The 57,671-nt window shown below is 47.8% G+C and carries 55 protein-coding genes and 1 riboswitch; of the genes, 2 read left to right on the top strand and 53 right to left on the bottom strand.

Features of this window, described 5'->3' with window-relative positions; genetic code table 11:
- Window positions 1-20: 20 nt before the first annotated feature.
- The 40 genes from AB3N00_RS29830 to AB3N00_RS29635 form a co-directional block, all read right to left on the bottom strand.
- Window positions 21-1,604 carry an anthranilate synthase component I family protein gene (locus AB3N00_RS29830; RefSeq protein WP_413037731.1) on the bottom strand — a complete coding sequence of 528 codons (1,584 nt, stop codon included), beginning with the start codon at window positions 1,602-1,604 and terminating at the stop codon, window positions 21-23.
- A gap of 140 nt (window positions 1,605-1,744) precedes the next feature.
- The gene (gene cysK, locus AB3N00_RS29825) at window positions 1,745-2,683 is read right to left on the bottom strand and encodes a cysteine synthase A (RefSeq protein WP_175394603.1); all 939 of its coding nucleotides are present in this window, start codon (window positions 2,681-2,683) and stop codon (window positions 1,745-1,747) included.
- Window positions 2,684-3,031: 348 nt separating this feature from the next.
- Window positions 3,032-3,982, bottom strand: coding sequence for a peptidyl-prolyl cis-trans isomerase (locus AB3N00_RS29820; RefSeq protein ID WP_413037719.1), 951 nt, complete (start codon window positions 3,980-3,982; stop codon window positions 3,032-3,034).
- A gap of 23 nt (window positions 3,983-4,005) precedes the next feature.
- Entirely contained in the window at window positions 4,006-4,926 is a 921-nt protein-coding gene (gene hslO / locus AB3N00_RS29815; protein ID WP_413037718.1) for an Hsp33 family molecular chaperone HslO, read from the bottom strand.
- A 151-nt stretch (window positions 4,927-5,077) separates the two neighbouring features.
- Entirely contained in the window at window positions 5,078-5,848 is a 771-nt protein-coding gene (locus AB3N00_RS29810) for a type III pantothenate kinase (RefSeq protein WP_175394606.1), read from the bottom strand.
- Window positions 5,849-5,854: 6 nt separating this feature from the next.
- Window positions 5,855-6,721, bottom strand: a complete 867-nt coding sequence (nadC, locus tag AB3N00_RS29805; protein ID WP_413037717.1) for a carboxylating nicotinate-nucleotide diphosphorylase — start codon at window positions 6,719-6,721, stop codon at window positions 5,855-5,857.
- Entirely contained in the window at window positions 6,718-8,337 is a 1,620-nt protein-coding gene (nadB, locus tag AB3N00_RS29800; RefSeq protein ID WP_413037716.1) for an L-aspartate oxidase, read from the bottom strand. The genes nadC and nadB overlap by 4 nt, the downstream gene beginning before the upstream one ends.
- Before the next feature lie 35 nt (window positions 8,338-8,372).
- Window positions 8,373-9,311, bottom strand: coding sequence for a quinolinate synthase NadA (gene nadA, locus AB3N00_RS29795; RefSeq protein ID WP_175394609.1), 939 nt, complete (start codon window positions 9,309-9,311; stop codon window positions 8,373-8,375).
- 300 nt (window positions 9,312-9,611) lie between these two features.
- Window positions 9,612-11,657 carry an ATP-dependent zinc metalloprotease FtsH gene (gene ftsH, locus AB3N00_RS29790; protein WP_175394610.1) on the bottom strand — a complete coding sequence of 682 codons (2,046 nt, stop codon included), beginning with the start codon at window positions 11,655-11,657 and terminating at the stop codon, window positions 9,612-9,614.
- Between the two features lie 101 nt (window positions 11,658-11,758).
- A complete protein-coding gene (gene hpt, locus AB3N00_RS29785; RefSeq protein ID WP_095293369.1) occupies window positions 11,759-12,298 on the bottom strand; it encodes a hypoxanthine phosphoribosyltransferase in 540 nt (179 codons plus the stop codon).
- A gap of 52 nt (window positions 12,299-12,350) precedes the next feature.
- Window positions 12,351-13,790 carry a tRNA lysidine(34) synthetase TilS gene (tilS, locus tag AB3N00_RS29780; protein ID WP_413037715.1) on the bottom strand — a complete coding sequence of 480 codons (1,440 nt, stop codon included), beginning with the start codon at window positions 13,788-13,790 and terminating at the stop codon, window positions 12,351-12,353.
- Window positions 13,791-13,834: 44 nt separating this feature from the next.
- A complete protein-coding gene (locus AB3N00_RS29775; RefSeq protein WP_413037730.1) occupies window positions 13,835-14,782 on the bottom strand; it encodes a serine/threonine protein kinase in 948 nt (315 codons plus the stop codon).
- Window positions 14,766-15,518, bottom strand: a complete 753-nt coding sequence (locus tag AB3N00_RS29770) for a VWA domain-containing protein (protein WP_413037714.1) — start codon at window positions 15,516-15,518, stop codon at window positions 14,766-14,768. The genes AB3N00_RS29775 and AB3N00_RS29770 overlap by 17 nt, the downstream gene beginning before the upstream one ends.
- A gap of 84 nt (window positions 15,519-15,602) precedes the next feature.
- Window positions 15,603-18,110: a stage II sporulation protein E gene (spoIIE, locus tag AB3N00_RS29765; protein ID WP_413037713.1), complete on the bottom strand. Its 2,508-nt coding sequence runs from the start codon at window positions 18,108-18,110 to the stop codon at window positions 15,603-15,605.
- Between the two features lie 528 nt (window positions 18,111-18,638).
- Window positions 18,639-19,166: a S1 domain-containing RNA-binding protein gene (locus AB3N00_RS29760; RefSeq protein ID WP_413037712.1), complete on the bottom strand. Its 528-nt coding sequence runs from the start codon at window positions 19,164-19,166 to the stop codon at window positions 18,639-18,641.
- Window positions 19,167-19,365: 199 nt separating this feature from the next.
- A complete protein-coding gene (locus tag AB3N00_RS29755) occupies window positions 19,366-19,701 on the bottom strand; it encodes an FtsB family cell division protein (RefSeq protein WP_413037711.1) in 336 nt (111 codons plus the stop codon).
- A 12-nt stretch (window positions 19,702-19,713) separates the two neighbouring features.
- Window positions 19,714-20,283 (bottom strand): spore cortex biosynthesis protein YabQ, encoded by a 570-nt coding sequence (gene yabQ / locus AB3N00_RS29750; RefSeq protein WP_413037710.1) that lies wholly within the window; start codon window positions 20,281-20,283, stop codon window positions 19,714-19,716.
- Window positions 20,280-20,564 carry a sporulation protein YabP gene (gene yabP / locus AB3N00_RS29745; protein WP_175394619.1) on the bottom strand — a complete coding sequence of 95 codons (285 nt, stop codon included), beginning with the start codon at window positions 20,562-20,564 and terminating at the stop codon, window positions 20,280-20,282. The genes yabQ and yabP overlap by 4 nt, the downstream gene beginning before the upstream one ends.
- A gap of 175 nt (window positions 20,565-20,739) precedes the next feature.
- Entirely contained in the window at window positions 20,740-21,018 is a 279-nt protein-coding gene (locus AB3N00_RS29740) for an RNA-binding S4 domain-containing protein (protein ID WP_095293361.1), read from the bottom strand.
- The gene (locus AB3N00_RS29735) at window positions 21,018-21,290 is read right to left on the bottom strand and encodes an HU family DNA-binding protein (protein ID WP_017691362.1); all 273 of its coding nucleotides are present in this window, start codon (window positions 21,288-21,290) and stop codon (window positions 21,018-21,020) included. Before AB3N00_RS29735 ends, AB3N00_RS29740 begins: the two co-directional genes overlap by 1 nt.
- A gap of 307 nt (window positions 21,291-21,597) precedes the next feature.
- Complete coding sequence (gene mazG, locus AB3N00_RS29730) at window positions 21,598-23,091, bottom strand: nucleoside triphosphate pyrophosphohydrolase (RefSeq protein ID WP_413037709.1); 1,494 nt, start codon at window positions 23,089-23,091, stop codon at window positions 21,598-21,600.
- Window positions 23,092-23,243: 152 nt separating this feature from the next.
- Entirely contained in the window at window positions 23,244-24,896 is a 1,653-nt protein-coding gene (locus AB3N00_RS29725; RefSeq protein WP_413037708.1) for a putative polysaccharide biosynthesis protein, read from the bottom strand.
- Window positions 24,897-25,084: 188 nt separating this feature from the next.
- Window positions 25,085-25,627: a stage V sporulation protein T gene (spoVT, locus tag AB3N00_RS29720; protein ID WP_175394621.1), complete on the bottom strand. Its 543-nt coding sequence runs from the start codon at window positions 25,625-25,627 to the stop codon at window positions 25,085-25,087.
- Between the two features lie 281 nt (window positions 25,628-25,908).
- Window positions 25,909-27,072, bottom strand: coding sequence for a peptidylprolyl isomerase (locus AB3N00_RS29715; RefSeq protein ID WP_413037707.1), 1,164 nt, complete (start codon window positions 27,070-27,072; stop codon window positions 25,909-25,911).
- Window positions 27,056-30,583 carry a transcription-repair coupling factor gene (mfd, locus tag AB3N00_RS29710; protein ID WP_413037706.1) on the bottom strand — a complete coding sequence of 1,176 codons (3,528 nt, stop codon included), beginning with the start codon at window positions 30,581-30,583 and terminating at the stop codon, window positions 27,056-27,058. The genes AB3N00_RS29715 and mfd overlap by 17 nt, the downstream gene beginning before the upstream one ends.
- Before the next feature lie 276 nt (window positions 30,584-30,859).
- On the bottom strand, window positions 30,860-31,090 hold the full coding sequence (locus AB3N00_RS29705; RefSeq protein ID WP_095362254.1) for an anti-sigma-F factor Fin family protein: 231 nt from the start codon (window positions 31,088-31,090) through the stop codon (window positions 30,860-30,862).
- A 101-nt stretch (window positions 31,091-31,191) separates the two neighbouring features.
- Window positions 31,192-31,752: an aminoacyl-tRNA hydrolase gene (gene pth, locus AB3N00_RS29700; protein ID WP_413037705.1), complete on the bottom strand. Its 561-nt coding sequence runs from the start codon at window positions 31,750-31,752 to the stop codon at window positions 31,192-31,194.
- A gap of 453 nt (window positions 31,753-32,205) precedes the next feature.
- Window positions 32,206-33,159, bottom strand: a complete 954-nt coding sequence (locus AB3N00_RS29695; protein WP_017691370.1) for a ribose-phosphate diphosphokinase — start codon at window positions 33,157-33,159, stop codon at window positions 32,206-32,208.
- Window positions 33,160-33,260: 101 nt separating this feature from the next.
- On the bottom strand, window positions 33,261-34,652 hold the full coding sequence (gene glmU, locus AB3N00_RS29690) for a bifunctional UDP-N-acetylglucosamine diphosphorylase/glucosamine-1-phosphate N-acetyltransferase GlmU (RefSeq protein ID WP_413037729.1): 1,392 nt from the start codon (window positions 34,650-34,652) through the stop codon (window positions 33,261-33,263).
- Window positions 34,653-35,049: 397 nt separating this feature from the next.
- Window positions 35,050-35,334, bottom strand: coding sequence for a septation regulator SpoVG (gene spoVG / locus AB3N00_RS29685; protein WP_017691372.1), 285 nt, complete (start codon window positions 35,332-35,334; stop codon window positions 35,050-35,052).
- Window positions 35,335-35,522: 188 nt separating this feature from the next.
- Window positions 35,523-36,350 (bottom strand): pur operon repressor, encoded by an 828-nt coding sequence (purR, locus tag AB3N00_RS29680; RefSeq protein ID WP_095293352.1) that lies wholly within the window; start codon window positions 36,348-36,350, stop codon window positions 35,523-35,525.
- Between the two features lie 98 nt (window positions 36,351-36,448).
- Window positions 36,449-37,303: a 4-(cytidine 5'-diphospho)-2-C-methyl-D-erythritol kinase gene (ispE, locus tag AB3N00_RS29675; protein ID WP_413037728.1), complete on the bottom strand. Its 855-nt coding sequence runs from the start codon at window positions 37,301-37,303 to the stop codon at window positions 36,449-36,451.
- Between the two features lie 149 nt (window positions 37,304-37,452).
- Window positions 37,453-37,629, bottom strand: a complete 177-nt coding sequence (locus AB3N00_RS29670; RefSeq protein ID WP_175394626.1) for a small, acid-soluble spore protein, alpha/beta type — start codon at window positions 37,627-37,629, stop codon at window positions 37,453-37,455.
- 230 nt (window positions 37,630-37,859) lie between these two features.
- Window positions 37,860-38,135, bottom strand: a complete 276-nt coding sequence (gene veg / locus AB3N00_RS29665; protein WP_413037704.1) for a biofilm formation stimulator Veg — start codon at window positions 38,133-38,135, stop codon at window positions 37,860-37,862.
- A 153-nt stretch (window positions 38,136-38,288) separates the two neighbouring features.
- Window positions 38,289-39,185: a sporulation peptidase YabG gene (gene yabG, locus AB3N00_RS29660; protein ID WP_413037703.1), complete on the bottom strand. Its 897-nt coding sequence runs from the start codon at window positions 39,183-39,185 to the stop codon at window positions 38,289-38,291.
- A 62-nt stretch (window positions 39,186-39,247) separates the two neighbouring features.
- Window positions 39,248-40,150, bottom strand: a complete 903-nt coding sequence (gene rsmA, locus AB3N00_RS29655) for a 16S rRNA (adenine(1518)-N(6)/adenine(1519)-N(6))-dimethyltransferase RsmA (RefSeq protein WP_413037702.1) — start codon at window positions 40,148-40,150, stop codon at window positions 39,248-39,250.
- A 4-nt stretch (window positions 40,151-40,154) separates the two neighbouring features.
- A complete protein-coding gene (gene rnmV, locus AB3N00_RS29650; protein ID WP_175394629.1) occupies window positions 40,155-40,700 on the bottom strand; it encodes a ribonuclease M5 in 546 nt (181 codons plus the stop codon).
- 152 nt (window positions 40,701-40,852) lie between these two features.
- Window positions 40,853-42,037, bottom strand: a complete 1,185-nt coding sequence (locus AB3N00_RS29645) for a ubiquitin-like domain-containing protein (RefSeq protein ID WP_413037701.1) — start codon at window positions 42,035-42,037, stop codon at window positions 40,853-40,855.
- Between the two features lie 272 nt (window positions 42,038-42,309).
- Window positions 42,310-42,563, bottom strand: a riboswitch (cyclic di-AMP (ydaO/yuaA leader).
- 241 nt (window positions 42,564-42,804) lie between these two features.
- A complete protein-coding gene (locus AB3N00_RS29640) occupies window positions 42,805-43,575 on the bottom strand; it encodes a TatD family hydrolase (protein ID WP_175394631.1) in 771 nt (256 codons plus the stop codon).
- 297 nt (window positions 43,576-43,872) lie between these two features.
- The gene (locus AB3N00_RS29635; RefSeq protein WP_413037700.1) at window positions 43,873-45,150 is read right to left on the bottom strand and encodes an HD domain-containing protein; all 1,278 of its coding nucleotides are present in this window, start codon (window positions 45,148-45,150) and stop codon (window positions 43,873-43,875) included.
- Between the two features lie 317 nt (window positions 45,151-45,467).
- Between AB3N00_RS29635 and AB3N00_RS29630 the strand changes: the two genes are divergently transcribed.
- Window positions 45,468-45,722, top strand: coding sequence for an AbrB/MazE/SpoVT family DNA-binding domain-containing protein (locus AB3N00_RS29630; protein WP_024633700.1), 255 nt, complete (start codon window positions 45,468-45,470; stop codon window positions 45,720-45,722).
- 266 nt (window positions 45,723-45,988) lie between these two features.
- Here the strand turns inward: AB3N00_RS29630 and rsmI are convergent, their stop codons facing one another.
- The 12 genes from rsmI to AB3N00_RS29570 form a co-directional block, all read right to left on the bottom strand.
- On the bottom strand, window positions 45,989-46,870 hold the full coding sequence (gene rsmI, locus AB3N00_RS29625) for a 16S rRNA (cytidine(1402)-2'-O)-methyltransferase (protein WP_413037699.1): 882 nt from the start codon (window positions 46,868-46,870) through the stop codon (window positions 45,989-45,991).
- Complete coding sequence (locus AB3N00_RS29620; RefSeq protein WP_413037698.1) at window positions 46,871-47,650, bottom strand: tRNA1(Val) (adenine(37)-N6)-methyltransferase; 780 nt, start codon at window positions 47,648-47,650, stop codon at window positions 46,871-46,873.
- 97 nt (window positions 47,651-47,747) lie between these two features.
- A complete protein-coding gene (gene yabA / locus AB3N00_RS29615) occupies window positions 47,748-48,116 on the bottom strand; it encodes a DNA replication initiation control protein YabA (protein WP_175394635.1) in 369 nt (122 codons plus the stop codon).
- A 28-nt stretch (window positions 48,117-48,144) separates the two neighbouring features.
- On the bottom strand, window positions 48,145-48,945 hold the full coding sequence (locus AB3N00_RS29610; RefSeq protein WP_095293342.1) for a stage 0 sporulation family protein: 801 nt from the start codon (window positions 48,943-48,945) through the stop codon (window positions 48,145-48,147).
- A gap of 117 nt (window positions 48,946-49,062) precedes the next feature.
- A complete protein-coding gene (gene holB, locus AB3N00_RS29605) occupies window positions 49,063-50,034 on the bottom strand; it encodes a DNA polymerase III subunit delta' (protein ID WP_175394637.1) in 972 nt (323 codons plus the stop codon).
- A gap of 9 nt (window positions 50,035-50,043) precedes the next feature.
- On the bottom strand, window positions 50,044-50,487 hold the full coding sequence (locus AB3N00_RS29600) for a YaaR family protein (protein WP_175394638.1): 444 nt from the start codon (window positions 50,485-50,487) through the stop codon (window positions 50,044-50,046).
- Between the two features lie 294 nt (window positions 50,488-50,781).
- Entirely contained in the window at window positions 50,782-51,111 is a 330-nt protein-coding gene (locus AB3N00_RS29595; protein ID WP_017691391.1) for a cyclic-di-AMP receptor, read from the bottom strand.
- 59 nt (window positions 51,112-51,170) lie between these two features.
- Complete coding sequence (gene tmk, locus AB3N00_RS29590; protein WP_413037697.1) at window positions 51,171-51,818, bottom strand: dTMP kinase; 648 nt, start codon at window positions 51,816-51,818, stop codon at window positions 51,171-51,173.
- 226 nt (window positions 51,819-52,044) lie between these two features.
- Window positions 52,045-52,737: an LrgB family protein gene (locus tag AB3N00_RS29585; protein ID WP_413037696.1), complete on the bottom strand. Its 693-nt coding sequence runs from the start codon at window positions 52,735-52,737 to the stop codon at window positions 52,045-52,047.
- Entirely contained in the window at window positions 52,707-53,054 is a 348-nt protein-coding gene (locus tag AB3N00_RS29580; RefSeq protein WP_413037695.1) for a CidA/LrgA family protein, read from the bottom strand. Before AB3N00_RS29580 ends, AB3N00_RS29585 begins: the two co-directional genes overlap by 31 nt.
- A 172-nt stretch (window positions 53,055-53,226) precedes the next feature.
- Complete coding sequence (locus AB3N00_RS29575; protein ID WP_413037694.1) at window positions 53,227-54,891, bottom strand: aminotransferase class I/II-fold pyridoxal phosphate-dependent enzyme; 1,665 nt, start codon at window positions 54,889-54,891, stop codon at window positions 53,227-53,229.
- Window positions 54,892-55,189: 298 nt separating this feature from the next.
- Entirely contained in the window at window positions 55,190-55,375 is a 186-nt protein-coding gene (locus AB3N00_RS29570; RefSeq protein ID WP_095293335.1) for a sigma factor G inhibitor Gin, read from the bottom strand.
- A gap of 458 nt (window positions 55,376-55,833) precedes the next feature.
- Here AB3N00_RS29570 and AB3N00_RS29565 point away from each other — a divergent pair, with 458 nt between their 5' ends.
- On the top strand, window positions 55,834-56,358 hold the full coding sequence (locus AB3N00_RS29565) for a hypothetical protein (protein ID WP_413037693.1): 525 nt from the start codon (window positions 55,834-55,836) through the stop codon (window positions 56,356-56,358).
- Between the two features lie 640 nt (window positions 56,359-56,998).
- Here the strand turns inward: AB3N00_RS29565 and AB3N00_RS29560 are convergent.
- Entirely contained in the window at window positions 56,999-57,439 is a 441-nt protein-coding gene (locus AB3N00_RS29560) for a hypothetical protein (protein ID WP_413037692.1), read from the bottom strand.
- Window positions 57,440-57,671 lie beyond the last annotated feature (232 nt).

Raw genomic sequence — 57,671 nt, 5'->3', positions numbered from 1 at the left:
TACAGAGACGGTTGCATTGTTTATTTTTGTTTGACCGCTACTGCTACTGCTTCCGCTTCCTCACTATAATTCACGGCCCTCATCATGGCTCTCGCCTTGTTCCGGCACTCCCTGTACTCCCGATACGGATCGGAATCAATGACAATACCCGCTCCAGCTTGTACATAACCAGTACCGTTCTTGATGGCCAGTGTCCGAATGACGATATTCAGCTCCATATTTCCACTGTAGTCGATCCACCCGATTGATCCTGTATACGGACCTCGGCGGACGGGCTCAAGCTCCTCGATAATTTCCATCGTCCGCACCTTGGGTGCACCGGTAATCGTTCCACCAGGAAACGTGGCTGCAATGACATCAAATACAGATAAACCATCTGCCAGTCTGCCCTCCACCTGGGAAACCAAATGCATCACATGCGAATACTTCTCGATGGTCATGAGTTCAGGTACATGAACCGAACCATAGGCTGCGATTCTTCCAATATCATTCCGTTCCAGATCGACCAGCATAATATGTTCGGCCCGTTCCTTCTCACTGTTCAGCAGCTCAGCCGCCATTGCCTCATCCTCTGCCTCATTACGGCCTCTTCTCCGTGTACCTGCGATTGGACGTGCACTGACCTTGCCATTGTTTACTTTGACAAGCAGCTCCGGCGAACCGCTCACGAGCTGGAAGTCCGGACTGCGAAGCATTCCCATATAAGGCGATGGGTTCACAAGGCGCAGCCATTCGTAAATGTGCTCTGCACTGGATTGAATCGGCTTCTCCTGCCGCAGGGAAAGGTTCACCTGAAACACGTCACCTTGCCGGATATACTCTTGCACTGTGCGTACAGCCTGTTCAAAGTCCTGTTGAGGAAAAGAAGTCTGCCAGCCCTCTGTTTCCCTATCAGTGTCTTCCTGCTGCTGAGCCAGATGCAAATGCATGCTGCGATGCTCCAATGCCTGCTGCTGCTCTTCCGCCTGTGCAAAGCCCAGAATATACAACCAGCGCTGCCGCATGGCCTCTGCACGTACTTCAGCCTCTGCATATAAGTTTTGAAGATATGCCTCGTCCGGCTCGGCTCTTAACGGCAGATGAACCATGCAATACAGCGCTTCTTGTTCATGATCATATGCCCAGATCTCCTCAAAGCGCATCCACCAATAATCCGGCAGGGCCGGTTTATCTTCAGCCAAGGTTGGCAGTTTCTCCAGGGACCTCGCTACGTCATAGCTGAGATAACCTGCGCTTCCCCCACCAAAGTCCGGAGCACCGTTAACTTTGGGAGCGTTGTACGGAGTTAGCCACCTTTGTAACACGTCCAGCGGCTTACCCGAGACCGTCGATGTTGATCCCTTTTTCAAATCATGAATGACCGCTTCATGACCTTTGCCTGAAATAACGGATACCGGGTGCAGCCCCAGAAAGGTATATCTTCCACCCTTCCCATTCTCCAGCACCATTGCATAAGGCGAAGCCTCGTGCCAAGCTGCTTCCCACGTTAACGGTAAACCGCCATGAACCGGCCCCTCATCCGACTTAATTATGTAAGGCATCATGGTCCATCCTTGTCCGGCCCACTCTGTCCAGTCGGCGTATGTTGTCATCAGGTGTGTCATCGCGGTTAGCCGCCCTCCATCTGTCGCTAGTTCTATTGTCTGATAGTATACTAAAGCGCCGCCCCTTTTAAAAGCATTCAGCAAAAAATCCTCCCTACCCATCATGTGGGCAAGGAGGATCAGTTTCATCTTGGTTACTCTTAACCTTCGAAGTTGTAAAGTGGTGTGCTTAGGTAACGTTCGCCGTTACTTGGCACGATGACAACGACACGTTTGCCTGCACCCAGCTGTTTGGCTACTTGCAGACCTGCACGAATCGCTGCACCGGAAGAAATACCGGACAGAATGCCCTCTTCCTTCGCCACCTGGCGAGCCGTTTCGAACGCATCATCATTCTCAATGTGAATGATCTCGTCGTAGATCTCCTGATCCAGAATCTCAGGAATGAAGTTGGCACCGATTCCCTGAATTTTGTGAGGTCCTGGTTTGCCGCCTGCCAGAATCGGAGATGCAGCTGGCTCTACAGCAACAATTTTAATTGAAGGGAAAGCTTCCTTCAGCACTTCACCTGTACCCGTGATCGTTCCGCCAGTACCGATTCCTGCAACAAAAGCATCCAATGTACCGCCAACAGATTGAATCGCTTCAACGATCTCAGGACCTGTTGTTTCACGGTGAATTTTCACGTTTGCTTTATTCTTAAATTGCTCGGCCATGAAGTAGCTTGGGTTTTCCTTGAGCAGTTCCTCCGCTTTTTTTACAGCACCGTTCATCCCCTCGGATCCCGGCGTGAGCACAAGCTCAGAACCATAGGCACGAAGCAAGTTGCGACGCTCCAAGCTCATCGTTTCAGGCATTACAATGACAGACTTATAGCCTTTAGCTGCAGCTACCATTGCAAGTCCGATTCCCGTATTACCACTGGTTGCCTCGATGATGGTATCACCTGGTTTCAGCTTGCCTTCTTTTTCCGCTTCTTCCACGATGCTAATCGCAATACGGTCCTTAACGCTCGAACCCGGATTCTGATACTCAAGTTTCACGAATACTTCAGCACTGCCTTCAGGTACGATACGGTTCAGACGAACAAGCGGAGTACCTCCGATGAGTTCTGTTACGTTATTAACAACTTTAGCCATATGAATGCCCTCCTTAGTGGGATGAATAATACTTAAGTCCTGTTACTTATATTGTGCGGCCGGGGCAGCCTCTTGATGTTTATAGAAGAACTGCGGAAATCCCTTAACTCCAGCTGGTCTAATCACTTACCCCTAGACTGGATCTGAGGTTTCCGAAGGTTTCTTACGTATATATAACCACTTTTATTCCGAGTAAACGAGTAGGTATTTATTATTTTTATCTTATCAACCTTGCACCTTATTGTCAATATGAGTACTCAAAAAAATACTCTGTCTTGGGCCCTAAGGCTGTAGACAGAGTATTTTTATCACGATGCAGCGTCACACTCCATCGATCGTTCTATTCAATCAGGAAGCTGGAATCTCGGCGATAATCACGGCCTCATACTTGTTACGCAGCCTCTCTTCCACCTGGGGGAGTGGATCAGCCTCACTGAGAGCCAACTGCATCCGGATATCTTCACGTACCTCTTCTGCGGACTGAACCTGAGCATCCTGTTTGTCATTTAGTTTAATAATGACATATCCTTCTTCGACCTGTACCGGCCCAGCAATATCGCCAATATCCAGTTCTTCGGCCAAACTCATGATGTCTTCTGGCTGGAACGGATCATTCTGTTCAATCCAGCCAAGCCGCCCACCGGAGTCGCGGGTGAAGCTATCCGTCGATTCAGCTCTCGCCATATCTTCAAAGTTCGCACCCTGCTCCAAATCATCCAGCAACGAATTGGCTTGCGCTTCCTTCTCCACCATAATCATGGACAGATCGTATTTCCCGGGAGAAACAAAATCCTCGCGGTGATCGTTCCAGTAACGCTCAATATCTGCATCCTTGACCTGAATGCCACTCGTAGCAATCTTCTCTAACAAAAGCCGATAACCAGCTTCCAGTTCAAGTTCCTGCCGCGTCAGGCCGAGCTGGGACTTCATCTCGTCATAATAGGCCTGCTCCGAATCATAACCATCCATCGCTGCAGCCAATTCCTTCGCGATCTCTTCCGGAGTGACTGTCAGGTTTCGAACCACAGCCTCCGCATAAACGGCTTTACGGTTCAGCATCTGAAGGAGCATATCGCTGCCATAACGTCTTTTCAGTGCATCGGTCCATTCCTTGTCCGTAATGACCTCTCCATTAATCGTAGCAATTGTGCTTCCTTCTTCCTGACCAGCATCATGAGGTGCGTCTGTTTCGTCCCGCCCCGGTCTGATCCCCTGCACCACCATAACCGTACCCATAACCAACATGCCGAGCGTCAAGACAATTACAGCTGTCCACAGCCCTTTTTCCTGTCTCGTCATTCCGCGTCCCGTCCCCGCTTATATCAGTTCTTGGCTTGCTCTAGAATGGTCTCGAGTTGTTCCTTGTTGAATTCATAGGCTTCATTACAGAACTGGCACACCACTTCGGCTCTGCCTTCTTCTTCAATCAGTTGTTCCATTTCGTGTTGGCCGAGGCTGATCAATGTTTTCTCGACCCGATCCCTGGAGCACTCACATTGGAAATGAATGTCCATTCCATCCATGACCTGTACATCAGGCAGTACACGTTTAAGCAGCTCTTCCAGTTCAAGCCCTTGTTCCAGCAACGTTGTCACAGGAGGCAATGTACCAATAGCGTTCTCGATTACAGTAATTTCGTCATCCGTTAACCCTGGCAGTAGTTGTATAATGAATCCACCCGAGACAATGACAGAATTATCAGTATCTACAAGTACACCAACTCCTACGGCTGAAGGCGTCTGCTCCGATTTGGCAAAATAGTACGTAAAGTCTTCGCCGAGCTCTCCCGATATGATCGGCACACTGCCACGATAAGGTTCTTTCAAACCAAGATTCTTCGTTACGTTGACAAATCCCTCTGTGCCAACGGCTCCTCTAACGTCAAGCTTACCCATGCTGTTGCTCGGCAAATGTACATGCGGATTCGTCACATAGCCACGAACTTCGCCTTTGGCATTGGCATCGGCAACGATCTGCCCAATGGGACCGTCTCCCTTGACTTGAATGGTCAATTTCTCTTTACCTTTAAGCATTGCACCCATAATGGCTGCAGTTGTAACCGTACGCCCCATGGCAGCTGTAGCCGTGGGAAACGTATCATGTCTTCTGCGCAGTTCTTCAACCAACTCTGTCGTCTGGACAGCAAAGGCTCTAACCCGTCCTTCCATTGCTGTTCCGCGAATCAAGCGGTCCTGTTTGTTGTTGTTTTCCAAGTCATTCAGCCTCCTTTGGCGTATCGCCATAATATTTTTGACACACGATATATAAATTGAATTTTTTTATACGTTGAACTGTGTGAATCATTCGTTTAACTTATAACTTCGTTCAATTTACAGAAAAAACGGCACAATACATAAGACCTTTAAATCAGCCCGCTGTATGCCGTCTCTTTCCTTACCTTTCCCGGTTCCGTTCATAAATGATACGCAGCCCTTCAAGCGTAAGCAGCGGATCGACTTCCTCGATGCTGCGGGTTTCCTCTGCAATCAGTGGTGCAAGTCCCCCGGTTGCAATGACTTTGGGCTGTGCGCCCATCTCTTCACGAATGCGCTCAACAATTCCGTCAACCTGTCCAGCATAGCCATAAATAATCCCAGCCTGCATGGCATGTACGGTATTGCGTCCTATGACCTTCTTCGGCTTCTCCAGTTCAATGCGAGGCAGCTTGGATGCCCGCTCATAGAGCGCTTCGGTGGCAATATGAATCCCCGGTACGATGGCCCCGCCCAGATAGTGGCCTTTTTCATCAATGCAGTCAAATGTCGTAGCTGTACCGAAATCAACGACCACAAGTGGACCACCGTATTTTTCAACGGCTGCCACTGCATTCACAATACGATCTGCGCCTACCTCGCGCGGATTCTCGTACCTCAGGTTCAGACCCGTTTTGATACCAGGTCCTACAACCATGGGCTTTTTACCAACATATTTTTCACACATCGCTTCCATGACATGCACCAGCGGAGGAACCACCGATGAGATGATTACTCCTTCAATGTCGCGGGTTGATATATCCGACATATGAAATAAATTATAAATCAATACGCCGTATTCATCCACTGTCGACTGACGGGATGTACTCAAGCGAAAATGATGGAGCAACGCCCGGCCTTGATACACGCCGAGTACGATATTGCTGTTGCCCACGTCTACAACAAGAATCAAAGAGGTTCACCCCTCTTTCTTTTCGTTTAAATCCAGGCTGATGTCGAGGCTCTCGAAAGAATAGGTTAACCTTCCAACCGAAATTACATCCACACCACTCTCAGCAATCCCTCGGATGGTATCCAGAGAGACATTGCCCGATGCTTCCACCTTCACATGTGGAGCCTGTGCGTGAATAACCGCAACGGCTTCACGCATCTGATCCGGGTGCATATTGTCCAGCATAATGATATCTGCGCCTGCCTGCAAGGCTTCTCTTACCTGTGTAAGATTTTCCGTCTCCACCTCAATGGTCATTGTATGCGGAATGACGGCCCGTGCCCGTTGAACGGCTTCCGTGATGCCGCCTGCACCCTTAATGTGGTTATCCTTGATCATAACCGCATCGTACAGTCCGAATCGATGATTGGCCCCTCCACCAATGCGGACAGCATATTTCTCAAGCATGCGATGGCCTGGTGTTGTTTTGCGAGTATCGACCAATCTCGTGGAAAGACCCTCTAATGCATCTACATACGAACGTGTGCGGGTGGCAATGCCGGACATGCGCTGGAGCAGATTCAGAGCCAGCCGCTCACCCGTCAGCAGACTGTGGGTACTTCCCTCCACTTCCACCAGTGTTGTCCCCCGTGTAACCTGGTCTCCGTCCTGCACCATCGGCTTAAAAACAAGCGCAGGGTCTACCACCTGAAATACCAGTTCAGCTACCGGTACTCCTGCAATGATTCCGTTGTCTTTGGCGTGAATGACTGCCTTGGATTGGTGGCCTGTGGGAATAGTCACACTTGTGGTAACATCCCCTGATCCAACATCCTCACGAAGCCAGTTTCTAATGGATTCAATGAGTCCTTCATTATATCCGTTCAGTATCATGACATCAATTCCTCCACAATCGCTTGTTCTCGTTGCTGCAAACTATGCTTCTGCCAAACGGCATCGTCACGCAGGGGGAAATCCTCACGGTAGTGTGCCCCTCGACTTTCCTGTCGGTGTAACGCTCCACTGGTTACCAGCCAGGCACAGGTCAAAAGGTTGGCGTATTCCATCTCTTCCTTGTGCGTAAGCACGTGGTCGAAAATGTTCATTTCATTTTTCAGCCTATCCATGGCTTCTTGCAGATGGATACCGTTACGTCGCAGACCCACCTGACGAACCATCATCTTCTGCAAACGCAATCGCCGTTCGGAAATCGGCCGTTGTCCGGGCATTATTTCATTCCCTCTGCTACGCGGTAGGAGACTTCCTACCTGAATTGAGTTCAGCGGAGGCAGTGATTGAATACGCTCAACAATTCGATGCCCAAACACAATCGCTTCAGACAAAGAGTTGCTTGCTAATCGATTGGCTCCGTGCACCCCTGTGGACGATACCTCTCCACAAGCAAACAACCTTCCGATACTGCTCTCCCCATTTAAGTCCGTCTTAACGCCGCCCATCATATAATGAGCTGCAGGAGCGACCGGAATCCAGTCTGTGGTCATATCCAGTCCGTACCGCATACAGGTCTCATATATGGTAGGGAATCGATGCTTGATCATCTCAGCCGGCTCATGAGTTATATCCAGATACACAAATGTGCTGTTTGTCGTCTCCATCTCACTGACAATCGCTCTCGCTACAATATCACGCGGTGCCAGTTCAAGCTGTACATGGTAACGTTCCATAAACCGCTCGCCTTTTATATTGCGCAAATAAGCACCTTCACCCCGTACCGCCTCAGACACTAGGAAACGCGGGGCTCCCGGATAACATAAGGAGGTCGGATGGAATTGGATAAACTCCATATCCCGAATGACTGCACCCGCACGATAGGCCATGGCAACACCATCGGCGGTAGCCACCTCCGGATTGGTTGTGTAGCGATACAACTGCCCAGCCCCACCGGAGCAGAGCACGGTAGCCCGTGCCTTAACAAATACCTGTGAGCCATCCGGCTTCTGAACCAGAGCCCCTACGCATTCTCCGTGATCCGTGATTAGATCGATTACAAAATGCTCATCCCATACCTCAATACCGGGATGTTCACTTGCTTGAGCTGCGAGAGCCCTCACGATCTCATATCCAGTCGCATCTCCATTCGCATGCAAAATACGGCGGTGGCTGTGCGCACCTTCCTGCGTCAACGCCAGCTCGCCGTTCTCCACATCAAATAACGTACCCAGACGGATCAGTTCCTTCACTCCATCCGGGCCTTCGTTCACCAATGCTTCTACTGCCTCTGGGCGACACAGACCAGCTCCAGCCACAAGTGTATCCTGCAGATGGTATGCAGGAGAGTCATCTTCCGCGATTACCGCAGCGATGCCTCCCTGTGCATAACGGGTATTGCTCTCCAATAATGACTTCTTCGTGATCATCAGCACCCGGTTATGTTCACTCGCCCTGATTGCTGTAAACAACCCAGCGATGCCGGAACCAATAACCAGTACATCCGTCTCTACCATGGGCAGTGCGGACAGATCAAAATCCACTAAATATTGCGGTATCATCCTATTCACCTGTCTCGGAGCAAGAGTAGCGCATGCTACTTCACCAGTAACATGCGCTCTAGCGATTCTCTGGCTTTGTCGGCAACGGCCGGTGGTACGTAGATTTGCGGCTTCATCGTTTCCAGGCATTTAACCAGCTTCTTCAGGTTGTTGACCTTCATATTTGGACACACAAGAAACTTGGTGGCAAAATGGAACTCTTTATCCGGGCTATCGAGACGCAGCTGATATCCCGTGCCATCTTCCGTTCCTACGATAAATTCCTTGGTCGAAGAATTTTTACAATATTCAAGGATGGCTGTCGTGCTGCCTACAAAATCCCCCATCTCTACCACTTCCGGGCGGCATTCCGGATGCACGACAAACTCGGCATTTGGATATTTTGCTCTCATCTCGACGACGTCTTTTACGGTCAGCATATCGTGAGTGTTGCAGTACCCTTCCCAGATGATCATTTTTTTGTCTGTGTGCTGCTGGACATAATGCCCCAGGTTTTTATCCGGCACCCAGATAATCTCATCGGAATCAACAGATTGAATAACTCGGACCGCATTGGCCGATGTACAACAGATGTCGGTCTCAGCCTTGATCTCCGCTGAGGAATTGATGTAAGTCACTACTTTCGCATTTGGATGCTGCGCTTTCAGTTTGCGTAATCCTTCAACATTCACCATGTCTGCCATCGGGCATCCTGCGCGTTCATCCGGAATAATAACTGTTTTGTTCGGGGCAAGAATTTTAGCGCTTTCACCCATAAAATGAACCCCACAGAACACAATGACATCCGCGTCAGTTTGTGCAGCCTTCTGGGCAAGCAGGAATGAATCTCCGCGAAAGTCGGCGACTTCCTGTACTTCGTCACGTTGGTAATAATGAGCAAGAATAATAGCGTTACGTTCCTTCTTCAACTCCATCAGCCGCTCTCGCAGCTCCCGGTTCATCTCAGCCTTGCGCTCTAAAGCCAGAGCTTCCACCTGTGATCCTCTCCTTTAACGGGACAGCGCCATGCGCCGTTTCCTGTGACTATCTGCGTCGTTATTTTCGCTTGAGAAACGAATCACAAGCGGTTTAACAACTAATGTACACAACGTTCACGACTCTGTCAATAAATGAAAAAGATACAGAACAACGCTCTAATCATCCATTTCCTGCGTAGTTCGCGCTCTAGCTCGCAGTTATCATTATCTCTGCAATTTGAATAATTTGTACAAAAAAAGAGAGCCTTTCGGCTCTCCTCTTATCTGTTCCAAGAAACAGATTGTGTAGCATTTAGATTAAGATGTTGGCTTCGTTCCGCCATCATCCGGATCATTGCTGTTGCCTTTATCCAGGTTCGGAGCATCGTTAGGGATATCTCCTGCTGGAGGCTCAGGTGTTTCATCTTTGCCTTGAATACGAACGCGCACATCACCGATGTTGTCGACAATTGGCTCTCCGCCTTCATTTGGCGTACCTTCATTATCGTTATCGCTCTCCGCTTTTGGAGAAAGGGAACCTGTCTCGATCAATTGTTTGATCTGATCCATTTCCAGTGTCTCCACTTCAAGCAACGTTTGAGCGATCAGATGCATTTCTTTTGTATGTTTTACGAGCAAGTCTTTACATTTCTCGTAACATTCATTGATAAAGCGTTGCATTTCCTGATCAATCTCATAGGCAATGGAATCTGAGTAATTCTGTTCATGACCAATATCCCGTCCAAGGAATACCTGTCCTTGTGAACTTCCGAATTGCATAGGTCCCAATTTCTCACTCATACCGTACTCCATAACCATGCTGCGAACAATACCTGTCGCTTGTTGGAAGTCACTGTATGCACCAGTACCAATTTCACCAATGAACAATTCTTCTGCCACGCGACCTCCAAGAAGTCCCGTAACTTTGTCCAGAAGTTCTTGCTTGGTAACCAGCATGCGATCTTCTTTTGGCAACATGATTACATATCCACCCGCACGTCCGCGCGGAATAATGGTCACTTTATGTACCATATCGGCATGTTCCAGGAAGTATCCTACGATGGTATGACCTGCTTCGTGATAAGCAACGATCCGTTTCTCGCGATCGCTGATGACACGGCTTTTCTTCTCCGTACCTACGATGACACGGTCAATTGCCTCGTCAACTTCTTTCATGGAAATGTCTCTGCGGTTACGGCGTGCTGCAAGCAGTGCCGCTTCGTTCAAGAGATTTTCAAGATCCGCACCAGAGAAGCCTGTCGTACGCTTCGCAATAATGTCCAGCTTCACATCTTTGGTGAGTGGTTTATTGCGGGAGTGTACTTTCAGGACAGCTTCACGGCCTTTTACATCAGGGCGGTCAACCGTAATTTGACGGTCAAAACGGCCAGGACGCAGCAAGGCAGGGTCCAGAATGTCTGCACGGTTGGTTGCCGCAACGATGATGATTCCTTCATTGGCTCCAAATCCGTCCATTTCAACGAGCAACTGGTTGAGCGTTTGTTCACGTTCATCGTGACCACCGCCGAGGCCAGCTCCACGCTGACGGCCTACTGCATCAATCTCGTCAATAAAGATGATACATGGGGCATTTTTCTTCGCATTTTCAAACAAGTCACGTACACGGGATGCACCAACACCGACAAACATTTCGACGAAGTCGGAACCCGAGATACTGAAGAAAGGTACACCCGCTTCACCGGCAACGGCACGAGCGAGCAACGTTTTACCAGTACCCGGAGGCCCCACGAGCAATACGCCCTTAGGAATCCGTGCACCTACAGCTGCGAATTTGCGAGGATCCTTGAGGAAGTCAACGACCTCAACCAGTTCCTGCTTCTCTTCATCAGCACCTGCGACGTCTTCAAATGTAACCCGCTTCTTCTCTTCGTTGTAGAGACGGGCACGGCTTTTACCAAAGTTCATTACTTTACCGCCGCCGCCTTGCGCCTGATTGAACAGGAAGAAGAACAGCAGGAACATAATGATCAAAGGAATAAAGGATGTCAGAAGTGTCAGCCAGATGCTGTCACCTCTCATTGGCTCCTGATTTAACTTGAAATTATTAGCTTCACTTGCCGCTACAAGTTCACTAATCGCTTCATCCGTAGGAGGAATGTACGTTGAGAAATTTTCTGATTTGGCTTCGCTAGGCTTCTCTCTATATTGACCGGTCACAAGAAAAGACTGACCGTCGAATTGAACCGTCAATTCCGAGATGTTGTTCGCCTTAACCGCCGTGCGCAACTGATCATATCTAGGATTATCTGTGGCTTCGCCGCCATTGCTGACGAACTGCACTATGCCCACCACGACTAAAAAAAGAATCAAATAAAAACCAGAATTCCGGATGAACCGATTCATCCCCTACCTCCTCTCGAGACACTTTAATTATTTTAACATAGCCCGACATGGCTTCTCAACAGAGGCCACAAGCAGATCAGGGCTTGGAGCTAGCATTTGCATTAACTACTGTATACTTCCGGTTTCAAAATCCCGATGTAAGGGAGGTTCCGGTACTTCTCGGCATAATCCAGACCATAACCAACGATAAACGCGTCAGGAATGTCAAAGCCGGTGTAATGAGCTTCAAGCTCAACCTTGCGGCCTGAAGGCTTGTCAAAAAGCGTAACCACGCGCACCGATTCGGCACCGCGATTTTGGAGCAGTTCAATTAAGTAACTGAGCGTAAGTCCACTATCGATAATATCCTCGACAATGAGGACCTCACGTCCTTCAACCGAAACGTCGAGATCTTTGATGATCTTAACAACGCCTGACGATTTGGTTGATGCTCCATAACTGGATACTGCCATGAAATCCATTTCAACAGGTACCGTTATGTTTTTAACCAAATCAGCCATAAATATAAACGCACCTTTGAGCACACAAATGACCAAAGGATTGCGACCTGCATATTCGGCACTTAGTGTTGCGCCTAATTCCTTGACTTTACTTTGAATTTCTTCTTCACTGATCAATACTTCCTGAATGTCGTTCTGCAACTGTGCGAACCTCCTAAGTTATACTATGAAAGCCTTACCTGAACCATAACCACTACCCCTGAATCGCTGAATTGCCTACAGTCATGTACAGGATGGCGGAAGTATCCTCCTTCACCGGTGCTATACTTGACCGGCGAACACCCGGCAACCAGACAATGTTGCCTGCTCCGTCACAAACCACAGGAATACGTGGACGGACAGAGGGGGGGATTTTTTCATCAATGAAAATATTTTTCACCTTTTTGCTTCCGTTTAATCCCATGACTTTCATGGTATCTCCAGGTAACCGTGAACGCACAACCAGCGGCATGAGCAGCTGATCCGCATCAAATGCGGCCTGATCCGCCGATTCCGGTACAAGATAGTCCTCGGGACTCATAGGAGTGATCCGAAGATATCGGTCAATCTCCCTGAGTGAAAGCTCATAAGTTCCGTTCCATTGCACGAGACGATACTCGAAAGATTGATCCTGTACGTCCGTCCGTAAGCCGAAGGAAACCAGATCATACTCCCGGGTACAAGCGAGTGTCTGTCCTATATCTAGGCTCCAGGTCTTCGCATAAGGCTGGGCCACCTTGCGGCGAATGGTTTCGATACGGGTAAAGTCGACAAAATCACTGTCCAAAGGCAGATAATTCAATATTAGTTTAATCAACCTTCGTTGTAAAGCGACATGTAACTTCAAAAAGGAAGGCACCTCAAAGGTTTGCCTTCCGCCGTTCACCTGCACTAGACACCTGTATGCGTCATATGCACCTTGCTCCATGAAATCGTCTTCATCACCCACAATTTCGGCAAGCCGATTCAAAGACGGCGTGAGCTGTCCATTATACTGCCCCAAAAAAGGAAGCACATCCAAGCGAATGGCGTTACGCCGATATTTACGCAGGGAATTGCTTTCATCCATAAAGTACAGAAATCCCTGAGTATTACAAGCTTCTACAAGGTCTGTCTTGTTTATACGAAGACATGGGCGAATAAGTTCCACATTTTTTTCGTGCCGTTTAAACTTCATTCCCGCCAGTCCCGATAGTCCACTGCCACGCAATAAATGAAGCATGACTGTCTCTGCCTGATCATCCGCATGATGTGCCAGAGCGATGCTTGCCGCACCATACTTGTCAGCCACTTCATGCAGAAATGCATATCGCCTATCGCGTGCTGCTTCCTGCGGTCCCTGACCGGTAAGCTTCATATAAGAAGGAATATCAACCTTAGCGCACTCAAACGGGATATTCAGCTGATCTGCCAGTTTCCCGACCATTTCAGCCTCATAATCAGATTCAATGCGAAACCCATGATGAACATGAGCACAGACCAGTTCCAGTGGAACATGTGTTGTGCTGATCTCATGCATAATATGCAAAAAAGCCACCGAGTCCGGTCCGCCCGATACAGCGACGATAATCCGATCCCCGGGAACCCATAACTGATGCTCTTCCGCTGCCTCCAGCACGTGATTCACCAGCTTGTTCCAGCGTAAAGCCTCCATACCTGTTCCTCATTCCTAGCGTTATGTATATGCACTTATATAGATTAAAATCGTAGTGCATAGATGAGTACCCCGATAAGTAATATAACCGATACAGCAAATGCATTTTTCAGCCAGCGTGGTGTCGAGCTTGATGATCGCCGGCGAAGAGGTGCAGGCCGGGCCATCATGTCTTTCCAAACTTTAGCTGCATGTCCGGCATCGCGGAACTGTCCCCGAAGCGCCTGAATCGTCCAGTTTCGAAACGGCCGCATCCGTTCGCTGCGCTCCACCAGAGCCGTGAGCTGGTTAACACTCCGCAATTGAGGCAATCCTTCGGCAGCCAGCGCCTTGAGCGCATCCCCCTCCAGTACATGAATCAATAACAATGCGAAAGCAAAGACATCGTAGGTACCATCTGCTGTCCGACTTCCACCATTCCAGAAGCCCCTGTCATACCATTCCGTAAACTGTTTCACACTTCGGCCGATTGATGTTACACCACCATAATCAATGAGCTCCACCTGACCAAAATCAGACACCAGAACGTTCTGAGGTTTAAGATCACCAAATACCCATCCCGCCTGATGCAATTGTGCCAGCTTCTGCAGAAGTCTAAGCCCCACCAAAAGTGTCCAGTCTGTCCCTTGACGCCGAATGAAGTGATGCAGAGCCTCACCTCGAACATAACGCATCACATAAAAGGGAATGTCCCGTCCCTGAATGGCATAGTCGTCCACATCCTTAAGATAGGAAGGAATACCACTCTGTTTAAGGGCCTCATGATTACGCTGCAGCTGAAACGATTTGAGCACATTCACCTCCGATTGCAGATCAACCGGATCAAATCCCATCTTCAGTGCATAGTGCTTGCCATTCTCACCCCGCTGGACAAGAAAAACGATGCCGTTGGCGCCTTTGCCCAGCAGCTTGCGAATCGTATAACGGCTGCGATTCCATTTCCCCGTGATTACTGTTCCTGGCGGGAAAGAGGCATCAGACAACGTTGTCACCGAGCATCCCTTCTCTTTCAATGCGATAGTTCCCTTCTATTTCCTGCTGTCCCTCCAGTGTACCATAACGGTAAAAATCAATCACCTTTTGAATCGCAGGTCCTGTCGGTGTTGCACCCTTCATCTGCAGACGTCCAAACAGGGAACGAACACTGCCCAGATCAGATGTCCAGTTGATATCCATCACCGCTTCCTCTCCACTATGACGACCCGGGAAATGAAATACCGAGAGCCGGCTTTGCCCTACACGTGCCTGCAAACTCAGCATCAAATCCCGGATTCCTTCTTCCACAGCGGCGAGCTTTGGCTTCATGCTTGCACTTACATCAATTAAAAGGATGACCTGTAGAGGGGTGGTTTCAGCCAAATGATCCATCACTTCCACCACCTGTGCACGCTGAGCAGGTTCAAGGTCGGTTACGGTTTTGGAAGTCTTATCTCCCAGAATTTGTGTTAGCTCTCTATTAACCGCCTGCTGAATGGTCTGAACCACTGTTTTTCTCGTCATCATCTGCATTGTATGGGCAAGCTGCCTTGTACCAACAATCTGGCTGATTCCACCTCCGGCTTTGGCAATATCCTCAATCTCCCGACTGCCCAGCTCGCCAATGGTTCCGTAATCAATAACCCCAACCACATTGACGGTGATCCCCTCTTCACGGGCTTCCGCTGCCGCCAGCACTGGACTTGTACCTACATTAGAACAACCGTCGGTGATCAACAAGATCTGTTTCATCCGAATCCCTCCGTTTTTCGTTACTCTCCAACTCTATGACTAGCATTGCCAGAATGAAGAGACTTCAAACAGAGAAAGATGCAATTAACTCACGGTACGTGGGCGCTCCATCCGGTTAATGCCAGGTACACGCAGAGTGGCCCATTCCGGGCGGTAATGTTCAACTTTTCCTACAACGACGGTCATGTCATCCATAATCTCATGCTGTTGATATCGAATCACACTTTCGAGCAGGCAGTCTGCCACCTCCTGTGGGTCATCACTATCAATCTCCTGAATGAGACGTTTCATCCATAATTCCTTGTTGACGGCATACCCCGGTGCATCATAGATGCCATCTGTCATCATGATCAGTATATCGCCTGGCTGAAGCTGTACGGTGACCAGGTCCACTTCGATATCTTTGATAATGCCAATCGGCAAGTTACTGGCTGATACCTGAATGACCTCCTGTCCGCGTTTAATAAAGCTCGGTGTCGAGCCGATTTTCATAAATGTGGTCTCTGCTGTATATTCATCGATCAGAGCCATGTCAACAGTAGCATACATCTCTTCGGGAGAGCGCAGCATAAGCACGGAATTTACGGATTTGATCGCCAGCTTCTCGTCCATGCCGGATTGAAGCAGCTGTTCCAGTATATTTAACGCCGCACTGCTCTCCATGCGTGCCCGTTCTCCATTGCCCATACCATCACTGAGGGCCACCGCAAATGTACCATTTCCCAATTCAACTGTACTGAAGCTGTCTCCGGACAGCAAATCTCCCCCTTTGGCAGCTGCAGCTACTCCAGTAGTCACTTCATAGGTTTTGGCTGAGCCGAATGTAACGGTAGCCAGGCCCTGGCGTGGGTCTGTCATCGTTTCATGCAAGACGGCAATATGCTCGTCCAGGACATCCGAGATCAGCGGTGCTATCATCTTCCGGCATTCGTCAAATCCCCGTGTGTAGGCATGAACAATCTCAATTTCCACGTTACCTGCCTCCAAATTAATGATTTCGATTGAATGAATGGACAGGCCCAGCGATTCCAGTGCATCCCGAATCTGTTCCTCCTGCTGTACCATTTCCTCGCTTTCCCGTTGAATTTCTTTGGCCAGGTCCTCCATCACCTGAGATACTCCAGACAATTGCTCGGCAACCAGCTGCCGGCTGTCCACGATCTGACGCTTCCATTGCATATTATGCTGGTACAGCCCATACTGGGCACGCATAACCTCGAGCACCTCCTCCGGTTTGGCACATACCCTGTTCCACTCTACCGGGATCTGTTTCCCAGACATCTCCGGATTGGCTTCAATGGAACTCATGACATCCGTCATATATTTATAGGTTTGAATAAACTTCGCATCCCAACACTGAGTTCTCTTGAAGCACCCTGCGCATGTTCCCTCGGCCACCGCATTCATAAAGTGTTCCATCCCGCCTTCGTTCTGTACCGGTTCCCCCGTGCCGGACATCTGATCGAAGCTGCGTGAGAGCTGGCGGAACACCTGCGAGAAACGGGTCACCCGTTCTGCCGTGATATCCCGAATCCGCTTCGCATATTCATGCTGCGATTTGGTATGATCCTGTGTACCCGGCACATATTTGGATATGGCCGTCATCAAGCTTTTTGGTGTGATCATGAACAGAACGATGGCAGCACATGTCTCCCACAACGAATTCATCACGTCGCCTGGACCGCCCAGATAGATGGACAGAATGGAGGAACCCAGCAGCATGCCCAGTGCAACCCCCGCACGTTTGCCTTCCTTCAACATACCCGCCAGCATCCCGGCAAAAGCAAGCAAACTCATCTGGTATACGGCCGACATATCGGCCAGACTTAGGATAAGGCCCGTAATGACCCCAACCGATGCACCAAGGGGGGCTCCGCCCACCAGCGCGAAGATCAGTATCAAATAACGAGAGAGCATATGCTCCACGGAAAGGGACTGAATGGTCCAGCCTACAGCTCCTGTCATGACCGAGGCCAGCAATATGATTAGACAGAGGATCTCCTCGCTCTTTAGGTTGAATTTTTTTTTGCGATACGTAAAAATCGGTATGGCTTGTATAAAAACCAGGGTAAGTACGAAGCTGAGCACAGAGTCCATCGTGAGCATTAACATGGCGTACCAGCTGAAAGACGGCCCAATCACAACGGCGAATAACTTGACCATAAAAGTTGTCGTAAACACCATCGTTGGTGCATAAGATAATTCAGCACGATCATAAGACTCCAGCCCGCGGAAGAGCAGATAGAAGATGGCCATCTCGGATGCTACAATCAGAGGAACTGGAAACGGGGCAAACAAACTTCCCGCCAACAAAGCAGCACCAACGGGGATAATGTAATCCCTGCGCATGAAGGCAATAACCGCAAAGTAGGCAATCGCAAAGGGCGATAATTCATTCAATATCATGGCTTTCCCCAATAAGAATCCCATGAATGTGAGGAGCAGCACCCATTTGCGTGCAGCAACGACCTGGACAGCCTTGCGGGAGCTAATCCACTGTTTGAGACGTACAGACAGCTCCTCCCGAGCTTCGGTACCCCCTTTGCCAGCTTTCATTCCCGGAAATTGAATGACATTCCACTTTTCCATCATCCCAAGGCACCCCATTCGATTAATTGTTTTTCGTGTTTCATTCTCGATGGTTCTGATTATAGATAGATTAGAAGACGTAGTTTGTCACAATAGGTGGACAGGATTGAAAAAGTTTACGACAAAAGAAACAGGCCCGGCGCGGAGGAGCGAATCCCCCGGCCTTATTGTCATTCCATCCTTTACGTCATGACTCACTGGCGATAGGGTTGTCTGATTTTGAACCGGATTTGTTCTGGCAGTGTCATGAATTGAACGGGATACCTGCGGAATGGCATGGAAATGTGTCGGTAAAAAATGGTAGACGACAAATGTTCTTATATCCTTTGAATCTTGCGCGAAAAAAACGCAATGTGGGGCGTTACTTTACAAAAAAGGCTACAAATCCGCCCCGATGCTCAGAGCCGACGGTAATCCCCAAAAAGTTTAAATAGGAAGTCGAGTGGAGGAATAAACGATAAAACGCAAAAAAGCCGTCGGCCCTGAATGGGCTAACGGCTTTTCTTATATTTTAAATCAGGTTGAGACAGATTACACGCGCTTGGCTCCACGGCCTCCGCGTTTGCCCTCTGTGTTCTTCTTGAGCGAAGAGATGCGTTCTTCGCTATCTTTCAGGAAGCGTGACATTTTATCCTCAAATGAAGGTTTGCCTGCTGCGGGCTTGAAAGAACGGCCTCCACGGTCACGGTTAAATCCACCGCCGCCGCCACCACGGCCTTGGCCGCCACTTGGGCCTCCACCGCTGAATCGTTCGCGATCTCCTCCACTGCGTTCCGGTCTTGGAGCTCTTGGGGGTCTGGATTGTGTTTGTTGCTCAACCGGTTTGTCAACAGCTTGCTTAATGGAAAGTCCGATTTTGCCATCCTTGTCAACATTGATGACCTTCACTGTAACGACGTCATTAAGTTTCAGGTGGTCGTTGACATCTTTGACATAATTGTCGGCGATTTCCGAGATGTGAACGAGACCCGTGACACCTCCTGACAGATCCACAAATGCTCCAAAATGCGTGATGCCTGTCACCTTGCCCTCTAACTTGGTGCCCACTTCAATTGCCATAGAATAAAATGATCCTCCCTTAAAAATATACAACCCGATTTTTGAAATGCCAAAATCAATGCTGTGCTAAATGTAATTATACCTTATGCCGTAAACCAAGGTCAACAGAGCTCTACCCCGTAAGGGAGCCTATTTTTAACAGTATAACGGCTTCAGATATATGGATAATAACCCTTGCTCTGTCATGAGCACAATTCCATCAGTTCCCTGACTCTTCAACCTGGATTGGCGTCTCTTCAGGCAGATAATACCCTTTTTTTCGCGCCAGCTGTCCTATGTATTCAGGGTCCTTCAACCGGCTGACTTCATACTTCAACTGATCCAGCTTTTTCTGCGTCTCTTCCTTAGAAGCCTGCTGTGCGGCCAAGTGCGAACTCTTGTCCGAAATCTGTGCATTCTGCACCAGGAACGTATATCCTGCCCAAATGACAAACACAACCATGAATGTCATCCAGAGAATAAGGCGTCTTCGTGCGCCAGCAGATTTCCCTTGGCCTGTTGGGGCTGCAGATCTCCCCACAGGTGTTTTACCCATTATCGGACCTCCTTAAAACCAGCGTTTCCATATCGCTGCAATACTTGAACCCGCACGGATCATCCAACGGGGCGTTACCCAATGTTTCAGGAGCGGCCTAAACATCCAGCGGAACAACTTGCCGAAAGGTACCAAACATTGCAATACCAGCTTGCCCAGGAATAGGAGGATCGCGAGTACAAAACCCAATAACACGCGTACTAGCTTGTATAATCCCTTAACTGGCATAACGAACAGGATGTTAAGGATATGCCCACACCAATGGATCAGTGTTCTTGCGAGTTTAATTAACATTACCACAAAACGCTGGGTTGTAACACTTAAAAGCCAAAAATAGAAGCAAACCCCTATAATTAGCCCCAAAAAGACATAAAACCGCAGCTGTCCGTGGTTTCCGGCGTACAGCATCCGGAAAACGAACAGCGCGGAAGCAACCCAATACAACAGGTCGAGTGTATGCATGCTCCATCTCGGGAACCGCAGCTGACCGGACAGCACCCGGTAACTGTCGTAGGCCATTCCCATCACGATTCCCGATAACAGCATCCACGTTAATGTGATCCACTGCGTGTCCGGACTCATCGGAACATCTTGCCGAACAGGCCTTTTCCGTTCTTGTTCTGGGAACCGGGGTCCAGATATTGAAGCGAACTGACTGTGCCTTCAATGGACAGCAAACCTTCCTCCAGGCTCAAGTTTTTGATATGTAAATTGTGCCCCCGGATGGTCAGATGCCCAAGTTCAGTCTGCAGCAAAAATTCCTCACTGTCGAAGCTCTCCACATTCGAGACGCCTGTCAGATCCAGCAGTTTGCGATTTTGCATGCTCAAATGATGCTGTTTCGGTTTACCGTGCTCAACCATGGCATGTACCCCTCCTTCTTACACCTAGCTTATGGAACGGAAGGCAGGAATAGAACCATCGATGATGAACGGAATGATCCGACTTGTCCAGACACAAAAGCGCCCTTCCTGTATAGGGAAAGGCGCTTCTATAACACTTGCTTTCATTTGAAAAAGGAGCATATCGGGCAGAACATTACCAGTTCAGCCCGTTATCCTTGGCGATCGGCTCTTCCTTAACCAAGGTATAGAGGCTGCTCGCCTCATCCTTCTTGGTACTCTCGGCAAGACGTTCTACCTTTACAGTGACCAACTTCTGACCGAACTGAACCGTCAGCTCATCGCCCACTTTGACAGCAGCGCTTGGCTTCGCTTCACGTCCGTTAATCAGAACACGTCCCTGTTCAGAGACGTCTTTGGCCACAGTACGGCGTTTAATCAGCCGGGAGACCTTCAGGAATTTATCAAGACGCATTATTTTACGGCTTCTTTAAGTTTGTTGCCTGCTTTGAATGCAGGAACAGTGGACTCAGGAATTACGATTTCATTCCCTGTTTGTGGGTTACGGCCGGTACGACCGGAACGTTTGCGGGTCTCAAAAGTGCCAAAGCCGATCAGTTGTACTTTGTCTCCGCTTGCGAGTGCATCTGTAATTTCTCCCAAAAAGCCGTTCAATACGGATTCAACATCTTTTTTAGTCAAACCGCTTTTGGTGGAAATGTTGTTAATCAGATCTGTTTTGTTCATTTTTAAAAGCCTCCCAAATTGAAAAAAAAGTATCTGCGAATCCTGGCAATCCGTTAATTGCCGCGGTTTCGCACAAGGTTTACTACACATGTATTCTGGCTTGGATTCTGAATTCCTGCCTTGATCCTCGACTTTTTTTGACTTATTACAAACCATTGCCTATGAATAGTCCAAGTCCATTACCCCAAACGGTATCTGATTACTCAGGAATATCCAGCCCAATACATGAACACATGTTCGTATATCATAACACAACAGATGAAATCATGGAACACGCTTATTGGAATAAGCTGCATGTAAGAAGTGCTTATAACCCTGCCTTCTTCGCTGCTTGCCAAAATTGCTCCATCTCTTCGACATTACTATCTGCAGGTGTCCGTCCCAGTTCACGAAGCCGTTCTTCAATATATCGGAAGCGTCCTGTAAACTTGCGGTTAGTGGCTGCAAGCGCCTCTTCCGGGTCTGTATCAATGAACCGAGCCACATTGGCAGTGGCAAACAGCAAGTCGCCTAATTCCAGCTTCTGCTCTTCAGCTGATTGGTTGTTCTGCACTGCTTCTTTCAACTCAGCCAGCTCTTCTTCAATCTTGGCAAATACACCCTCGACATCATCCCAATCGAAACCGACCTTGGCTGCTTTCTTCTGCAACTTGTACCCTTTCATCAAGGCAGGCAGATCGCGGGGAATCCCATCAAGCACAGAAATGGCCTGTTGATCCAACCCTTTGCGCTTCTTCTCCTCTGCCTTCATCTGTTCCCAGTTCTGCAGTGCTTCATTCGCATTCTCCGCCTGATGTTCACCAAATACATGGGGATGGCGGAAAATGAGCTTGTCATGGAGTCCTTCGATGACATCGTACACATTAAATGTGCCCACTTCCTCTTCCATCTGGGAATGCAGCAGAATCTGCAGCAATAAGTCCCCAAGCTCCTCCTTCATGTGATCTGGATCGTCCTCATCAATGGTTTCGATGACCTCGTAGGTCTCTTCAATCAGGTTTTTGCGAATGGACTGATGGGTCTGCTCCTGATCCCATGGGCATCCGCCCGGGCTGCGAAGAATGTTTACAATCTCATGCAACCGTGCAAAGGAGCGGCGGCGCAGTGCATCATCCATATTTTTGGGTACATAGATCAGTGACAAGTTTCCGTATCCTTCAATCCGGTCCAGATCATGAAGTGGTACCTTGTGAATGACCTCCTGGTCCTTCACACCGAGGGCATGTCCAACAAATACCGGGTAGTCGTCCGGATATACATCCATCAGGCACAGCTTCACGTCAGACGCTGTAAACACGTCGTAAACCTGTCCGATCAGCGTATGTAATTGAGGCTGCACCAGTTCCGTACTCAGGCTGCTGGCATCCAGAAGCTGAAAGCCTTCAATGGGGTCAAATCCAAGACGAATGAAAGCTTCGTCCAGAAAACTCTCCCCTCCCATGACACGAAGTGAAATACCCATCTGTGGGCAGCGCTCTTTCAGCAGGCGTACACTTGCTTCTGCCACCATTGGATGACCTGGCACAGCGTATACAATCTCAGTGCCTGGCTCTCCCTGGCGAGCGGCTTCAATTAAACGATTTGCGATTTCATCATACACTTCCGGGAACGATGCCTTCGCCTCGTAGATGGCATCAAATGATGTCATCTCCAACCCTTCCTGCTTCAGATCATTCAATACGGGATGATCCAGTGTGCGGACATACAATGTGGCCGCCTGTTTCATTTTTTTGATAATACCTACTGTCAGCTGGTCTGCATCTCCTGAACCGAGACCAACGACTGTCAAAGCTGCGCTCATCTTCCAACCTCCATCCGAACCATCCTGTCCGCGCACCTCCCTTTTCCCCATGGAAATAAGGAGCTTGTTCAGAACAGCGCTCTATAATTACACGTATTATACCAGAATCAGGTGATTTCCTATAATCCTGCATTCAAAAGCGGGCAATCCTGCTAGCGCAAGACACGCAGTCTGCGCAGCAATTTGGCCAGGCGCGGTCCAAGCTTGGGGATCGCTGCCAGGTCTGTGGCGGTCAGCAGTCCCGTGCGGACTGACGCCAGCAAGAACACGGCTGCACCTGCCGCAATGCCAAGCAGGCTTATGCCCACCGCGGCCAGCCTGCGATCGGCCGCGATGCCCATGCCGCCGAGCACCGCTCCGGCGGCCCAGGCCATGCCTGCCGCCGCCACGCTCATGGCGGCGATCACCAGCGCCGGCTTCGCCAGGACGGCGCCACGAGCAGGGCGCAGGGCGGCACGCCGCGCCAGCAGCGCCACATTCAGGCCAGCCGCCAGCATATAGGCGACTGCGCCTGCCAGAGCCGCGCCGCTGATGCCCAGCGCTGGCACAAGCAAGACGTTCAGCAGCGCCTTGACGCCTGCGGCGGCCAGCATGCTGAACGCGGGTGCGCGTACGGCGCCGAGGCCCTGCAGCAGCGCCGCCGCGATGATGCTGACGGTGCTGCCCGCTGCCGTCAGCGCCATATACCGCAAGGCTTCGGTGCCTGCGGCATCACCGTACAGCATGCGGTTGATCGGTTCTGCCAGCACCGCCAGACCAGCGGAGGCTGCCAGGCCGATTAGCCAGAACCAGCGCAGCGCAGTGCCTGCTTGCTGCCTAACGGCTTCCGGCCCGCCCTTCAGCCGTGCTTCGGCCATCGCCGGAATGAATAGCACGGATAGTGACGTAGCGAGCATCGTCACCAGCTGCACAAGCGGCAATCCCCGATTGTAAATTCCGAACGACACCATGGATTCGACTTCATCCAGCCCTTCACTCCTTAGGAGCCGGGGCACCGTGAAGGTATCCACCAGGTTCATCAGGGGCACAGCAAGCGAACCCAGGCAGACTGGAATGGCATAGAGCAATAGAGTCCTGATCCATTGACCATTGGTCCGAACCTGCTCACGCTCATTCGAGATCGCTCCTCCCGTCCTTAAATCGGTTTTTTTGCTCTTTCGCCCATGACCATATAGATATGCCAACATGGTTACCAAACCGACAATCCCTCCGGCAACGGAGCCAAGCATGGCTCCCGCAGCAATCGTCTCCAGTGATGCATCATGCCTCATAAGCCATAACAGCAGCATAATCATCACCGTAACACGGATCGTCTGCTCCACGACTTGAGATACAGCGGTAGGCACCATCTGCTGTAATCCCTGGAAATATCCACGGAGGCCCGTCATCAATGGGACAAATAGCAGCGCGAGCGAAGCAGCCCGGAGGGAAGGAATGACATGTCCATTACCGATAAGATGACCTATAAAGGGTGCACCCATGTACATCAATAATGCCAAAATTAGTCCGATACTTCCGAGAAGGATAGAAGACAGACGGATAATCCGTTTGCCCTCTTCCGGCCTTCCCAGCGCATTTTCCTCCGCAACAAACTTGGATACTGCAACAGGCAGTCCTGCGGCAGCAACCGTAATGATAAGCATATAAAACGGATATACCGTGTTATAAATGCCAAAAACACCGTCTCCCCCTAGATTCTGTAACGGAATCTTCTGAAAAGCACCGATGACTTTGGAAATAATGGCGGCAAGCCCGAGTATAAATGCACCCTGTAACAATCTAGAGCCAGTAGACGGCTGTTTCATAAGTTCCTCCTGCGTTTGTCCAAGCATTGTATCCTGTAAGCATACCTTGCTATTATACCTGCCTGAAGCCCCACAGACTAACCTTCTGCAGAGAATACCTTTATCCGTTTCACTTCTTGCTCGGAAACATGTCTCCAAACGCAAAAAACTCCTGTCTGCCAGAAAGGCACCAGGAGTTGGTTTGCTGTTTATTGTTCCATCTGTTTGCCAAGGAAGCCGGCAGCTGTCTCAGACATTTTAACTTCCATCTGGGACATTTTCACCGATTCATCCTTGTTGAACAGAATAACGGTTCCAATGGGATCTCCACCCGAAATGATGGGTGCAATGACAAAAGAGGATAACGTTTCGTCATGATCCTTACTTAGCTCGTAGGAGCCACTGCCTGTCTCGACAATGGTTTTCCGGTTTTCCATGCAGCTCTCCACCAGCTGACCTACCTGCTTGTCCAAATATTCCTTCTTGGAGCCGCCTGCTACCGTGATAATGGTATCACGGTCGGAGATCATGGTTACATGACCTGTACTCTCATACAGCGATTCAGCATATTCTTTGGCGAAATCGCCCAGTTCGCCGATTGGCGAATATTTTTTTAGAATGACTTCTCCGTCGCGATCCACAAAGATTTCAAGTGGATCTCCTTCACGGATCCTTAACGTACGACGAATTTCTTTTGGAATGACCACACGGCCGAGGTCATCAATACGGCGGACAATACCAGTAGCTTTCATTTCACATGTTGCCCCACTTTCTCGAGAAGATTTTTCAACTACTGTTCCATAATGGGTAGAGGAAAGTCCCAGAACGTTTAGTGTGATATCTTGACCATAGTATTCATCTGTTCCCATTTCCTTATACATGCATTGAAGAATATAGTTGTGTTCATTCCGAAGAAAGTGACCATGTACCCAATACACTGCAGTATACACAAAAAGAAGCAAGGGGCAGGCCATAAGTCCTCCCCTTGCTTCTCTATGCTTGTCCAAAAGGTACGTGTACCTCGGCTTGATTCTTACTTGCTGCTTGTATCTGCACTATCACCTGTTGTTGCATCCGCATCTGTTCCAGTTGTACCTTGGTCAGTCTTCTTGTCAGTGCTAGTGGATTCATCGGTTTTGGTTTCCGTAGATTGGTCACCTTCGGTGCCAGTGCCCGATGTACCATCCGTACCTTCAGTTGTACCTTCTTCAGCTTGTTCTGTTTTTGGCAGGTTTACTTCTTTGACGACCTTGTCCAGTTCATTCGTCATGAACGTATCGATCTCTGCAGCTGCCAATTGACTTTTGAGTGTTTCTTTTTGCTCATCCGTCAATTTGCCGTAATCCGCTTCCGTACGGGATTCCACTTTCATCACGTGATATCCGTATTCGGTCTCAACCGGATCACTGATTTTGTTGAGAGGCAATGTTTTTGCAGCTTCCTTGAACGCGTCTACCCAGTTGGATACAGGGGTATTTTCGTACAATCCGCCTTTTTCCGCAGAACCTGGATCTTCGGAGTATTCTTTTGCGATTTTTGCAAAGTCCTCACCCGCATCCAGTTTGGTCTTAACTTCTTTTGCAATTTTCAATGCATCTTCTTTTTTACGTTCTTTTTGTGTATCCGGATCGGTGAAATTAATCAGCACGTGACGAACCGAAGCCGTCGTGAACTGATCCTTATTCGTTTCAAATTCCTTTTTGATGGCATCTTCCGTAACGCCAGTCTCTTTGTCCTTAATTACAGTCATGATGCGAGTCATGTAATCCTTGATGTTTTGATCTGTCAGGTTTTGGGCTTTCAACATTTCAGTCCATTGATCAGCTTGAACAGAAGCTTTCATTTTGTCGAATTGTTCAGTTGCTGTTTTGGCACCTTCTGTTTTGGCTTCTTCACTCGCCTTGCCACTCAAATATTCATAAGCAACTTCCTGGCGTACCAGGTAGTCCTTGAAATCATCCATCTCCATCATTTGTGCATATTCCGGATAGAGGAATTTCATGACCCGTTGCTCCATGTCGAATTCATTGGCTGTAATTGTACCACCATCGTAAGTAGCCACAACAGCACTTGTATCATTCGTTTCAGGTGTAGCTGCTTCTTCCTTCTTGCCACATGCAGCAAGCAATGATAGGGATAATACTGCGACCATACTCACGGAGAGTACTTTCCCTACTTTTTTATACTTTGGTAACATCCTTTAGTTCCCCCTTTGATTTAAAAGCACTCTTCATGGACTCCAGAAATTTCTCTACCAGTTCCATCAGTTGCTTGTCCCCAAGCCCTTTGCCTTTGACATGTATAAGCATATGGGGTCCTTGTTCAAATTGTACACGTCTTTCGAACTGATTTCCAATGTGCGCAATTTTCGAGAGCTCAAATGCATGTTCACGGCCTTCATAGAACTTCACGGTAAGATCATCACCACGCTGAGTAATGGACTCAATTCCGTAGATTTTACCGTAAACTTTCAACCTTGCAACGGCCATAAGATTAATAACGGCTTCCGGAAGATCTCCGAATCGGTCAACCAGTTCGTCTTCCAGTTCCATGGCATCGTCGAAAGAGGCAATAACCGCCACTTTTTTGTAAATTTCAATCTTCTGTATACTGTCATAGATATAATCCGACGGCAAGTAGGCATCGATACTGAGATCGAGCGTGGTGTTCCATTGATCGGACGGTACCGGCTCTTCACCAAGCATCGTGACTTTGCGTTTGTTAATTTCCTCAGCCAGCATCTGAGAGTACAGGTCGAATCCAACCGAAGCAATGAAGCCGTGCTGCTCTGCACCCAGCAGGTTTCCTGCACCACGGATCGACAGATCGCGCATCGCAATTTTGAAACCCGAACCCAGCTCGGTAAATTCCTTGATCGATTGCAGTCGTTTCTCTGCGACTTCGGTCAGCACCTTGTCCCGTTGGTAGGTAAAGTAAGCATAAGCAATCCGATTGGACCGGCCTACGCGCCCACGGAGCTGGTACAGCTGGGAAAGACCCATTTTGTCCGCATCATGGACAATCAGGGTATTAACGTTCGGAATATCAACCCCCGTCTCGATGATACTTGTGCTGACAAGCACGTCATATTCACCATCCAGGAAGTCCAGAATGGTTTTCTCCAGCTCAGTCTCAGACATCTGACCATGTCCTACGCCCACTTTGGCTCCCGGAACCAATTCAGAGATTTCAGCCGCCATCTCCTGAATTCCTTGGACACGGTTGTACAAATAATAAACCTGACCCCCACGAGCCAGTTCCCGCTCAATCGCTTCCCGTACAAGGGCCTGACTGTGTTCCACAACATAGGTCTGCACCGGGAAACGGTTCTCTGGAGGTGTTTCGATAACCGACAGATCACGGACACCCAGCATGGACATGTGGAGTGTACGCGGAATTGGTGTAGCTGTCAGCGTGAGCACGTCCACGTTTGTTTTCAGCTTCTTCAGTTTTTCCTTATGTGTTACTCCGAAGCGCTGCTCTTCATCAACGATGAGCAGTCCAAGATCCTTGAATACCAGATCTTGCGACAACAACCGGTGTGTACCGATGACGATGTCAACCGTACCACTTTTAATGCCTTTGGCCGTCTCATTCTGTTCCTTTCGGGAACGGAAACGGCTAAGGACATGAATATTGAATGGATAACCCGAGAAACGCTCGCGGAATGTTTCATAATGCTGCTGTGCCAAAATTGTGGTAGGAACAAGTACAGCAACCTGTTTGCCCTCAATTGCTGCTTTGAACGCAGCACGAATGGCAACCTCGGTTTTCCCGTAACCTACATCTCCACATAGCAGACGGTCCATGGGACGATTTTGTTCCATGTCCTTTTTAATTTCCTCGATCGCACGAACCTGATCACGGGTCTCATCATAAGGGAACATCGCCTCGAATTCCTGCTGCTCGGCAGAGTCCTTCTCGAAGCCAAAACCTTTGGAAGTCTGACGTTCAGCATAGAGCTTGATCAGATCGTCGGCGATATCCTGTACGGATGTACGAACTTTATTTTTGACCCGTGTCCATTCATTACCGCCCAACTTGTAGATCTTGGGCTCTTTCTCTTCTGATCCAACATATTTCTGAATCAGATCGATCTGCTCGATCGGTACCGACAGTTTATCCCCACCAGCGTAGAGAATATGCATATAGTCCTTATGAATACCGCCAACCTCGAGCGTACCGATGCCCAGATATTTACCAATCCCGTGATTTTGATGGACGACATAATCGCCCACCTTCAGCTCACTATAAGATTTGATCCGTTCAGCATTATCGACATTACGGCTTGGTTTGCGTGCTTTGCGCTGCTTCTGGGAGAACATCTCACCTTCGGTTACAACTGCCAGATGTATGGACGGCATCTCGAATCCAGTCTGCAAGTTACCGATGAGCATTTCCGGTTCCGGTATATCGTAATCCATAAGTACGCGCCGCATGCGTTCGAGTCTTTCTTCCCCGCTTGCCAGCATGAGTACATGCACTCCGGCCTTCTGCCAGCGTTCCATCTCTGCCTTAAGCACATTCATCTGACCGTGGAAATCCTGCATGCCACGACTGATAAAATTCAGAATGTTCTGAGGCTGTGTATGCGGAACCTGACGCAAAAAGATCGACATAAACAGCGTCTGGAATGGACGCTCATACAGCAGCTCGTCCCCGTCTGCCGATAAATGAAGATCAGGAAGAGTTTTCCCATTTTGCATCAAATGCAAGTTCCACTCCGACTCATCCCTGTCGAGCTGCTTGGACGTTTCAGCCAGTCGTGCAGGCTCGTCAAGAACAAGCAGCGTGTCCTCTGGCATGTAGTCGTAGATTGTCTTATGTTCCGGATATAGAGGTGATATATATTTGTACATTTCAGAGAAATAAACATGCTCCCTCAGCAGCTCAATCTCCCGGTGAATTTCTTCACGAAGACGCAGCTTGGGTTGTCGGTCAGTCATTTTCTCGAGCTGCTGATCCAGCAGGACAACAGCGGCATCTGCCGCCTTCTCCATGCGTTCACGGTCAGCAATTAACTCCTTGCATGGCAGCACTGTAACTTCTTCAATTCGTTCAATTGAACGCTGATCCGCCGGATCAAATGTTCGTATGGAATCAATCTCATCGTCAAACAGTTCCACCCGATAGGCAATGGATGAAGTCACGGGATAAAAGTCGATAATTCCGCCGCGCACGCTCATCTCGCCGCGAGATTCAACCCGTTCCACACGTTCATATCCAAGCTTCACCATCTCCAGAAGGAACGAATCCAAATCGAGTGTGCTGCCTTGTTTAATTGTAATTTGAGCACTCGCCATCACTTCCGGAAGAGGGACATAACGCCGCACGCCGGAAAATGGAATAACAACAACGCCCCTAAAGCCCTGGGCGCAGCGGACCAACACATCAATACGCTGACCCAATGTTTCCGGACTGGAAACAGCGGCTTCAGCGGCAACAAGTTCATTGGCAGGATAGAGCAGTACCTGATCCGGTGAAAGCGCTTCCTGTAAATCTTCTGCAATTTTTTGTGCGGAAAACATATTGTGTGTAACGACGAGCAGTGGTCGGTTCATCTCTTGATGCAGAGCAGCCAACATGATCTGGCGGGCCGATCCGGATAATCCTGAAACCAGCTGCTCCTTCATACCGGACGTAATACCGGCAGTAATGGATCCAAAATCGGGATCTTTGGAAAAAGCCTGTATAAGTGCTTGTAACAAAAGGGGCACCTCTCTTATAACTTACTTGATTATCTCACGCATAAGCGCAGCATCATCATTCCAAATTGGATACAAATTCCTTTTTGTCCTGTTTCATCATAAAGGATTACTCGCTGCATTGCCACATCAGGTTGATACGATTACCCTGAATTTTACGAGGATTGTTTTTATCCCAAACTGAAAAGAAGCCTCAGCAGGCTGCCAAGGCTATAAAGGTGGAGCGGTATTCCGCAGCCCCCATCATCTGTCATCATTCTTTGCTGCGATCCGTGCTTATTATTGAAGCGGGCTCGCAAGCAGGCTGAGCTCTGGATTGAGTTCAAGCGCTTCCTTACAATAATCACATGTAATCCGGACGGTAATGTCACCACCGGAATTATACGCTATTATATCCCTCCGCTCGTCGGGGGTCAAGAAATGAAAGCCCAACTGGGCTTCTGATATTCGGGCAGAATCAATTCTTCCAATAAAGGTACGGCAATGCCTGCATACATAATTCACTGACATATTTATGCCTCCTGAACACAGTTTATACGTCCAGTATGCCCATTTTGACTGAATTGAACCCGGTTTTGATCATTTTTCCCAGTGCCTTCTCCTTGCAAGTCCTACCCGTTGAACTTGGCCATCGTTTGCTCAAACGTATGATTCAGGCTATGCTCCAGAGCATCACATGTCTGTTCAATGGTATGTTCAAGTGCTTCCTTTTCTTTCTTCATAAAAGTCGACAGTACATAATCAACGATGGCATGTCCTGGTTCTGGACGGGATATACCCATACGTACCCGGTTAAACTGCTGTGTACCCGTATGCTGAATAATGGATTTGATTCCATTATGGCCGCCAGCACTGCCCTGATACCGCAATCTGACTTTACCAATTTCCGTATCCATGTCGTCATAAACGACAATCAGGTCTTCCAGACTAACTTTGTAAAAATCCATATATGCCCGTACCGACTCACCGGACAGGTTCATGAATGTCATTGGTTTGATCAATATGGTTTTGACACCGCCAATGTTTCCTTCTCCAATCAACGCTTTGCATTTGCTCTGGGAAATGGAAATACCATGCCGATTGGCCAGTTGGTCAAGTGCCATAAAACCAATATTATGTCGTGTTTTGGCATAGTTTGAGCCCGGATTTCCCAGACCTACAATCCACTTCATCTCAATCCCTCCTTCGGATCACCCTGAGGTGAGGCATAGACTTCGAATGTTATATTTCATATAATATCAAGAAAGTGAACTTCCTATTTACTGTAATTTTCACGAATTATTATTTCATTAACCCAGGAAGGTGAGCGGGTTTTGCGCGAAGATAACGGACAACTGACTCAACATAGCGATTTTATCTATCATCTCGAATACCACGTACCTGTACAGGTATATGACCGCGACACCCATATTGAAATCGGACTAATTACACGTTTCGATAATCAATTTGTCGAAATTGCCGACACTCTTTTTCATCGGCGGCGCTTTCGTTTCATTTCAAGGCCGGGATACTAACATAACATTGATCCGGCATCTCATGCTTACGTTATAATGGCACGCCGACAGGGGTTACATTTTCCGCTCAACCGGAAAACGTAACCCCTCTACTACTTTGTGCAGACATCCTTATTCAATTTCAAACAGCTTGCTGATTGACAATTCCTCATGAACCCGGATAATCGCTTCCCCGAGCAAAGGTGCTACAGACAATACTTTAAGTTTGCTTGTCGGATTGGCATGCGTGATCGGAATGGTATCCGTTACGATAACTTCCTTCAGCGGTGCATTCTCCAAACGCTCCATTGCAGGACCGGACAACACCGGATGCGTACAGCATGCGTATACTTCCTTCACGCCGCCTTCCATCAGTGCGTTTGCTCCCAGTACAATGGTTCCCGCCGTATCGATGATATCATCGATCAGAATCGCCGTTTTGCCTTCAATGTTACCGATAATGTTCATAACTTCACTTACATTTGGCTCCGGACGACGTTTGTCGATAATCGCCAGAGGTGCATTCAGGAAATCAGCCAATTTCCGTGCGCGAACTACACCGCCGTGGTCAGGCGATACAACGACGGGATTTTCGATCTGTTTGGACCGGAAATATTGAGCCAAAATAGGCACCCCAAGCAGATGATCCACTGGAATATCGAAAAATCCTTGGATTTGCATGGCATGCAAGTCCATCGCGATAACGCGGGTTGCACCTGCTTTTTCGATCAGATTCGCTACCAGTTTCGCCGTAATCGGGTCACGTGAACGCGCCTTGCGATCCTGTCTTGCGTAGCCGTAATACGGAATTACAACGTTAATTGTCTTGGCAGATGCCCGTTTCAGTGCATCGATCATGACGAGCATTTCCATCAGGTTGTCATTAACCGGCAAGCAAGTGGACTGCACAATATATACGTGACAGCCCCGAACGCTCTCGGAGAGCTTCACTTGGATCTCACCATCACTGAAGCTGGTTGTGTGAGATTCACCCATAGGAATTCCGATATAATCAGCAATTTGATGGGCAAGCTTGGGGTTAGAATTGCAAGTAAATATTTTTAATTTCGAATCAAAATAAGTCATAAAATAAAAACCCTCCGTGCTGGTTCATTGGAATCTATAAGCGTCTGCGACATGTCGGCACCTCCCGAAAAATCGGGAGGCAATCAGAATATCAATACCCCTTATTCGGGTTTGGCATTTTGTTTCTTGGCTTTGGCACGTCCGCGAATCTTCTCCGCGTAACCAGGTTTGTTCTCCTGGCGAGGACGAGCAATAGCCAGATCGTTCTCCGGAACGGAATGTGTAACGGTGGAACCGGCTACCACATATGCGCCTTTTCCTACCGTGATGGGTGCAATCAGATTGACATTGCTGCCTACGAACGCATCATCTTCGATTGTCGTTACAGCTTTATTATATCCATCATAATTAACCGTTATTGCCCCGCATCCAACATTTACGTTCTTACCTACTTTAGCATCCCCAATATAGCTGAGATGTGATACTTTGGATCCTTCATCAATTGTAGCATTTTTCACTTCGACAAAGTCACCAATTTTTACTTTCCGGCCCAGCTTGGTGCCTGGACGCAGGTAAGCAAAAGGTCCTACCGTTGTCTCTTCGCCAACTTCGGCTTGGGACAACACGGAATGTTTAATGGTAACCCCATTCTGAATGATACTATCTTCAATATCGGCCTGAGGACCAATATGGCAAGCTTCGCCAATGGAAGTTGTCCCTTTCAAAATAGTTCCCGGGTACAATACCGTGTCTGATCCAATCGTAACATCCGCTCCGATATATGTCGATGTCGGATCAATGATTGTAACACCGTTCAACATATGTTTCACTGCCAAACGTTCACGCATATATGCTTCGGCTTGGGAAAGGGCGAGTCGATCATTGACCCCAATGGATTCCGCGATATCATCTGACATGTAAGCTTCAACCACTTCTCCATCGTTGCGGAAAATCCCAACAACATCTGTCAGGTAATATTCACCCTGGGCGTTCTGGTTCGTCACTTTCTCCAGTGCAGCAAACAACTTTGCATTATCAAAGCAGTATGTCCCTGTGTTAATCTCATTCACAGCGTCTTCCTGCTCCGTGCAGTCCTTCTGCTCCACAATGCGTTGTACAGAACCGTCTTCTCCGCGAATAACGCGGCCGTAGCCTTTCGGGTTGTCCAATTGAGCCGTTAGCACTGTTGCAGCAGCTCCGCGACTCTCATGAAGCTTCATCAGTCCTTCCAGTGTTTCACTGGTTACCAGAGGTGTATCCCCACAGACAACGATGGTAGACCCTTCCTCACCTCCAAGCAAAGACTTCACCTGTTTCACTGCGTGACCTGTCCCGAGCTGTTCAGCCTGAAGTGCATACTCTGCCTTGGAACCCAAAAATGACTTCACCGCTTCGGCCCCATGACCGACCACGACTACACTGCGTTCAACGCCTGCGCGAAGAGCCGCATCCAGCACGTGACCTACCATAGGTTTACCACATACGGGATGCAGCACTTTGTACAATTTCGATTTCATTCGTTTACCTTGCCCTGCAGCAAGTACAATTGCCATTCGTTTCAAAATTCACGACCTCCTGTTCTGAAAACCCCATCGAAATACCCACCTTCATGGATCATTCTCAATGAGTATCGTTCAGCCGGCCTGAAGCCGGTCTTGTTCATCGCCTGCTGTCTCTGTAATCACACGTAACAACGCGGACACGAGCAATCGTGACCTATATGTATACGCCGTGTACCTGCGAGCCTTAACCGAATCCCAATGACTCTTAAGATGCCGCCCTGTCACCAAGCGCACGCTGCGCTATTGTTTCCTTCAACATTTTCCAGCAATAAAGCTGATAAATGTTCCTCTTTGAATAAACTCAATACTGAATATATCTTATTCCGGTCAAAAAGAAAAGAGAGCCATAAGACATGGCTCTCTTTTCCTTCGAACCCCAATAATGTTCTCAGGCACCTTCTTCAATGACTTCTTCCTCAGTTGCAGCGCGATCATATTCAGTCAAAACAGCAGCCTGAATCTTCTCACGAGTACCGGAAGAGATCGGGTGGGCGATATCACGGAATTCTCCGTCAGGAGTCCGCTTGCTCGGCATAGCAACAAACATTCCGTTGTTCCCATCAATGACGCGAATGTCATGAACGACGAATTCGTTATCGATGGTAATGGATGCGATAGCCTTCATTCTCCCCTCCGAGTTAACACGGCGGAGTCTGACATCCGTAATTTGCATGTGTGTGTTCACCACCTTTTTCCATCAGAACTTGGTGTATAATTCCACACAGCCTATACGAACTCCTTCTTTTTATAACCACAAAAATGTCCTAATTTCAGGAATTTTTTTATTTAATACACAATTCGACAACGTTAGTGCCGGGTCGATGGAATAGAACCTTTCCCGACATGTCATTCGTCATCTTTCTACAGGTCAAAATAGTTGCCAGGCTTCACCGAAATGTGTCTGCTTTTTGCATCCACTGCTGTCAGCTGGGCGAGGGATACGTAATCGGTCAGCAACCGCTCTTCCGAATCTACTGAACCCGATTCCACCAGTACCCCAACACCAGCTACCGTTGCATTAAACTCGGCGAGCAAATCAATCATGCCCTGCACGGTTCCTCCGGCCTTCATGAAATCATCCACGATGAGTACCCGGGAATGCTCCCGCATCGCTCTGCGGGATAGGGACATCGTATGGAGACTTTTATGGGACCCTGATACATAATTGATACTTACGGCCGATCCTTCCGTAGCCTGATGGTCCCTGCGCACGAGCACGACAGGCAGGTTAAGCTGGGCTCCGGTCGCATATGCCAGAGGGATGCCCTTCGTTTCTACCGTCATGACAACATCAATATCCATGTTGCCAAAAGCAGTCGCAAATATTTTGCCTGCTTCATTCATCAATGCAGGCTGTCCAAGCAAGTCAGACATGTAGAGATACCCGCCAGGCAGAATACGGTCGGGCTGCTCCAACTGGTTGCTGAGTCGTTCAGCAAAGGCCAGAGCATGTTCTCTGGATACCTTCGGAATCCATTTGACTCCCCCGGCAGCCCCTGCCAGTGTTTGCAGTTCTCCCGACCCACCTTCTTCGAACACTTCCTTGATAATCGCCAAATCTTCACTGATTGACGACTTCGCGGCACCATAACGTTCGGCAAACGTGGTCAACGGAATAACCGTATGCGGTCTTGACAATAAATACTGCGTCATTTCAACCAGCCTAGCGCTTCGTTTTAATTTCTTCACAGAGATCCATCCTCACGATCACGGAAAACATCCAAATCCGAATAATTATTTAAAAATATACCACCTTTATACGTGTTTGTACATTATAAAAGCGAATTCTAAGTCAACATGCGTACTGCATACACTTCTTTGCAGAAGCCACGCAGCCCATTATAGATCCGTGCAACCTTGGATTCCTTGGAGACGAGTCCGAATACGGTTGGACCGCTACCCGACATAAGCACTCCATCTGCACCCAGTTTAACCATGGCATCCTTCAGATGCTGCACTTCCGGGTACAGCTTAAGTGTAACGTCCTCAAGCACATTGCCCATCTGTCCACACACTTCTGCAAATGATTGGTTGCGTATGGCCTGCTCCATTTTGGCAGCGCTCGGATGCCGAACGATCTTGTCACTGCGGAATCGTCCGTACACGTCCGCTGTCGACACATTGATCGGAGGCTTGGCCAGAATCACCCAGCATTGTGGTGGGTTAGGCATCGGTGTCAGCTTCTCTCCACGACCTGTAGCGAGTGCTGTTCCACCCGTTATGCAAAAGGGTACATCCGACCCAAGTTCCGCTCCAAGCTCCTGCAGCTCATGATCCGGGATATTCAGACGCCAGAGCCGGTTCAATCCACGCAGCGTAGCTGCGGCATCACTGCTGCCCCCAGCCAGTCCGGCAGCCACCGGAATCTTTTTGTCCAGATGAATATGCACACCAGTACGCACATTGTAACGCTCTTTGATCAATCTGGTAGCCTGAAATGCCAAGTTCTTCTCATCAAGCGGAATATACCCGGCCTGACTGGAGATAAATATGGTATCTCGAGGCAGTTCCGACATTTCGAGTCGGTCAGCCAGATCGACCATGGTCATGATCATCTCGACCTCATGGAAGCCATCGCTTCTTTTATGTAAAACGTCCAGCATCAAATTAATTTTAGCAGGCGCTTTTTCGTAAATTTTCAAGGCGTTCACCCGTCCTCACCTTTTCCCTAAGACAACTTAACATATTATATCAAAATGGGACTGTCAAGTCATTTCTATTCCGAATTCCATGGGGAAAAAGCGAGGTCAACCCAGTGGAAGGCCCCGCTCTCCAAACCGTTTAGAACGAATTACGATTTGCGTGCTGCCTGTTCAGCAAGCTGAATGGCGCGCTTCACCATATTGCCCGCATCCTTGGCTTTAATGCCACCCCAGCCTTCCTGCTGTACGGTATCATAAAAACCCAGATCTTTTGCCAGCTCATTCTTGAGTTCATCCGACATCACACTTCTTCTTCTGCGGCTCATGAAACCATCCTCCTTGAAATAGCAGTTCTGATAAGTCCATTCAACCGGATTAATACTTGACGACGACAGACCCACTTTGCCGATAAACTGTTTCAGCATATCGTTAGCGGCCTGTTCAAGTAGTATGCCGTTTCTGGTTAAACCTCATTCCTGAACATACCCACCTGGACAGTTTTGTATAAAATAAAAAGGCGATCCGCCATAAGGGCGGACCGCCTGTAAAACGATACTTACGTCTCCAGGTAGGAGTTAGGCGTCTGGCTGCCTGGATCGAATACCATGACTTCCACCGACTCCGTAAGTATATCTGCATAACTGTAAGATACTCGCTTGAAGGTTTCTTGCTCCTCATCAAGCTTGACGATAAAAACAGAAGGGTACGTTTCTTCCAATACACCCGTACGCTCAATAGTCTTACGGCGGCCACCATTAGCCCGCAACATAATTTTTTGACCTATATGAGCATCGAGATTGCGTTTGATATCCAACAGCGTATTTTTAGCCATTGTCGACGACCACCTCTTTTCTTGTCCATTATACCCGAATTTACAGTCACTGTCAAATCAAAACTAAATATTATATCAGCATGGAAAAGTTGCTGTCAATGAATTTTTTTGCAAACAAAAAAAGCCCCATATTGGGACTTTCATTGGTCTGCATCAAACTGCCGATGGGTTCACTTTTAGCGTAGATAAATCATTCAAACCAGGCAGGCCAACGCGATAACTGCCGCGTGTTTCGACACCACCGACACCCTGGCTGCCACTAATGGTGTTATGCAGAATATCATTCATGTTCACTGTTTCCCTTACTGAAGTAAAGGCTGCCTTGGCTGCCACATATACCGGATCAAGTGCATGAATCAAAATACGGCCGGGTGAGCTCGCAAAGTTCGCACCTGCCCGCAGCAGGGCTTCAAAATGGGACTGACATGCGCCTGCAACGATCGTGAGTGCATCCAGATGACGTTCATATTGCCTCGCCACCTGAATTGCGGCTACAAAATTTTGCGAATTTTTATAACTCCCGAGACTGTATAAGTCATAAGGCTGACGGGTCTTCAGCACCCCATCATGGCCCGTAATGACTACAATGTCAGGCCGCACCTTGGGGAGAAGACGATATAGCGTATCAGCCATAGCCGACTCATGTACATATTGCCCCTCTGCAGGGACACGAAGCTGTTCATAGAGATTCATGCTCTTCTTCAGATAATTTGGATCCCCATCCAAATGCAGCACCTTGCCTGGCATTTCAAAATAAGCCGGCTCCCGCTGTACAGACCAATCTTGAGCCAGACCTTCGCGATTGCGTTCTGCCTGCTCAATTCGGTTCTGCTGCAGCCTTGACAGTGTTTGATGCGCCTTTACATGTGCCTGCCTGGTCTTGGCACTCTGTGGTTCGTAAGGAACCTGTATCAAATCATCCACCGGGGAGTCGGCAAGCAGCCGGAATTCGGTCCCTTTAATGACCGCACTATCCAACTGGAGGCCTTCCACCCGAAAAGTCACATCTCCACCGTATGACTTCCGAACGACCAAGTCTCCGATATTCATCAACATAATCACCTCTACCCCATCGTATGGGCAAGGACCCGGATTGGTTCATCCGAATTTATTTACAGGCCGGCACGGACGCCCGCTTCCCACATCACCGTGCTGAGGGTCGCATACTCCTGCAGACTGAGCGTCTCCCCGCGTCTGGATGGCTGTATGCCAGCCTGCTCCAGCAACTGGTCCGCCTGCTCCCGATTTTCCTTGGTGAAGAAGCGTGCTTTCAGGTTGTTCGAGATTGTTTTTCTCCGCTGGGCAAAAGAAGCTTGTACCACTTCAAAGAAATGCGCTTCATCCGGCACTTCCACAGGTGGCTGTTCCCGCACTTTGAGCTTGATGACAGCAGATTCCACATTAGGCTGCGGAATGAATACCGTTGGCGGCACAACACAGACCAACTCCGGCTTACTGTAATACTGGACTGCAATGCTCAAACTGCCATAGTCCTTTGAGCCGGGTGCAGCTGCCATACGTTCTGCCACTTCCTTCTGAATCATGACGACAATACTGTCTACCGGCAGTTTCTCTTCCAGCAGCTTCATCATAATTGGAGTTGTCACATAATAGGGCAGGTTGGCTACAACACTCACTTTGTCCACACTGGCAAAGTCCGTACGGAAGAGCTCTGCCAAGTCCAGCTTCAGCACATCTCCGTGCTGCACCCTGACGTTAGAATAAGGTTCCATCACTTCGCCCAGGATCGGCAGCAAGCGCTGATCAATTTCCACAGCTGTTACAGGGCCGGCTACCCGAGCCAGCCGCTCTGTAAGTGCTCCAATACCCGGACCGATTTCCAGTGCGCCCTTGGACTCGTCCAGATCGGCTGCATTCACAATTTTATTCAATATATTCTGATCAATCAGAAAGTTCTGACCCAGACTTTTTTTGAATGAGAATCCATGTCTTTGAATAATCTCTTTCGTTCGCTTGGGTGTTGCAATTTCCAAAGTCTCGTCCATGCCTTTCATACGCTCACAATCCTTCACGTTCAATTTGCGATAATGCTGCAGAGAACTCTTCCCTAGTAATCTGGAATACACTCAGCCGCTTGTAAAACTGTTTGCCGTTACAATAGCCTATGCCCAGCAGATTCCCCATTTCCATGCGCCTTGCGGCTGCCTGCGGGTGTACAATCAGTCCTGCTGCAATCAAGTCCTCCCAATCGATCAGGCTCGGCGCACCTTCATACGAGGTATGGACTCGAGCCAGTGCATGACGAATCGCCTCAGGTGAGGCGTTCTCGACCCCAATGTCTCCTTTGCGGGTTGCATCAGCCTCCGGAATGAAAGCATGTTTGCAGCCAGGGACCTTATTCGCAATGATTTTGCGAATCCGCTCACCGGCATGATCCGGATCGGTAAGAACAATCACGCCTCGTCTCTCCTGTGCAAGTGCAATTCGCTTCAGAATGCGCTGGTTGATGGCAGATCCGCCAGTCTCTATTGTATCAGCCTCAACGGCTCTTCGGATGGCTACGGTATCGTCGCGGCCTTCTACCACGATGACTTCTTTTATCATGTTCCATTTCTTCCTTTCTAACGCAAAAAGAAGAGGAATATCCTCTTCTCTGCCAAACGGCGGCGAGCCTCTTCAGACTCCACCGCCGCATATTCCGCATGAATCATTCATGCTTATATTTTATAGCATTCCCAATTCAAAGTAAAACGATTTTAGTTGGCTTCCGGCTTCACCGGACCGATTACATATACCGTTTTGCCTTTCTTACGACCGAAATTCAGGGCATGCTTCACGCTGTCATAATACACATCAATTTTGTTGCCTTTAATGGCACCGCCTGTATCTTCCGCACGACGGAAGCCGAGGCCTTCGATATACACCCACCAGCCAATCGGAATCACCTTTGGATCGACCGCAATGGTCCGTCCTTCGGTTACCCGGGTACCGGAAGCTGTTTTTGTACCAATGCCAGGCTCCTCAGAGGAGTAAGCAGTCATCGATACATTTTTTAGTACTTTGGAATATTTAAAAGAATTGCCTGAGACGGTAATGACTTTGCTGCCTGATGCAGCGGTTTTCTTCGAGTTCGTTGTTGTTGCTTTTTTGGTTGTGGAAGTTTGGGCCGATACCGTCTGAATCTCCGGCTCTTTCACAACAGGTTTGGCTTTGGTTCCGACAGCGATCACTTTATCGACACGATTGGTCGAGACCGACTTGCCCACCATCTTTTTGGAGACCAATTCTCCATCCTGAAACACCTTTTCGATATGCTGTACAATTGTACCTTCTTTACCATTTACGATGACACGGTTATCGCCTTTGTACAAGCTGGGGTCAGCTGTTTTGATCACTTTGTAGGCAATCGACTGTTCCACATCCACTGTACGCTTTGTTACACGCACTACACGAATTTTCATATCTTCCTTGATTGGTGTTGTGAGCGAAGGATAGACTTTATCCTCACTGGCAACTTCAATTCCCGATTTCTGAATTGCATCTTCTACCGATGAATCGGTTGTATACAGAGTCTTGGTGTCTCCGTCTGCCGTAATGTTGACTGGAACGGCCCGCTCAATAACAATGCGGTCTCCATCTGCGATTGCTCCGTTCAAAGGCATCGATACCTCATCATGGGGGCTGACTGTGATTGACTGCTCCTCCAGCATTTCTTGAAGCATTCCTGTACGAGTCTCTACCGCTTGAGCTTTGCCATCAATAACCAGTGAAATTTGTTTTCCGGCTTGACCGTAAACGACTAACAAGATCATGATTGTAAGTGCGATTGAGAAAATAGCGATCAGTGCCATTTGACGCAAGTTCTCATGCTTCCACCGCAACGCGTAAGACTTACTGGATGATCGTGACTCATGGGTCTCTTCTGGTTGGAATGTGCCCACTTCTCCGTCCTCCTTCATAGCCTCGCCGTCTAAAGTAATGCATGATGTCTTTGACGCGACTATACCAAATTTTCTACAGAACACAGGTCCATATCTCAATGACCGGTTCTGCACCATGAACTCCTCTTCGCAACATGATGTCACCACCTGAATACTTACCGTATGATGACTGTATTTCTTTTATTCAAAAACAAAAAAGCCAAAGAAAGAGTGTAAGAGGAACTCTTTCGTGGCTTCCGAATGATTTTGAATATCGGAAATTCATGCACGAGGTTGCCTCTCTTTTTCCGCTTGCGAGGTTAGCTGTCGGGTTCGGGCGAAAGAGAGCCGCCCTATCTCCGGTCACCCGCTCATGGCGGATGCCCTTGAATTCACCCCGAGACCCAAAGAAGAAATCAAATAGCGCTTCGCAAAGGCATTCACTGCTTTTGGGTCAGCGAACGATGCGCATCAGCTGCTTTCGCTGATGTTTAAGCCCTATTGGTTCCCCCGCTCTCCGTAAACGGAGACTCAGCGAGATCGGTTCATGAAAGTATTGTTGTGTCATCGGAAAGTGTCCCTTTGTTCATCCCCCGAACATCTGTCCAATTTTCCGCGCAACAATTCACTGAAAAGATGATATCCTGTTTCGATGCATGTTGTAAAGCGTTGTTCAAGTACGTTTTTCTAAATATTTGGTTAAAATATTGTAATATTCTTCATTTATTTGGATCAAAAAGCAAATTCCCTCCGTCTACCTCTCTTTTTCATCGGTTTTGCTTCCTTTTTTAACGAATTCCAAATCGTTCCATGGCATTTTTGGTCGTTATTGCAGCAATTTCCTCTACCGAAATGCCTTTAATTTCCGCAGCTGCTTCTGCAACCAGACGTACATGCGCTGTTTCATTTCGTTTTCCACGATAAGGATGTGGTGTTAGATATGGGGAGTCTGTTTCGATGAAAAAGCGGTCCATTGGTACCTTCGCCAGTACCTCTTTGGGCTGCTTCGCATTTTTGAACGTAATCGGCCCGCCAAAGGATAGATGGAACCCCAGATCCAGGCAGAGTTTTGCTGTTTCCCAACTTCCTGAGAAAGAGTGCATCACACCTCCGACTTCCCCGGCTTTCTCTTCACGCAAAATTTTTACAATATCCTCATGTGCATCCCGGTTATGGATGACAATCGGCATATTAAGCTCACGAGCAAGTCCGATCTGTTGTCTTAATACACGATGCTGTACATCCTTTGGTGAAGTATCCCAATAATAATCCAGGCCAATCTCACCAATGGCAACTACTTTCTCATGTTTGCACAGAGACGCAATCCACTCGAGATCACCGTCCTGCATCGTAATGGCATCCTGTGGATGCCAGCCTACAGCAGCATATATAAAATCATACGTTTCGGCAAGTTTCATCGTAGAAGGAATGGTCTCCCGATTGAAACCGACATTGATCATGCGGCCAACCCCAGCGTCCACTGCACGCTGAATCATCTCCTCGCGGTCCTCGTCGAATTGCGGTGCATCCAGGTGTGTATGTGTGTCGAATAACATCATGTTTGTTTCTCCCTTCCTGTCGAATAACTGTTTATTGTCCCAATCAAATATTTTAAAATCGGCAAATGTTGTTCATCTCACTTGATTTTTGGAAGTACCATATATGGATTACACAGCAACACTTTCTACTATATATAGTCGACTTCATAAGTCCAACATTTCAAAAAAAGTGTACATTACAAAATTATGTCGATCTACATATACTCTCCATTAAAGCAGATTACTGTATCATGAGAACATCTCTAATTAGAAACTCTTTCTCCCATAGCTAAATTGTAAAAATTTTGAACCTCATGATCATGAAAAATAGGGGCGAATATGAGACGGCAGCTCGTGAATGATCGCATCCACCTTATTTTGTGGATAGTACAGATGATGCTTCCCACGATGTATTCCGCTGATTGAACGAACAATGTCCGATACCTCGGACAATTCGTGTAACTTGTCCTGTCGATCAAGCAGCAAAATCTGTTTGTCTGTCGATTCATCCGGACGAAAAACATCATACGGAAGATCTGTCGGAAAATCAATTTCCAGATCATATTCAGGATTCAGACCTGCTTTGGCAAAGGCAGCCCGAATTTCTTCAATCGTCTCCACATCGATCTGTTCAACCTCTACATACTTGTACAACCTGCGATCCATAAAACGTTCGCACAACTCACTCAGAACAGGATCGTTCTCTTTACGCCACTGCATAAATGCCGTCTGTACTAATGCTTCATCCAATTGCAGATATTCATCAACTGAGAGTGTACCCTCAAAAAGCTGCGGCAATGGCTCAAGCAAAAAGCGGAAATTGAAACCCTGCTTCACCAGCTCTTTAGCCCGCTTAAAAATTTGCCGTAAGATGATCTCGGAACTTCGGGTCACCGGATGGAAGTAGATCTGCCAATACATCTGATACCGCGACATCAGATAATCTTCTACCGCATGCATTCCCGATTCCTTGACCACAATTCTTCCATGATATGGACGAAGCATCCGTAGGATTCGGTCAAGGTCGATGGTTCCATAGTTTACACCTGTAAAATAAGCATCCCGGAGCAAATAGTCCATCCGATCTGCATCAAGTGGACTAGTGACCAGATTTACGACAATGGGCTGCTCATATGTTTTTTGAATAACGGAGGCTACCTTCTCTGGGAAATCGGGAGCATACCTTCTCAGGATCGCCCCAACCTCGGTATCGCCCAGAATAATCCGGCAGGTCCAGTCTTCATGATTCATGTCGAAGGCTTCTTCGATGGAATGAGAGAACGGTCCATGACCCAGATCGTGCAACAAGGCTGCACAGAGGGCGACTGCTTTCTCCTCCTTAGGCCAATCGGAATAGTGACTTCTTTCAAATTGGGAGATGATCTTCCGTGTAATTTCGTAAACACCAAGCGAGTGTGAGAATCGGCTGTGTTCTGCACCGTGAAAAGTCAGGTATGAAGTGCCCAACTGGCGAATCCGCCGCAATCGCTGAAACTCTGGTGTATTAATCAACTGCCATATAATCGGATCTTGCACATGAATATAATTATGTACCGGATCTTTAAACACTTTTTCTTCTGTTAATCGCTGTTCCATGTCGCTTCGCTCCCTTGTATTTAATCCCTATTGTCGCTTTCAGCCTTATTTGATCTGATCATTCGACATATAATGACGAATTTTGTCGAATAAAGCACTTTTAACGTTTTCCAAATCGACAAACCTGCCATTGATGTTTAAATGTGAAAAATCGCTCCCAATCCCTTACCACCCGTAATCTTATCAAAAACAGCCTTAATTTTAAGCTAATTTTAAGGTTGACTGTTTTGGGAATCGTTGGTATGATGAGTATCATAAAACATAAAATAATGTCGAATAATGACAATGATAGTTAGCTGAGAGGAGCACTGATTATAATGATGAAATCAACAGGTATTGTTAGAAAAGTAGATGAATTGGGACGGGTAGTTATTCCAATCGAATTGCGCCGTACACTGGGTATCGGTGAAAAAGATGCTCTGGAAATCTATGTTGACGGTGAACGCATCATGTTGAAAAAATACGAGCCAGCTTGTATCTTCTGTGGTAACGCTGAGAACGTGACATACTTCAAAGGTAAAATTGTTTGTAACGAATGTATTTCCGAAATCCCTGCACCTGTGACAAAATAAAAAATATCAGGTATAATGGACTTATTGAATTGTTAATTCTAACCTTTTTATATTCCTTACTTGCCTTCCCGGTGTGAACCCCACCGTTGGAAGGTCTTTTTTTTATTACCCTATCCGACTCATCATGGAGCAGTTCACCTTAAACCGGAAAGCGGTGAAAAAATCCAAACTATTTTTGCACCGCCCTATGACTTTTAATATTTGATTAAGCTTTCCAATAAGGTGCTTTTCAGGTTATGTCCCCCTATTTGGTGTATTCATAAGGATCAGATCAATGCATTATATACATCACGCTTGGTTAATCCGCGGTCTGTCGCGGTTTTTTTCATTGCATCTTTACGGTTGAGCCCTTCATTCTCATAATGACTTACATGCTCCTCCAAGGACATCAATTGCCACCAAGCTTCACGTTCTGCCTTTCGCTCCTCCTCTTTGATGCCTTCCACAAGCAGACAGTACTCACCCAGTGGTGGATGTTCCTCCAGCCAGTCCATGCATTCCCGTACACTGCCCCGTGCAAATTCCTCATGTCGCTTCGTTAGCTCTCGAGCCAGTACAACAGAACGATCCCCAAGAATCTCTTCCAGATACGCTAACGTTTTGCGAATGCGATGGGGAGACTCATAAAACAACAATGTACCATTGGATTCGTCAAAAGCCTCCAGCACTTTTCGCATATCCTTTTTCTCGCGCGGCAAAAAGCCGCCGAACGTGAAGCGTTCCGTCGGTAATCCGGATACGATCAAGGCAGATAACGCTGCATTGGCACCCGGGATTGGAATGACCGTAATTCCGGCTTCTATAGCTAGTTGTACCAGATCAGAACCCGGGTCGGAAATGGCCGGCAAACCAGCATCGCTGACCAGCGCCAGATTTTTTCCTTCTATTATATAGCGTATCAGTTCAGGACCACTTGCCCCCTTATTATGCTCGTGATAACTAAATAACATGGAAGGTGTAATCTCATAATGGGTCAGCAGCTTCCGGGTTTGCCTTGTATCCTCTGCAGCAATAATGTCGCAGCTCTGCAATGTCTTAATTGCTCGAAATGTCATATCATCCAGATTCCCAATCGGTGTCCCAACCAAATATAACTTCCCCATGCCATCATGAGCTTCAGCATAGCTTTTTTGAATGTGCAGTGTCATTTACTCTCCTCCTTCCGACATTGGTGGTGTATGTTGTGAACCGTAATAAATATCCATAATCTCATCGCAATAGGTTCCCTCTTCATTGTAGACAATGAGTGGTGGAAGCATCCGTACTTCTGGTTTGCCATCCTTCAAGGCTTCGATTAACACCATATTGGCTTCGAGGTGAGCACGTGGGTGCACCATTCGAATCCGCTTCGGCTCAAGCTTGTACTCTCTCATCAGAGAGATAATCTCACCCAAACGCTGTGGACGGTGGACCATGGATACTTTACCTCCATTACGGACCAGACGATTGCAGGCTTGAATGACTTCCTCCAATGTACAGCCTAACTCGTGACGGGCCATGGCTTGGTGTGTATTCATCTTGAGGTCACTTCCGTTCAGCGGCATATAAGGTGGATTCACCGTTATTGCATCGTACACAGCATGTCCTGTTTCTTTCACCAGTTCCCGCAGATCACCCTCATGAATGGTAATGGATTGATCCAGAGCATTCAGCTGTACACTTCTCCGTGCCATATCTGCCAGTCGGGGCTGGATCTCGATTCCTTCCAGTTTCGCCTGCGTACGCGTTGTCAGCAGAATGGGAACGACCCCATTCCCTGTACATAAATCGAGAACACGACCACGTTTCGGGACAGAAGCAAATCGGGCCAACAATACGGCATCCATGGAAAAACTGAATACTTCATCACTTTGGATGATTTTCAAATCATGAGAGAGCAGATCATCAATCCGTTCTGACTCATGTAAACTCACTTCATTAGCTGTCATTTGGTGCGCTCATCCTCCGGTACTCTATATCATGTTAACTTTAGTTTAGGTTTGTAACCTTGAAAAAAAACCGTAGGGGCTCTTCCCTACGGTCACTTCATTTATTCAAAAAAGACAGGCAGAACAGGCAATCGCCTTCCGTCCGCAAATGTCCGTAATAGACATTGCAGATATGGAATCCTTCGTGATACAGCCGGGCCAGATTATCATATCCTTCACCTACCACATCTTCACCTGTCGCCGGACCTGCAGGTCTAGCGGCTGGAGCCAGTGCAGATGGAACAGGCAGATCTGCCGGAGCCTCACGCTTGAGCAGTTTGCGCAGCTGCTCATTTTCAATCGTAAGCCGCTGATTATCTTCAAGCAGCTCCTTCACAATCATTTTTAACTCTCCTAAATCACTGTGCAACTGACCCAATTGGGTTTCCATTTCGTGAATGTGCGTAAACAGATTTTTCTTTTCCAAGTTTCCACCCCGAAGCAACCTTTATGGTTTACTTGATAACGACGTCATCCAGCGGAAGTTCTTTGACTTTACTGATGTCGAACAGTTGAACATGGACTGTGCGATTACCGGCATTGATGCCGACAACTTTCCCTTCACCCATAGAGGTGACGACCAACTTGCCTACAGCCGGCAGTTCTTCTCTCACACTTTCATAGTTATCATGCTCAAATTTCAGACAGCACATGAGTCTTCCGCACAACCCTGAAATTTTCGTCGGATTCAGTGACAGGCTCTGATCTTTAGCCATCTTGATTGATACCGGCTCAAAGTCTCCCAGCCAGGAAGAACAACATAACACACGGCCGCAAGGTCCGATCCCTCCAAGCATCTTGGCTTCATCCCGCACACCAATCTGCCTCAGCTCGATCCTTGTCCGGAAAATGCTTGCCAGATCCTTGACCAGCTCCCGGAAATCCACTCTTCCTTCAGCTGTAAAATAAAAAATGATCTTGTTGCGATCAAACGTAAATTCCACATCGACCAGCTTCATCTTGAGGCCATGGTCTTTGATTTTATTTAAACAAGTACCGAAAGCTTCTTTGGCTGCACGCTTGTTCTCATCCACCACACGGGCATCTGTATCTCCCGCAACCCGAATGACTTTTTTGAGCGGCAGTACCACATCGGACTCGCTTACTTCTTTCTTGCCAACAACTACCTTACCGTACTCTACCCCCCGCGCTGTCTCCACGATAACGCAGTTTTCTTTCTCAATGGGAAGGTCTAGGGGATCGAAGTAATAAATTTTGCCCGCTTTTTTGAAACGGACACCCACTACACTGTACAAAAAATTAACCCCCTTGTAAGCCAATCCCACTTCGTCTGAAGCCCTGTCTTCTTAGGGAACCCGCCGAAGTTATAACCGTTTGCATATGAATGGAATAAAACCTGTCCTCTCCCAGCCTTATGCCAAACCGATCAAAAATTGCTCCAGACAAAGCTGGCCATTGACGTTGAAACGCAATTTTTTTCTGCATGCTGCGGCCAAATCCATATAGGAGACCCACTGCTCCGTGCTGCGGGTATGTGCCAATTGAGACAGCATGTCCAACTGATCTATAAAAACGATATGTTCATGCCTACCGTGCTGGACATACAGCATATCCCTAAACCACAAATGGAATAGACTAAGCATAATATCCAGATGTTCTGAGAGTCCGGTTTTAAAAAGCTTCTGCTGTGCAGAGATCAATGATGTGCTCCCTCTACCCAGGGACTCCTTCCCTAATTGTAACATTACGTTTCTAATTTCTGCAAACCAATTCTGCTGGAGAATTTCTCTACATGATTCCAATCCTGACGCCAAATGAACCGCCGAACGTGCCAGATTGGCAGGGTGTCCCTCCGCAATCAAAGCTTGCAGCATTTCTTCCGGATTCAGCGCACTGAAAGGAACAAGCTGTGATCGTGAACGAATGGTTGGAAGCATTGCCTGTCCATTATCGGTAATCAAAATGCCCACCGCGGGCACCTGCGGTTCTTCCAGAAACTTCAGCAGGCTGTTAGCCGCCTGTACGGTCATTTTTTCAGCCTGTTCTATGATATAAACTTTGGGATGTCCAGCCTCTGAACGATATGAAAAGATACGCTGCAGATCCCGAATCTGATCGATTTTAATGTTGTTTCCATCTGGGGCAAGCATCGTTAAATCAGGATGATTGCCATGCTCCACTTTACGGCACTCAAGACACTGTCCGCAGGCATCATCTTCAAGCTCAGTGCAGAATATGGCCTTTGCAAATGTGACTGCTGTCTTCAGCTGCCCGCTGCCGGATGGCCCGCTAAACAAATACGCATGGCTTATCGCCTGGCGTCTCAAACTACTCTGCAACATCTGCTTGGCCGCTTGCTGACCCATAATTTGTTGAAAGGACATACTTCCTCCTCAGAAGCTTAAATTAATAAGCATTCCCCGAATTTCCCCTACTTGTTGTAATAACGTGATTTTGCCCTCTTCCGTTTCCAGCAGTTCGTCTGCCATGGATAAAAGAGCTGAGTCGATTTCGTCTATTAACTTGTACCTTTTGCCTCTGCCCCGTCGGTCCCATCCTCTTGTCTCTTTCATGGATACACCGCGACGAACGGTTTCCTCCAGAAACCTTTTGACAAGCTGCTTGTATGCTTTCAGCTCACGAATCGTCATGGAACGTGCCAAGCGATCGCCCTGCATCTGAATTTCACTTAACCGGCGGTTAAGCTCCGCTTGTGATGCCCGTTCGCCCTGGTGATTCATCATGTCAGAAAAACTTTTGGATTGGACCGGTTTGGAACTGGAATCTGTAGAGTTGATTCCACTCTGCACCGGTCTGAATCCAGGATTGATTTTCATGGATATGCCCGCTTTCTATCATAGTAGGCCATCGACCATCAGCACAGTGCGCGCTGCGCCTGTGCGTGGAAGATGCCTTTGTATAAGCTGTACGAAGCTCTATATATAATGGTAGAAAAACATTCCACCATTGACTTGCTTGATAGTCAACTTCCGCCCGATAGGAACATCCGCTGGAGGGACTGCTTCATTTCGGACGGAAAGCGCCGTTTCCTGATATCAAGAAGGACGCATATAATCCACCAAGGACGCTAGAAAATCATTTCATTTCACTCATTTACGCAAAATGATTCATTAAAAGTGTTCAAAGCGATCTACTGGCAGAACAAACACGGTAGCTCCGCCGACTTGAACTTCAACAGGCAGCGGCAGGTAGGAGTCGGTCGTTCCACTCATCGGTGTGACCGGAGTCACGAGCTGTTCACGAACCTTACAGCTGCTGCGAATGACGTTCATTACAGACTCGACTTGACCATCATCGACACCGATCATAAACGTCGTGTTGCCTGCCTTCAAAAATCCACCGGTACTGGCCAATTTCGTTGCCCGGAAATTTGCTTTGACCAATGCACTGGATAATCGGTTGCTGTCTTTATCCTGTATAATCGCAACAATCAGTTTCATCCTGCATAACCTCCTTTAGAATAAGCACTTAAGAAATGCCCTGTCTATATATTAGACAATTACTCGCCAAAATCCTTCAAAATCCCTGTCTCCAGCGACAAAATCAATGCTGCTGCGACTTCATCCGGCCGCCTGGAAGCATCAATGACCTGAATTCGTTCCGGAAACTGTTCCTTCAACAGGAAATACCCTTCCCGAACCTTACGGTGAAATTCCAAGCTCTCCAGATCCAGACGGTTTACCTCACGTCCATCATGGGCATCAATACGTGCAAGACCTGCTTCCGGCTCGATGTCCAGATAAAGTGTAACATCAGGCATAAGCTCACCTATTGCAAACCGATTAATGGCCCACACATTCTCAATTCCGAGTCCACGTGCATAACCTTGATAAGCCAGGCTGCTGTCAACAAAGCGGTCACAGATGACCGTTTTTCCCTCCTTCAGCGCAGGCTCCACCTTCTCCGCCAGGTGCTGGCTGCGTGCAGCTGCATAGAGCAGTGCTTCGGTACGAGCATCCATTGCCGTATGAAGAGGATCAAGAATGATTGCACGTATTTTCTCCGCGATCTCAATTCCACCAGGTTCACGGGTAACTACGTAAGGTATACCCTGTTCCTCGAAGTAAGAACCCAATTGGCTGATCATCGTCGTTTTGCCGGATCCCTCTCCCCCTTCCAGGGTAATGAATTTACCTCTGCCCTGCATATGCTTCCCTGCTTTCTATGTCGATAATTGCATCTTCCATGCTGCGAATATGATATGACTTTGATCTTTCTACTCCAGATTATGAAATTACATGCCCAGAGGTGTATGTTCATGATCATGGGTAAAGTAGTTTAGCGTGTTGTACAAGCTTCTTACTATAATACTATACATGATCAGGCGTTAGCGGTCAGCTATTCCACCAATATTTTCAATAGGGGGAGCCTACTCAACCGTAGATGATCCAGACCCATAACGGGAGGAACAATGATCCGGCTATGGCACTGACAATCATGGATACGGAGCTCAATGCTACAGCATTCTCGCCATATTCGAAGGATCTGGCCATGCCAAGTGCATGAGAGGCCGAGCCAAGCCCAATCCCATACGCATTATTGCTGTTTACTCTGGCCCATTTCAAAACCATCGGCCCAAGTAATATCCCCGAAAAGCCGGCAATCATCACAAACAAGGATGTAAAGGAAGCATTTCCACCTGCCTGATCTGCCAACTGGATGGCAACAGGGGTAGTGACTGACTTTGGCAATAACGCAATCACGATATCTTTGGGATAACCAAGCAGCAGAGCTACTGATGCTCCGGTAAACATACCTGCAATACTGCCTCCAAGCGTGCCACCTAGGATGGGAATGACATTCCGCTTCAACACATCCATATGCTTGGATAAGGGAAAGGCTAATGAAACGACCGCAGGGCCTAGGAGATCCTGTATCCACTTTCCGCCGAGCATGTAGGTCTCCAGCTTGATTCCCGCTAACAGCAGGATTACCACAATGACTGCTGTTGACGTTAATACAGGCATAAGAATGGGCCATTTCACTTGTTTGTATAAATGAGTTGCTGGAATATATAAGGCCACTGTTAGAGCAATCATTCCAATTCCGATGATGAATGTTGACATGGATTCGCCTCCTTCTTACCTTGATGCGATGATTTCCACGCCATAAGCCACTCACTGATTTTTGCAGACAACAGGCAGGTTACTAATGTACTGATGATCAACCCCAGCACTAGAAGGATTGTGTTAGCAGTAAAGAAATCAAAATGATTAATGATGCCCACCGTAGGCGGGATAAACAATAATTGCAGATGGGACTGAAGCCAGGATGAACCTTCATCTCCCCAGCTAATCCTGATCCACCCCAGTTGAATGACGATGAATAAAAACAGCATGCCAACAATGCTACCTGTTAATGGTAGATGCAGTATAGATTGCACCCAGGTTCATATCCAATAAAAACCATACATCAGCATGACTTGCAGGATTATTCCTGTATATTTTTTTAACGGAATATCCAACGTTAATTCCCTTCTTTCTTATGTCCGGAAGTACATGATGTCTTCAATAAATGAATACCACTATCGCATTTCAGGTCAAAATTAGCCTCAGTTAGTTGTTAATAATCCTCAAGGACTGGAGAGTAACATCGGCTGCACCATGAAATTTTGCTCCTTCATCTCTCAGAAGCTGGATACGAGCTATCACGGCTTCGCTTATCTTCTCCCCGGCATAAATAAGAGGAATTCCTGGAGGATACGGAATAATCATCTCAGCAGATCGATAACCTGCACAGTCTACAAGTGCAACTTCTGTCGTGTCTTTATCCAGAACAGGCCGCAGCGAGAACGGGATTGGCTCCGAAAAGGTGACAAGTGCGCCATGTTGAAAATTGTTCCACGTGGAAATATAGTGCACCCCATTCGTTGTAGCCTGCCCCAATGGCTCATTCTGTAATTGACTCTGTTCATTAGCTCGGCTTATATGTTCTAGCGCCTGTAACAGGTGCTCGGCGTCTTGCATCGTCGAGCCAAGACTGAAGAGCAGGACGACGTATCGTTCGTCGCTCATCTCGGGCACGCAGCCATGCGCTTCCAGCTGTTGCTGCAGCCCATAACCGCTCAGTACCCCTGCCCCGTCATATATGACGACTTTGAAAGGGTCCTGAGCGGTGTAGCCCGCGTCAGATGGCATAGCCGGCGCGGGCAGGGGTGATGGCCGCCCCGATGCGTCGGCGGCCCCGTTATCGCCAGCAGCCGGCTTTGCCTCGGCTGGCGGCTCCTGCTGCAGCGCCTGTGCAGGCTGCAGCAGCTGAAAGCGCGGCAGCTCTGCAAGGCCGCGCTTGAAGGCATCCACGGCGGCAAGCCCTGCCGTGAAGGTGTCCGCGCCCTGCACATGCAGCAGACGGCGCGCAAGATCAAGCGAAGCCATCACAGGGTATGATGGGCTTGAGCTCTGCACCATGGCCAGGCGCTGACGCAGCAGGGACCGATTCAATCGTGGTCCCTGAACGTGCAGCATGGCTCCCATGGTGAAGGCAGACAGCATCTTATGGGTCGACTGCACCACACCGTCAGCTCCGCAGGACAGTGCTGAGGCAGGCAGCTCCGGATGCTGCCCATAATGCGCGCCATGCGCTTCATCCACGAGCAGTGGCATGCCAGCAGCGTGGCATATCTCGGCTACGGGCGTCAGATCAGCGCCCATGCCGTAATAGTTTGGCAAAGTGACAAGTACCCCCTTTGCCTCAGGGTATGCCTGGACAGCAGCCTCAACCGTCTCCACCGACGGCATAACTGCAAGTCCACTCACAGGATCAACCCATGGCTCCAGAAATACAGCTCTTGCGCCAGCCAACATCAGCCCATGGATGACAGACTTATGTACATTGCGCTGCACCAGTACAATACTATTGGGCTCATCACAGACCGTAAGCAGCAAAGCCAAATTACCCGCCGTACTTCCCCCCACAAGAAAAAAGCTCTCTTCAGCCCCAAAACAATCCGCCGCGAGCTGTTGAGCTTCCAAAATAACCCCCTCGGGATGGTGCAGATCATCTGTACCCGAAATCTCCGTTACATCCACCTGCATCATTTCCAAGAATGCCGTTGTGGGAACAACTTCAGACATTCCAGACTGCTCCCTATTTTCTTTTTCGATCAAACCCCGATAGACTTGTCCATTCTTATGTCCAGGGACATGAAAGGATCGATTGCCCGATTCCTGATAAGTGAGCAACGCCTCGTACAAAGGAGCCCGATATGATTTATTTTTCATAGAATAACCTTCCTATTACTCATTAAATTTTGGTACAAGTTACTACTTAATCTTCCTATATAATAAGGGACCCACTGGTGAGCCTGCCTTCTCCAGATCTGACATTCAAGTGAAAGTCATATTCTGACTCCTTTTCTCACTTTTTCGACTCTCCGTCATTCTTTATTATATCAGCCTTTTTGCTGATCCCACTGCTCTTCTCTCTTCTCTGTCCTTCATTTTCTCCGCACAAAACAGAAAAAGGCCCCACGGGCCTCTAGATACACCTACATCAATGGATGTTTCGGTTAGTTTGTCATTATGCGTTTTTTTGCACCCAAATCTGTTTCATTTGGTGTATAAAATAATTGTATTTGGCATCCTGTGCATCGGTATGAACCATCTCTGCTTCGCAAGCATCGCATATAAATTCAGATACAATAAAAATGCCTTCTCTTTTTTTCTGTTCGCAGATAATACATGTGTGTTCGGTATGTTCTTCCATCAACCATCCCACCTTGTTTTACGTTTACTATCAGTATTGCACAGTTTCTATTATTTTAAACCTTTTCATAGTGCTTTCTTTCTATAAAACATATATATTCGTTCACCATGCATTGGGTGTCTGTACCGATTCGAAAGTTCAATAAATCCCCTATTGCTCGTACTTTTCTGGATTCAGCCCGATTTGCATGACGATATCCTGCCTACTGTATGCCACACCTGAAAACTTATATTCTATAATCTTAAAAAAACTTTGATTTTCAGCCGATATATAATACATCAGAACCTGACAGCCAAGGTGCTCAAAGGTATACTTGTATAAGTTTCTTCTCCATGCTTGTACAATAACCTTATAGCGCTTCCAGGGTTCATATCTGTATATGGATCATTAACAAAATAAACATGTAAAAGGTATACGTCCAACAAGAACGTGATCCCAGAAGGAGGATTTGTAATCGTATGACCGCCGAACCGGAGAATAAAGCTACATTTTATCAGTACCGGCTTCTGAAAAAAAAGGCTATAGCCCGTAGCGTCATTTACAGCTATCTGTGCTTGCCTATCATTATGCTCTTCTTTAATTTACTGGCATTCTCCTGGACTGGCCTCTTCTTTTTCCTGCTGGCAGGGCCGATCACCCTATGGATTCATTATGTCATTGCCAGAACCATATTGCTTCTGGTCCGCACCTCTTATGCAAAACGCTGGCGCTGGAACTTCCATATGCCTTGGTTAGGATACATACCGGATCAGCACTTCAGCTATCGTATGTTTGTCAGAGTACATTTGAATATGAGCTGGATTGGATTATGCATCATTACCGTTTGTCTGATATGGTCGCCCCTGTCCTTCACGCTTTCACTGATCTTCTGGCATCTGTGGCTGCTGTTCCCCCGTCTATATGTTGTCATGATCCTCTCACGTGAACGCAAAGACGGATTAATCAAATTAAATGAACAAGACGTTTCGTACTATCTTCAATAAAAGCCTTAACCTCATTTATCAAAATAACAATATGTAAATGTGCAATACATACACCCTTAAACCTCGCTTTGTCTTTAAGTTCATTTTCTGGCTTTCGTATGGCCATGAACTACCTATATCCTTCGAAATGATAAAGGTTATCCACAGTGGATAACCTTTATCATTTCTATATGGTCTCCCCTTTATCCACAGCATGGGTACAAGCTACGAAGGTTATCCCCATTTATTTATTCCATATCACTCTTTTAATTTATAGATAGGGACATTCATTCGGGCAGAACCTTAGACTTTTGAGGCTCAACATACTGCAGATCTTCACTACAGACTTATATCACAGTGCATTTCTTCTGGATTCATTCCACGTCTTTGACCAACAAAAGTAGTACATACACCCTTAGAGAAGCAGCCTAATACGCCTTCACTATCTCACCGGAGTATCTACATGCTGTCAGAGTATCTGCGCAGCAAACCTCTCCATTCCCCGTTTCTCCGCTCGTTCTAGCTTCAAGAGTCAGTCCGATCCATACTCCTGCATATACCGCTTTTACATATCTCAGCTCAAAATAAAAAAGTCCCCGCTTGAATACGGGAACTTGTATAGTCTGAACATTACAATGTTACAAATCAAAACTGAAAAAACCTACTCATCTTCATCATCCAGGGATTTCACTGTTGTTGTCGCAGTATCATTTTTAGGTACCATAAGCGTAAAGAATCCATCATGTACAGCTAAATGTACAATATGTCCCTCTTTAGCAAACACATGAAGAGAGTTTGAGGTATTTGATGTACTCTTGGCTTGTTTCTCCGTCCAGCCCCAGCTTTTGATCTCGTCTAGATATACTTCAGGCAAGCTGGTGCTCTCACTAATACCAGACAATGTATATCGAACATAATCCATCTCCGAGTTGTTTTCGGATTGGTCAGATTTACTCGCTACTTTCGGTACAGGGAAACTCTTCTCGTTTACCGCGCCTTCATATGAAGTCCATGAAGGTCCTGTATCACCGCATCCTGTAAGCACACCCAAGATGCAGATCATTAGAAATGAATACAGCCCAAGTCTCCGCCAACTTAACACACACACCCTCCTTTTCACAGCTGCACATTCCAGCTCTGTGGTCAGGTACTTTTAGCATATTTAACATAGTCCTATTATACTGATTTCCTACTTGCATTCTGTAACAATACTGTTACCTTCTTTTGACGCTTGTATCGCCACTGCTTCTGTCCTAGAAACAAATAAAAACCACCACCGAATATCATCGGCAGTGGTTCTTTGCTTGGCAACGTCCTACTCTCCCAGGACCCTT

The organism is Paenibacillus xylanilyticus, assembly GCF_047246825.1.
GTDB classification, from domain to species: domain Bacteria; phylum Bacillota; class Bacilli; order Paenibacillales; family Paenibacillaceae; genus Paenibacillus; species Paenibacillus xylanilyticus_B.
Note: the sequence above shows the minus strand (reverse complement) of the source record. Positions and strands in the feature narration are given on the sequence as shown.

Excerpts from the sequence above, each read along its gene's own strand:
- AB3N00_RS29695 (WP_017691370.1), bottom strand. The coding sequence starts at position 33,159 with ATGACTTATTTTGATTCGAAATTAAAAATATTTACTTGCAATTCTAAC.
- rsmA (WP_413037702.1), bottom strand. The coding sequence starts at position 40,150 with ATGAAAGGCATGGACGAGACTTTGGAAATTGCAACACCCAAGCGAACG.
- pth (WP_413037705.1), bottom strand. The coding sequence starts at position 31,752 with ATGAAGTGGATTGTAGGTCTGGGAAATCCGGGCTCAAACTATGCCAAA.
- AB3N00_RS29725 (WP_413037708.1), bottom strand. The coding sequence starts at position 24,896 with ATGAAACAGCCGTCTACTGGCTCTAGATTGTTACAGGGTGCATTTATA.
- veg (WP_413037704.1), bottom strand. The coding sequence starts at position 38,135 with ATGGCTAAAAATACGCTGTTGGATATCAAACGCAATCTCGATGCTCAT.
- mazG (WP_413037709.1), bottom strand. The coding sequence starts at position 23,091 with ATGAGCGCAGCTTTGACAGTCGTTGGTCTCGGTTCAGGAGATGCAGAC.
- AB3N00_RS29640 (WP_175394631.1), bottom strand. The coding sequence starts at position 43,575 with ATGATGTTATTCGACACACATACACACCTGGATGCACCGCAATTCGAC.
- spoIIE (WP_413037713.1), bottom strand. The coding sequence starts at position 18,110 with ATGATGGAAAAGTGGAATGTCATTCAATTTCCGGGAATGAAAGCTGGC.
- AB3N00_RS29715 (WP_413037707.1), bottom strand. The coding sequence starts at position 27,072 with ATGTTACCAAAGTATAAAAAAGTAGGGAAAGTACTCTCCGTGAGTATG.
- spoVG (WP_017691372.1), bottom strand. The coding sequence starts at position 35,334 with ATGCAAATTACGGATGTCAGACTCCGCCGTGTTAACTCGGAGGGGAGA.
- AB3N00_RS29575 (WP_413037694.1), bottom strand. The coding sequence starts at position 54,891 with ATGAAAAATAAATCATATCGGGCTCCTTTGTACGAGGCGTTGCTCACT.
- AB3N00_RS29595 (WP_017691391.1), bottom strand. The coding sequence starts at position 51,111 with ATGAAACTGATTGTTGCGATTATACAGGATAAAGACAGCAACCGATTA.
- AB3N00_RS29585 (WP_413037696.1), bottom strand. The coding sequence starts at position 52,737 with ATGTCAACATTCATCATCGGAATTGGAATGATTGCTCTAACAGTGGCC.
- AB3N00_RS29670 (WP_175394626.1), bottom strand. The coding sequence starts at position 37,629 with ATGAGCCGCAGAAGAAGAAGTGTGATGTCGGATGAACTCAAGAATGAG.
- tmk (WP_413037697.1), bottom strand. The coding sequence starts at position 51,818 with ATGCAGGGCAGAGGTAAATTCATTACCCTGGAAGGGGGAGAGGGATCC.
- hslO (WP_413037718.1), bottom strand. The coding sequence starts at position 4,926 with ATGGCGATACGCCAAAGGAGGCTGAATGACTTGGAAAACAACAACAAA.
- AB3N00_RS29820 (WP_413037719.1), bottom strand. The coding sequence starts at position 3,982 with ATGACGAGACAGGAAAAAGGGCTGTGGACAGCTGTAATTGTCTTGACG.
- AB3N00_RS29740 (WP_095293361.1), bottom strand. The coding sequence starts at position 21,018 with ATGCGTCTTGATAAATTCCTGAAGGTCTCCCGGCTGATTAAACGCCGT.
- holB (WP_175394637.1), bottom strand. The coding sequence starts at position 50,034 with ATGTCCTTTCAACAAATTATGGGTCAGCAAGCGGCCAAGCAGATGTTG.
- cysK (WP_175394603.1), bottom strand. The coding sequence starts at position 2,683 with ATGGCTAAAGTTGTTAATAACGTAACAGAACTCATCGGAGGTACTCCG.
- AB3N00_RS29630 (WP_024633700.1), top strand. The coding sequence starts at position 45,468 with ATGATGAAATCAACAGGTATTGTTAGAAAAGTAGATGAATTGGGACGG.
- nadC (WP_413037717.1), bottom strand. The coding sequence starts at position 6,721 with ATGATACTGAACGGATATAATGAAGGACTCATTGAATCCATTAGAAAC.
- AB3N00_RS29620 (WP_413037698.1), bottom strand. The coding sequence starts at position 47,650 with ATGACAGCTAATGAAGTGAGTTTACATGAGTCAGAACGGATTGATGAT.
- tilS (WP_413037715.1), bottom strand. The coding sequence starts at position 13,790 with ATGGAGGCTTTACGCTGGAACAAGCTGGTGAATCACGTGCTGGAGGCA.
- AB3N00_RS29830 (WP_413037731.1), bottom strand. The coding sequence starts at position 1,604 with ATGACACACCTGATGACAACATACGCCGACTGGACAGAGTGGGCCGGA.
- yabQ (WP_413037710.1), bottom strand. The coding sequence starts at position 20,283 with ATGAGTCCGGACACGCAGTGGATCACATTAACGTGGATGCTGTTATCG.
- AB3N00_RS29770 (WP_413037714.1), bottom strand. The coding sequence starts at position 15,518 with ATGAAACAGATCTTGTTGATCACCGACGGTTGTTCTAATGTAGGTACA.
- AB3N00_RS29600 (WP_175394638.1), bottom strand. The coding sequence starts at position 50,487 with ATGAAAATCAATCCTGGATTCAGACCGGTGCAGAGTGGAATCAACTCT.
- yabP (WP_175394619.1), bottom strand. The coding sequence starts at position 20,564 with ATGGTTGAGCACGGTAAACCGAAACAGCATCATTTGAGCATGCAAAAT.
- ftsH (WP_175394610.1), bottom strand. The coding sequence starts at position 11,657 with ATGAATCGGTTCATCCGGAATTCTGGTTTTTATTTGATTCTTTTTTTA.
- AB3N00_RS29635 (WP_413037700.1), bottom strand. The coding sequence starts at position 45,150 with ATGGAACAGCGATTAACAGAAGAAAAAGTGTTTAAAGATCCGGTACAT.
- AB3N00_RS29735 (WP_017691362.1), bottom strand. The coding sequence starts at position 21,290 with ATGAACAAAACAGATCTGATTAACAACATTTCCACCAAAAGCGGTTTG.
- yabG (WP_413037703.1), bottom strand. The coding sequence starts at position 39,185 with ATGAATATCGGAGACTTGGTCGTTCGGAAGTCATACGGTGGAGATGTG.
- AB3N00_RS29570 (WP_095293335.1), bottom strand. The coding sequence starts at position 55,375 with ATGGAAGAACATACCGAACACACATGTATTATCTGCGAACAGAAAAAA.
- nadB (WP_413037716.1), bottom strand. The coding sequence starts at position 8,337 with ATGATACCGCAATATTTAGTGGATTTTGATCTGTCCGCACTGCCCATG.
- AB3N00_RS29760 (WP_413037712.1), bottom strand. The coding sequence starts at position 19,166 with ATGGCAATTGAAGTGGGCACCAAGTTAGAGGGCAAGGTGACAGGCATC.
- AB3N00_RS29705 (WP_095362254.1), bottom strand. The coding sequence starts at position 31,090 with ATGTCAGTGAATTATGTATGCAGGCATTGCCGTACCTTTATTGGAAGA.
- rnmV (WP_175394629.1), bottom strand. The coding sequence starts at position 40,700 with ATGATAAAAGAAGTCATCGTGGTAGAAGGCCGCGACGATACCGTAGCC.
- AB3N00_RS29565 (WP_413037693.1), top strand. The coding sequence starts at position 55,834 with ATGACCGCCGAACCGGAGAATAAAGCTACATTTTATCAGTACCGGCTT.
- glmU (WP_413037729.1), bottom strand. The coding sequence starts at position 34,652 with ATGGCAATTGTACTTGCTGCAGGGCAAGGTAAACGAATGAAATCGAAA.
- spoVT (WP_175394621.1), bottom strand. The coding sequence starts at position 25,627 with ATGAAAGCTACTGGTATTGTCCGCCGTATTGATGACCTCGGCCGTGTG.
- rsmI (WP_413037699.1), bottom strand. The coding sequence starts at position 46,870 with ATGACACTGCACATTCAAAAAAGCTATGCTGAAGCTCATGATGGCATG.
- AB3N00_RS29755 (WP_413037711.1), bottom strand. The coding sequence starts at position 19,701 with ATGGGTAAAACACCTGTGGGGAGATCTGCAGCCCCAACAGGCCAAGGG.